Below are 55613 nucleotides of genomic sequence, written 5' to 3'. Positions count from 1 at the left end.
TTAAAGCGATGCTCACTAATTTCCTCATACTCATTTTTGGAACGATGCTTTTCATAATTTTCAGGGAAGAGATATTTAGATTCTTCATTAATGACCCAGGAATATTGAAGGAAAGTGAGAAAGTTGTGAAATACTTTGCGGCCTCATTTCCATTCTTTGGAATCTTCAGTGCAGTAACTAATGTCTTCGCTTCCGCGGGTCATACAAAGAAGAATCTCACTCTTGGTTTGATAAGGTTGTGGGGATTAAGGATACCTCTAAGTTACTACCTTGGAAAAACCCTGAAAGATAGCGCGGGAGTATGGATAGGAATGGGACTTAGCAATGTCATTGCGGCATTAGTTGGATTTTTATGGTTCTTAAAGGGGAGCTGGATGAGGAGGATAGTGGAATGAGTATAGAGAAGGCTAAAATGATGAGAAAGGAAATCTTAGAAGGTCCAATAGAGGGGACCCTTTTTAAGTTAGCTTGGCCAATAATAATCAACAATTTGATACAGGTACTGTATAACATAACAGATACTTTTTGGCTTGGAAAGCTTGGTAGGGCCGCTTTGTCAGCTCCTGGCGTTTCCTGGCCGATAATAGGAACTTTAATGGCCCTTGGAATCGGCTTCACTATGGCTGGTTTCTCAATAGTTGGACAATACATAGGGGCCGGAAACTTTGAAAAAGCTAATAGATCGGCCGGAGCTCTATTTTCTTTGATAATCTTCTTCTCAACGGCCTCCGCAATTTTGAGCATTCTAATCCTACCCTATGCTCTTTCATTTATGCACGTTACTTCCTCAATTAGACCCTACGCGTACAAATATTCCTTGATAATATTTGCTGGCGTTCCTATGTCCTTCTTATTCATGACTTTCAACGTATTAATGAGGGCCATTGGGGATACGAGAACACCAGTAAAGATAAGCCTCATCACGGTTTTCCTTAATATTATCCTCGATCCTATCTTCATATTCATCCTTAACCTTGGTGTTGAAGGGGCTGCATTGGCTACCGTTCTCTCGAATTCGGTTGGAACTGTAATTGGGGTCAGGATCCTAACGAGTGGGAGAGCTGGCCTTAAGATTTCACGCGAAAACCTCAAACCAGATTGGAAGTTTTACTCTAAGATCGTTAGAATTGGCCTTCCCTCAAGCATAGGTCAGTCCGCGAATTCCTTCGGCTTCGTTGTGCTAACGAGGATCATAATGGGCTTTGGAGATGTAACTTATGCAGCCTACGTAATAACAACTAGACTAGTTAATTTCATAACAAGCATTTCCAGGGGAATAAGCATGGCCATGAGCACGATGGTTGCCCAGAACATTGGTGCTGAAAACTATGAGAGAGCCAAGGTTATAGCGGAAAGGACAATGGTGATTAACTTCCTAATAGCAGGGATTGCCGTCTTAATAATCGGGATCTTCAGGGTCCCAATATTCAAGGTGTTCCTCAATGATCCAATGGTTATAGCGGAAAGTAAGATAGTGCTCGAGTACTTTCTAATTTCGGTACCCTTCTTTAACGGTATATTCGTAGTCGTTACGGGAGCTTTCTCATCCTCTGGCCATACAGTCAAGAGCATGATAATGAGCATGCTTAGACTTTGGGGATTTAGAATACCCCTAAGCTATGTTTTCGGCTATGTTCCCACCTTTGCTAAGCTTTTTGGATTCACAAGTAGGGGAGTATTTTTTGGGATGGGGCTGAGTAACTTTTTAGCTGCAATAGTAGGCTTAGCATGGTTCCTAAAGGGTAGCTGGATGAGGAAGATTATAGAGTAACTTAGGTGAGGAATCATGTATAGTATTGAAGTTAGAACGCACTCAGCTCTTCATGTTGTGAAGGGAGCCGTGGTTAAAGTTCTCGGAAGCGAAGCTAAGTGGACTTACTCTACCTACGTGAAGGGAAACAAGGGAGTTTTAATAGTAAAATTCGATAGGAAGCCTAGTGATGAGGAAATTAGGGAAATAGAGAGGTTAGCAAACGAGAAAGTAAAAGAAAATGCCCCAATTAAGATCTATGAGCTTCCCAGGGAGGAAGCAGAGAAGATGTTCGGGGAGGATATGTACGATCTATTTCCCGTCCCTGAGGATGTAAGAATACTGAAGGTTGTCGTTATAGAGGATTGGAATGTTAACGCATGTAATAAAGAGCACACCAAAACAACGGGCGAGATTGGCCCAATAAAGATTAGAAAGGTTAGATTTAGGAAAAGTAAAGGATTACTAGAGATCCACTTTGAACTTCTAGAACTTGAGAACCCTAGCTAGTACTATGAGGGGATCCCAAACTGGTGCAAACGGTGGAGCATAGGCTAGATCCGTGAAGAATGCATCCTTTGTCGTGAACCCAGCCATGAGCATAGCTGCAGCTGTGTCTATCCTAGGTAGTATGTCAGATCCTACAACCTGAACTCCGAGGAGTCTATTAGTCTCGTTATCCACCACACCCTTCAACCAGATCTCTCTTCCTCCAGGATAATAGTGTGGCCTTGTTGAGGCTTTTATAAATGCCGTTCTAACGTCGTAACCCTCCTTCAATGCTTCCATCTCTGTCAATCCAGTCTTTCCTATCTCTACATCCATGAACTTAGTTACAGCTGTTCCTAGCACTCCTGGGAAGTGCAGTTCCTTACCTGCTATGTTGGAACCTGCAACGTAACCCATCTTGTTTCCTGCGGGAGCTAGCGGTACCCACACTCTTCTCCCTGTTATTACATGCCTAGTCTCCGCAACGTCTCCCGCAGCATAAACGTTTTCCACGCTCGTTTGCATTTTCTCATTTGTCCATATTGCACCGGTTTCCCCAATTCTAACTCCAAGTTGCTTAGCTAGCTCTATGTTCGGCTTTATTCCAGTAGCTAAGATCACGAGCTCAGCTTTGTACTCTCCAGCATCCGTAACGACCTTCTCAACCCTTTCCTCTCCTTCAATCTTCATAGTAATCTCCTGCAGTCTTAGATTTACATGCTTCTTCAGCTTCTCCTCTAAAATATCAGTTACTTCCTTGTCAAAGGATCTCCTGAGAACTCTTTCCCCCCTCACTATCATCGTAACATTCTTTCCCTGGGCCGCAAATGCTTCGGCCATCTCAATTCCTATGTATCCTCCTCCAATAATTACAACGTTTTCAACCTTGTACTTTTCCATGTACTCCCTTATCGCCAAGGCGTCAGGGGGAAGATCTGCCGTAAATACTCCCTTGAGGTTAACTCCTTCAATAGCGGGAACCTGCGGAGAAGCCCCATTGGCAAAGACCAGGTAATCCCACTCGTAGCTTTTTTCTCCTCCGTTCTCCCTAACCCTAACGTATCCCGTGTCAACTTCTATGACCTCAGCGTTTAAGTGAAGATCTATCCCCCTTTTCTTTATGAACACCTCCGGTGGATAGTACATCAACTTATCGGGAGTAGATAAGCCCTCAACAACGTAAGGAATTCCACATGGGGCATGGCTCACCCATTCAGTGGCTTCAAAAACCTTGACATCCCATTCGGGCTTTAACCTTTTTACACGTGAAGCAGCACTCATTCCGGCCGCTCCACCGCCAATTATGACGACCTTTTTCTTCATGTTCTCACCCATCCCTGGTTTAAAAACCTTCAGTTAAAAATTTTTAAGAAGATTTAAATGCCAGGGAAAGCTTTGCCTGCTCTAAAATATTCCCTCCCTCTCGATTTCAATATCAACTAAGCGCTTGGGTTCCTCTCCAATTCTCCCCTAGTACGAGAAGCTCCTTGCACCCTTTAATTAAACTCAAGAAGGTCCCCCCATGATCATGAACCCTTCTACCTGTCTTCAAAACTAACTGCAGAGCAACCTCTTGCTATCTTCATAATCGACGAATGCTTTTTATTGCTTTTTGCTAAACTCTAAAAAAGGTGAGAAGGATGAAGCTTCCCTCCCATAAAACAAAGATTGTCGCAACGATAGGGCCGGCAACTAACTCGAAAAAAATGATCAAAAAATTAATTGAAGCTGGCATGAACGTTGCAAGAATAAACTTTTCTCATGGCACATTCGAAGAGCATGCAAAGATCATAGAGATGGTGAGGGAACAGTCACAGAAGTTAGATAGGAGAGTTGCAATATTAGCCGACCTTCCCGGACTGAAGATTAGGGTTGGGGAGATAAAGGGGGGATATGTGGAACTTGAAAGAGGGGAGAAAGTTACTTTGACAACAAAAGATATTGAGGGAGATGAAACAACGATCCCCGTAGAATATAAGGATTTCCCAAAGCTTGTATCTAAGGGAGATGTGATATACCTAAGCGATGGCTATATAGTGTTAAGAGTCGAAGATGTAAAGGAGAATGAAGTTGAAGCAGTAGTTATTTCTGGTGGAAAACTCTTCTCGAGGAAAGGGATAAACATTCCAAAGGCCTATCTTCCCGTTGAAGCTATAACTCCAAGAGATATAGAGATAATGAAGTTCGCAATCGAACATGGCGTCGATGCAATAGGACTCAGCTTTGTTGGAAACGTTTACGATGTACTAAAAGCGAAGAGCTTTTTGGAGAGAAATGGCGCAGGTGACACCTTCGTTATAGCTAAGATCGAAAGACCCGATGCTGTTAGAAACTTCAATGAAATTCTAAATGCCGCTGACGGGATTATGATAGCCAGGGGTGATCTAGGGGTTGAGATGCCAATAGAACAACTTCCAATTCTCCAGAAGAGGTTAATTAGGAAAGCCAACATGGAAGGAAAGCCTGTAATTACGGCAACCCAGATGCTCGTTTCCATGACAATGGAAAAAGTCCCAACAAGAGCTGAAGTTACAGACGTTGCCAATGCAATACTAGATGGAACCGATGCCGTTATGTTGTCTGAAGAAACAGCAGTTGGAAAATTCCCGATTGAGGCCGTCGAGATGATGGCAAGGATAGCGAAAGTAACTGAGGAATATAGGGAAAGCTTTGGGATAACCAGAATGCGAGAGTTCCTGGAAGGAACGAAGAGGGGAACGATAAAGGAGGCGATAACCAGGAGTATCATTGATGCCATCTGCACTATAGGTATAAAGTTCATATTGACGCCAACTAAAACGGGTAGAACGGCAAGATTGATCTCCAGATTTAAGCCAAAGCAGTGGATACTTGCATTCTCTACGAGGGAGAAAGTTTGCAATAACCTAATGTTCAGCTATGGAGTGTATCCATTCTGTATGGAGGAAGGGTTCAATGAGAATGACATTGTTAGGTTAATAAAGGGACTAGGATTGGTTGGAAGCGATGACATAGTTTTGATGACGGAAGGTAAGCCGATAGAGAAAACCGTTGGGACTAATTCAATAAAGATATTCCAAATAGCGTGAGGTGGTTAAGGTGAAGATCTACTATAAGGATAGAGAATGGCCACCGGAGTATAGGAAGGTTCTCGAAAAAATGAAGGAAATAATAGACCCCGTAACAGGGGAGAGCATATTAGATTCAGGGGTTTTAGCTGGATTGGAGGTAAAAGGTGATACATTGAAAGTTTGGCTCAAATTCGAAAGCAACGCTGAATACAATATCCTGGGTAGTGCGGCCATGGCATACTCGAAAATCGTCGGTGATATCATGGAGAAATTCGCACTAGTAATGTTCGATAAAGTTTACGTTTACGACTTAGGGAACAACCCAATTGGAATTTTTGAGAATAAAGGAAACGGAAGAAAATAGGTTTTTAAGAAATTCATCCAAGATAAGGATCTTGGAGGTAACGATATGGAAGTTGAGGGAGGGCTTCCCCTATATAAAATGGCCGAGTTTTCTCTTGAAGAATTGCTAGGAATGGCAATAAAATCCGAGATCGGAGCTCAAAAATTCTATGAGAGCTTAGCGAAGCATGTAGATTCCAAACCTTTGAAGGAGAAAATAGAATGGCTGGCCGGGGAAGAAAAGAGGCATGAAATACTATTAAGAAAGCTTTATTCAGAAATGTTTCCTGGAAAAGAGATTGTATTCCCGAAGGAACATATAGGCCCGGAGCTTCAACCGGTTGCTGAAGAACTCAAGGGTATCCAGAATATAATCGATCTGATTAGATTGGCAATGAGGGCCGAGGAGATCGCCTCAGAGTTCTATTCTAAATTAGAGGAGATGGTTGAAGATGACAAGAAAAAGAAGCTCATGAGATACCTAAGTGATATGGAAAAAGGCCATTACTATACCCTAAGGGCCGAATACGAGTTATTACTTGATTGGGAGATGTATAGCCAAATGATGCATATAGGCCCATGATCTTTCAACATTTATCCCATTTCATTAACTGTTTTGAGATTCTTCGTAACCCCCTCATCTCCACATTTAATAACTCAGCGCATAGAAGGGGAGTATACAGAAAGCCCTTAAAATTCTCAAAGGTAGGGAAGGCGTTGAGAGAGGTTTTTCAGCTAAATCTCTCGCTAAGGTAGTCTCCAAGGAGAAGATTGGAAGAACATTCCATTAACAACCAATACTGGATCACACCCTTATTGAACTCTTAAACGCTATTTGAAAAGCTGTAATTCAAAAAAGCTCTAAAATACCCAGGCAAAGACTTGTTGCTCTTCGAAACATAATGTAGAGACAGCATTAAAAGAAAGTTGGCCTCCCACTCCCCGTCATCTCAAAAAAGAAGCCGCCAAAAGAACAGTCCCCTTCAAGGCTTAATGCTATGACATGTTTAGTTAATTTTGATTAACTAAAATGGTAACATTTAAGTAAATTATAATTAACTAAAATTGGGCGATAAGATGGAGGAGTATATCAGAAGAATACTAACCCTAGGGAGAAAGAGGCTAGAGAAGTTCGCGCTCAAAGGGGGAAAACCTCTACCCGAAAGGCCCTTAATAGTAAAGCTGATGGAAGAGATTCGAGGGTTCCTTGGATCTGGTGAGAATAGAGTGATCCTATTGTACGGGCTTAGGGGTGTAGGAAAGACCACGATGCTGGCCCAGCTCTACCTTAAGCTGATCGGGGAGGTAAGCGGTGAAAGGATTCTTTATGCTTCGGTAGACGAGATTAAGATGCTCGGCTACCGATTAAAGGATGTTTTTGAATCCTACGAGCATATCATAGGAGAGAGACTTGAGGAGCTAAGAGAGCCAACAATTTTCCTCTTGGATGAGGTTCACTACGATGAGGAGTGGGATTTAGCCCTTAAAGTAGCCTACGACAGGGCAAGGAACCTGATGATAGTAGCCACGGGTTCCTCTGCAATCGAACTGAAGCTGAGTACCGATTTAGCAAGAAGGGCGAAGAGGTTCCACATTACTCCCCTAACTTTCACCGAGTACCTCCTCCTGAAAGGCATTCGCGTGAATGAAGAAGTGAAAAAGGTTCTAAAGCGACTCCTACTGGCGGGAGAAGTCGAAGGAATTGAGGAGGAAATAAGGAAGACATTCCTAACCTTTGACCCGATTGAGGTTGAAAGGTATCTCCTTTATGGCTCGCTCCCCTTAGCATTATCTTCCAGGGAACCGCTTGAGGAAACATACTCGATAGTGGAAAGGATAATCCGATGGGATCTCGCTAAGATGGGCTTCTCCCAGGAGGTTCTTGAAAAGGCCTTTTTACTAATGCTTATGCTAGCCTCTGGTGAAGCCCTTAACTATGACAGATTAACGTCTCGTCTTGGAATTTCCAGACCAGTCCTAGCTAAGCTTCTGTCAGCTTTTGAAAACCTTGAAGTTATATTCCCGGTCAGAGCTTATGGATCTCTTGGAAAAGCAATCAGGAAGACCCCAAAGTACAAGTTCCTCGCACCTGTCATCAGGACTTCGATACTCAACCACTTTGGCCTCCTTGAGGTTAATGAGAAGATCCTCGGGAACCTCCTTGAGGATGTGGTTGCCCTTTACTTATACATTATAGCGAGAGAACTCTCAGGTTCGGTAACTTATGATGCTGAAAAGGGTGGTGCCGACTTTATTCTGACGACTCCCATCGGGAGGATCGTTCTTGAGGTTGGGTGGGGCAAGAAAGGCAAAGAACAGGTGAAGAGGACGATGAAAAAGATAGGAGCCGAGAGAGGAATCATCATTCACGGTGGAGATTTCAGGGAGAAGAATGGAGTGATATGGCTCCCAAAGGAATGGTTCCTCCTAATGCTTTGATAGTAAGTTAGGAGCTTGCATCAATTTAAAAAGGGAAAGCTTTCAAGTTAAGGGATCTTTTCACAGTTCACAATTTTTTAATCTTTTCGAGCTCAAAGAGAACAACCAAAATGGTGCGGGGGCGGGGATTCGAACCCCGGAACCCCTACGGGAGGGGATCTTGAGTCCCCCGCCTTTGACCAGGCTCGGCAACCCCCGCACTTCAAGTGGTAAATGAAAGCATGGACTTTAAAATCTTATGGTTTCAGAAAAGAGCAATGGTAGCCCCGCGGGGATTCGAACCCCGGTCGCGGGATCCAGAGTCCCGCATGCTTGGCCGCTACACCACGGGGCTACGTCCAATTTTCACTCAACGTTAATGCCTTTTAAGCTTTGCGGTTTTATTCAAGCCGTTTAGGCAGATTCCTCCTTTAAAATTTCTAGGCGAGGAAGCCAAAAACTTAATATACAGGGAAATGGTAACTTCGTTAAATCCGGTGGTGAATAAAATGGCAAATTTGATTAGGCTACTATCGAGCCCCTCTTCTACTATCCTTGGTAATGATAGGAGATTAAAGGTAATAGAATTCCTCAGAGAGCACAATAATGAAGCTGAGGTTAGCGAGCTCGTCGAATACATATGCAAGGCCGAGGGGAATGAAGACAGGAGGCACAGGAAGAGCGTCTACGTGAGCCTAGTTCAAACTCATCTCCCAAGGTTACAGAGGGAAGGGATCGTGAATGTTGAGAGAGGAAGAGTCTACCTATTGGGTGTACCATCCGAAGTTCACACCTTCATAGAACTTAAGAACGAGGGAAAAAATTTATGGCCCCTGGCTTACCTAATTTTCTCATCAATTTCCCTACTTGTCTCCCTTGCATTAGCAAGCTCAGAAGGTGTAATATTTTCTCTCATCCTCTTGGCACTGTCGATTTTCCATTGGATATGTACTAGGTAATGAGGGGTTACCAGAGTTAAACTTCCAACTACCTATATACAACTTCCCCTCCATTTTAGTTTGGGTCTCACACCAGGTGGGATCCAGCAACTCAGGAGATGGAAAAAGTGAATAGATACTTGATTGCCGTCTTTGGCCTTTTGGCCGCATTTGGCCTCGTGCTCGGCGTAGGGGCCAATTTTAGTGACTACAACGCCAGTAGGAGCGTCCACTGGAACATAGTAACGGACGACAGTGAGCTAATCGACTTAACCCCAATACAACCTTATTCGTACATAAATGAAACTACCGGAAAGCTAGTTATAGACTTCTCAGCTAACAACCCGAACTATCCAGGTTACGGAAACGGAGTTAGTCCAGCAAGTGAATACAACTTTGACGAAGTTTTCGGGGTAAGCAACCACCTTTGGGAAAACGTACCAATAGTCGTTGAACTCAAGTCAACTAACTCACATATAGAATTCTACGGAGCAGACAGAAATGTATACTCAGCATATGACGGAACAATGGCAAGCGCAAGCGACTCAGCTAGGGATTGGGTATGCTTTGTCGTGCAGCCTGAAGACATGGTAAAGATAGGAATGGACTTATCAGCTAACGGGGATTACCCCGGAGAAATGTGGACTGGAACATTAGAGATTAAGGCCTACAGGCTCGGCACTGAGCCAGCTGACTTAGTTGGCAAGTGCGGGCAGGGGCCTTGAATTAGTAGGAGGTATTGAAAATGAATAAATTGTTTGGAATAGCCCTGTTCCTTGCAGGGCTTATGTTAGCAGTTGGCGCGGGGGCCAACTTTAGGTATTTCGAAGCAAATAGAGATATGAGCGTAGCCATAGTGAGCGACGACTCAGAGTTAATAGATCTAACCCCAGTACAACCTTACGTGTACCTGAACAACGGAAAATTGACTGTAGAGATCTCGTCAAACAATCCAAGCTATCCCGGATATGGAGAAGGTCTTAGCACAGACAGCATTTACGTATTTGAGGAAATGTTCAACGTCAGCAACGAACTTTGGGAAAACGCCCAGCAGGATTACCCAATATGTGTAACTGTAAAAGCTGAATCACCCGTGAAGGTCTTTGCCGGAACTTACAACAGCCCAATAGCGGGACCCGACTACCAGATCTCATTCACGGTATACCATGGTCAGCCCGTTTCAGTTGGAATGATATTCAACAACACCGGGTTAAGCAGCGGTGAACACCAATTCCAGATAGACGTAAGCGCAGTCGCTGGTGAATGCCACTGAAGGGGCTCCGCCCCTTTAGTTCCCCTTTTGGGTGACGAAAAATGCGGGTCTCCGACATCTTAATTAGCCTACTATTGGTTGGTATCGTGGTACCTTCGGTGGTAGGCTTTCTGATGGGGAGACCCGTGTTCGTTTCCTACGCATACTCCGACAGCATGGTACCTACCATAAACAGATGGGATGTCTTCTTCATCAACCCCCTTTCCAAGGGAGAGGTTGGGGATATAATAGTGTTCAACCTTTCCGGAAGATGGACTGTTCACAGGGTTTACGCGATAACCGAAGAGGGTTACATAACCAAGGGCGATAACAACGTTGCAACGGATCAGCAAGACGGCAAAAACCCACCTGTACCGAGGGATCAGGTAATTGGAAAGGTGATAACCCTGGGAGGAAAGCCAGTTAAGATACCGAAGCTAGGGATGTACTTAAGATCAAGCAACTCCCAATACCTTGCTATTACCCTAGTTGTAATTGGAGGAATAATGCTAGGTACCGGGAATAAGGTTAAGAGGAAGAAGAGGAGAAGGGGAAAGGTTATCGATACTGGAACGCTCTATTTAATGCTCTCAGCACTACTAGCCTTTGGGATAGTATTCGCCGGTTCAACCCTATGGGGAGAGATAAGCGTAACTTACGTTTCAACACTAGGTGGTGGACAGAGGGAAGGGTGGTACCTTCCTGGGAGCGTCGTTGAAGAAAACGTAACGATCAAGAACTACGCGAGGATACCCATGGTCTTCATAGTTAAGGGGAAAATAGTGAACGACACGATCTTCAAGCTAGGTGGTGGTGAGGAAAGGGTCATCAAGGGAATTATTCACGTGCCTGAGGAAACCAGGGTGTACACTGAAAGGGTTAACGTTTACTCTTACTACCCACTCCTTCCAACGGGAACCATTGAGAGAGCATACTCGATAAACCCCTACTTACCCCTAATCATCGAAGGGTTGCTGGTCTTCCTGGCCCTCGCAATGATAAAGCCATTCCTCGGGGAACCTGAGTACATATCTTTAGGGAGATTTTGGAAATGAGAAGAAAGGTTATTGGAATATTGCTAATTTCATTGGCCCTCCTTATGGTGAAGGTTGGAAGCTCATCAACGTTCAGGGAAACTAGCATGGAGAGGCAGATAATAGTTGGGTACGGTGATGACCCCTTCATAGACGTTCAGTGCAAGTTCATAAGATGCTGCCCAGGAAACGTGATAACGATAAAGAATAACCTTGACTACCCAATATATGCCACTTTAGTAAGAAGAAGCTTCTGCGGTCACACCTGCGAGGTTAACATTGGAAGGATAGATCCAGGATACTCGAAGAAGATCTACGTCTTCCCAGGGAACTATACGATCAAAGCTTCCTGGGATGGGGGAGGGGCTAAATTAAATGTTAAATGTAGGAGGAGAAGATGTTGAGGATTAAGGATAAAAGAATGCAATACGCTTTCATCGGCCTATTTTTGATTTTCCTGACTTTGTCTATAGCTTCATACATGAAGCCCGCATCGTTCGAGCGCAGGGTGCTAGTTGAAAGCGTGGTTGAAGAAGGTGTACTAACGCACACGGCTCACTTCACGAACTCGACGATCTACGGTAGCTACGCATCGCTGGAATATTACCCGACAAAGGTCACCGACTACATACTAGGGGAATATAAGTATAGGATAATTCCCAAGGAAGAGGGTAACTACACACTAGAAGGGATAACCTCATATTACGTAACCAAGGGGAAGGAGAAGATCTACCTGCTTAACGAGACGACCTTCAGGTACACGGGTAACTTAACCAACGGAAGGTTCATGCAAGACTTCAAGGTTAACCTAACCAAGATAAATGGGAGGGAAGCTGAAATAAGCAAGGCCCTCAACTTGCCGAGGCTAAGCTATGAGCTAACCGTGATAGCAAGGGTCAAGAGAGGAAACGGAACGTTCACCCAGGAGATGCCAGTGGTTAACGATGCAGCAAGCGGTTTAACTTATATAGAAAACACCGAAGAAAAGAAGGTAAATAACAAAGTTAAGACCATAAATGAAAACCTTGAATTCCTGGGAATGCCAGTTTCTAGGGCTAGAATCTTGTTCCCGGTGCTAACGCTGATATTCGGGATCCTCACCCCAGTGACATGGGAACCCAGGAAGAAGAAGTGGAAGGCGATAGAGGGTAGGCCAACTGGAATAGGGCAGAGGGTTATAGTTGAGGATATGAAGAGCTTAAAGAAGGTGTCAAGCATCGTTGGAAGTCCAATAATACACTACGAGACCGATGGGATAGATATATATGGAGTAATAGACGGTAATGTCCTCTACGAATATTGGGAGCTCAGGAAGAGCGGGCCTTAATCCAGGCAACTAGTATTATTATCCCAATCCCGAGGATGACACCTAGGATGAACATTAAGAGCTCCCTTCCCTTCCCAACTACAGTTTTTGTTATCTCCGATGTTTTTACCATCGTTTTCGTCATTGTTATCGTTTTAGTTATCGTCTCGTTCTTTGAAACTGTTATAGTCTTTTCACTCACCTTTTCCTCTGTCTTCGTTATTACCTTTGTAATGGTAGTAACTGCTACTGCTGGAGCTTCATTCTCACCCTGAACCTCGAAGCTTATAGTCGAGTTGTAGAGCTTTACCCCGTGGGATGCTAACGTTACCGGAACCGTGTAGTTTCCTGGGGTGACTGCGACTAGCTTTATTGAAGCATTCCTAGCGGGGAGCACAACGCTACCCGCTGAAACCCTACCCTCGGATAGTAAACCGATCCCTGGGGGTAGATTTAGCGTTAGGTTCCCCTCGATGTTATGGCTTAAAGTTACGTTGACCTCAAAGGGTACCCCCAGAGATACAGAAACTGGATAAGAAATGTTTACGCCAATGTTTAGAGGTTCAACCTCAACCACTGGAGAATTCGAGGAGAACTTAAGCATCGACAATCCACCGCAAGCTAGGGGGTATGGGACTGGACCCTCAACTGTAACTTTACCGACGTTCACCTTACCCTCCTTGGTGGGTAAAAGGGTGAAGCTCAACTCCACACTTTTTCCCGGATCCAGGGAGCTTATGTAAACCGAATCCCTACCGATTACCTTCACCCCATCACCGGGATTGAACTTAGCGAGCATCCCCATGACTCTGCTATTCCCCTCGTTCATCACGCTAACCCTAACCTTGAACGGGGATAGAAGGGTAACCCTCTCAGGGGCCTTTACAGTTACGTTAAGATAGGCTAGATACCTCGGCTTCTCGCTCTCGTTGTAGAATGCTATGAAGAGCCCCTTCTTACCGTTTTTATCCTCATCCGTTTCAAGCAAGCCGAGCTTTATCCCATCGTACTCTATGGAATCTACTACAGTTGGGTTAGCCCTCAAGGTTCCCGAGTACAGCTCATCGCCACAGTTGTTAGATATAACTATGTAGGAAACTCCATCCGCAAGCCCCTCGAGCTTAACTATGAGCGGACCCACCGTGAACCCCTTACCCTCGTACAGCCAGAAGACCTTTGAGGGATCGTAGGCTATTGAAACATTTACACCCCTCAATAAAACGGCTAGGGAGATAACCGGATCGCAGAGGTTACCCTTCATCTCACACCTGAAGCCGTTGTACTTGACTATGAAGGGGCCAACGTAAGCGTACTTACCCTCCTCCACCCAGTAATCTTTACCCTCGAACTTAACGTCAAGGATGCTCGAGGATTTATTGTTAACGACAGTCATGTTTAAGCCGGAGAGGGTTATCTTATAATCCCCATAGGTTACATTATCTAGAAGCTTAAGCTCTCCAGAGAATATTTCGGGTCTTGGAGTTATAACTACTTTATAACCCCCAACCTCAAAGGAATCCTTGTAAACTTTCTCACCGGTTCCGTTGCTAACGGTTACCTCGAAGGAATCAACGGTAACATCCTTAACCCTTATGACGTACCTTCCAACCTTAATGCTCTGGTTAATCAACGCCGGCGGGAAGGTGACGTTGAGGTAAACCATTGGGTTCTCTCCCAGGAAAACCTTCTCAACCTTAACCTTAACATCGCCAACCTTCTCCTCTTCCCCGGGCTTTAGGGAGAGATAGCTAACACCGCTAGGGGTTGAGAGTGCTATTAAGACCTCTCCATCAACTCCTACATCCCTCACCACTATAGCGTTATCCCCATAGCTAACGCTCTCCCCTAGGTTAGCCCAGCCAACGAAGGTAGATGCCGACACCCCTGGGAGCATGAGGAGTATTAGCACTAGGATTAGCTTCCTCACCCTTCACACCCCCAGTAGGAAGAGTATCAAGCTTCCCCCTCCAACGCTCATGAACTTGGACATCAGCACCTGACCAATGTACATTCCTATGGCGAAGACCCAGAGTAGTATCACGAAGTAGTAGAGCGAAGCGAGAAGGTTACCTCCATCCGCTACTTTAATTGCCAAGGCCGAGAGGAGTGAGTGGACTATCATGATTATTATCAGGGATAGATCGAGGAGCTTAAGCCCGCTCGGGGGTATAACGTGGATAACGTTACCTATGTACTCCGTTGGAACTTGGAACTTGCTGAATATCGAATTTATCGTGACGGCTACCTGGAAGGATGCTGCTAGGGAGAATGCAAAGGCCCCCGTCAATCCCAGGATTATTCCTATGAAGTTTGAGACGCTCTGGAGCCTCTTCCTCCTAAGCCTTACGAGCCTCTCGAAGTTCCTGCTTATAACCTTACCAACGTAATCCGGCTCGGCCCCTAGCCTAAGGCTCTCCCTGAATATCTCTGAGAATATACCTATCAACCAGCTACCAGTCTCAGCTATGAAGAAATCCCAGGCCCTGGCTGAATCAACCCTAACGGCGAGCCTCCTGTAAAGGGCCCTTATATCCTCCGTGAGCATTCCGAAGTCGTGGGCACTGAGGTATTTAAGTACCAGCAAAAGCGAGGCACCACTTGCAGCTAGCGATGAAGCTAAGCTCCTTATGAAAGCAGGGAAGTTCTCATCCTTCCTGAATATTATTCCCTCCTCCTTCCTAACGACGTTACCTAAGTAAGCTAAAGGAGTTAGGGATAGGGCTATCACGAATGGAGTGGGAAGGTGAAACCTCGGCCTTATTAGAGCGAAGTAGAGGAGGAAGACTATTGGAACTAGCATGCCCGAGATTATTGCAGCCCTCTTTATCCTCCTATACCTAGGAGTCTCAACCCTCTTCTCGGCCCATATAGGATCCTCGGGCATCCTATACTTTATCACGAGTAGTGAACCGATCTCGGCCGCGAGTATTAGGAAAGCTAAATAAAGGGCTAACCTACCTATGTTCTGGCCCGTCAATATGGGCCCTATGATCATGAAGGCTCCTGCGAAGACTATCGAGATTATAACCGACTCGTAAATCTCCTTGAATATATCCAAATCATAGAGGGCCCCCTCGTAGAAGGTCTGATAATCATCCATAACGGTTTGCTGCTCCTGGAACAGGTAATCCTTTAGCTCGACACCGCTATCCAAGGAATAAGCTAGTCTATCCAGGAAGTCAGCAAAAACTTTACTGGGGGTTCTCTTCGCTAGGAACCTGAACGCTTCTGGTAGGGATCTATGGAGCTTGTCAACGATTATGTAAACCTTCTTCATCTCATTGGCTATGGCCCCAAGCTTGGGATCCTTTGCAAGAACCCTGAGTATATCCGTTCTCCCTATCTCACTCGTCGAGAGGACAGCGAAGTAAGTTATGAAGTAAGGTAGCTTGGAGTTTATGGAAAGCCTCTTCGAATCAGCAGCTAGGTAAGGGTAGGCAGCAACGTACACAGCTATTATAGCTGGGACGAGGTACATGAAGAAGACTAGGCCCCTGGGAAGGGTTATCAACCTAGTGAAAAAACCCATTACAAGGAAAAGAATTCCCGAGCCAGCTAACCCTGGGATGAGGATCTTCTTCATGTACTCCTTTGGATTTAGGTCTGCCTTTACGAAGATGCTGATCTTCTCTTCTTTAGGCATTGGAATCACCTCAGATCCTGAAGCTCAATCCCTCGATACCCCTCTGGTAGAAGGCCTTAATCTCCCTGTACACATCCCAGTAATTGAATATCTTGAGCTCAACCATCCTCTGAAGGATCCTAGCCCTGAGGAAGAGCTCATCGTATATCGCCTTGGGATCCTCGTACCCAGCTATCTCGGCTATCTTATTCTCGAGTATGTAGGAGTTGTTCATACCCCTGAATATGTGCCTGTCGTTTACAGGATCCCACTCGAAGACGTTCCTGGTTGCAACTCCTCCGAGTTCCTCGTAGTAACCTTCTATCTCGACTACTGTGATAACCCTTCTCAGGAACTTACCCTTAACGTAAACCGCTTGCTGGAACAGTGCGATGTTAAGGTTATCTATGAAGGTTATAGGAACGTTTATAGGTGAGCCCGTGAAACGCTGGATCATCTTCTTAACGTCACCAGCGTGGAAGGTACTCATAACAGGGTGTCCCGTCTGCATGGCCTGGAAGGCTATGTTACCCTCAGCACCTCTAATCTCACCGACTATGATGTAGTTTGGCCTAGATCTTAGAGCAGCTTTCAGGAGGTCGAACAGCGTAACCCTACTCTCCTCGGGACCCCTCTCTCTGGTAACGAGCCTCTGCCAAGTTGGATGGGGGACCTGAACCTCAGGAGTATCTTCAGCTGTATAGACCTTTGATCCCGGCTTTATGAAGGGAATTATAGCGTTCAAAGTAGTTGTTTTACCCGAGGCAGTCTCACCGCAGACGAATATGCTCATACCATACTCTATGGCCAACCAGAGGTAAGCGGCTATCTCTGCACTCATCGTACCCCAGGCTATAAGCTGGGTTATGCTCAGCGGGGTTGCTGCAAACTTTCTTATCGTTGCACTAGGACCCTTGAGCGAGATATCTGGGGAGTAGATTATGTTTATACGAGAACCATCAGGAAGGGTTCCATCAACTATTGGGTTCCTATCGCTGACGGGCCTTCCTATCCTCTCGGATAGGTTCTTCAAATAATCTGCAAGCTCTATGTTATCTTTCCACTTTATGTTCGTCGGTAGATGCTGGAATATCTTGTGGACAACAGAAACGTAGTTCGCACCTATTATGTGGATATCCTCAAGGTAGGGATCTCTCGCTATTGGTTCCAGGGGACCTATTCCAATTATATCCCTCTTCACAAGATACCTGAACTTCTCCATCTCCTCCTTGGTTATCTTTAATCCCTTCCTCCCCTTCACCAGGGAGAGAACTGCTTCCTCAAACAGGGAATCAAGGAACCTCTCGAATTCCTCCTGCTCCTCTGGAATATCCCTAGTAGGTGCTAGCTCAAGGATCCTATCCTTTATCAACTTGTACTTCTCCTCTTCCTCCCTGTTCTCTATCCTCGGCTCTATCACTATGTACTGGGTTTCCGTTTGGGGGTCACCATAGATGTGTATGAATATCGGATCACCAACGGGATAGATTATGTTGGGATATGGGATATCCCTCATCTCGGTGGTTAGCTGAACGTGAAACTCGGGGACTTTACCATACTTACGCCTAAACTCCTCAACGTACTTCCTAAGGTGAGGATTCCTGCGCATTGCCTCCTCAAGCGTTCCTGAAACGGCCTCTGCCATATCACACCACCGCCGCTATTTCTACTACCAATCCAACCCTAGGTTCAACCCTAAACGGTATTATCTTCTGAAACACCCCCTTAGCATTGTTGTACTTCACTATAGTCGCTGAGTTCTTTAAGTCCCCACCGAAGACCCTAACGTTGAGCCTCATGAGCAAGGTTGACGCTTCCTCAAGGAGGAACATCACATCCCTCGAGAGCTCCTCGGGGTTAGCGGTTAATATTATAACCTTCCCAAGGCTCGAGAGCCTCTTAATGTACATCAGGAAATTTCTCACCGCACCGACATCCTGCTCTCGCGAGAGCACGGATGAAAACGAATCGATGATGATAACATCTTGATCCCAAAGCCTCGGCTCACCGAGTAATCTACTTAGGAACTTCCTCTCCTCGCTAACACCGCTAAGTAAAGGGTAGAGGGAGACGAAGACGAGCTTTTTTCTTATCAGGAAAGGGATAACATCGTAGCTTATCGACATCATCTGCTTGATGTACTCAACGGTTGTGTATTGGCTCGAAATGTAAGAGGAGGTATATCCATTCATAAGGAAGCCGTAGAGTAATCTTTGAGAGATTATTGACTTCCCTGTCCCCCTATCCCCCTCAATGAGCATTATCGTACCCGCTGGAATGCCACCGCCTAGACGCCTGTGGAGCTCATCTCCCTTCAGCTCTATCTTTAGTAGCTCTTCAACCATGCTGGATCCCTCCTTCAGATCTTAAAGATCAAAACCCTCTCCTTCCCGTTCTCTAGAACCACTTGTATCCTGTGGTACCCTGGATCCAAAGCATTCCCAAGAGTCACTTGGATCGCCCCTACCTCCCCAGGATCTAAGGAGCTTATCGAGTTCCCGTTAACATCGGTGAACGTTAAATTCGCGGGAGGGATTATGTTACCATCTATGAACACTTGGATTGAGTTAGAGCTGAAAGCTATTGAATCCTTCCCTATGTTCTTGACGTAGAAGGTGTATGTGTAAGGGCCAGTCCCACTAACCGGAATCTTGCTGGGATCGTTAATTATCGCGAAGTCAACCCTCAAGCTATCAGCTAGCATTGTTCCCCTATCCTTCATGCTGTTCGCTAGATCGTTGGTGACGTAAGCTAAGGCCCCAGCTACGCTACCCGCTATGATCACTGCAACGATGAACATTATTAGCTCGCTTGCTGGACCTCCAGCGGTCATCAGCTCACCTCCATCGGGCATTGAATCGAGGTTGAGTCAACAACGTATGCGGTTCCATTGTAATGGTAAGCTATGATCGCCACGCAACCGTTATTGAAAGCGAGGGTTAGGTGATTTAAGCTCCCGCTCGTATCTCCCCCGGGGATAGTTATACTATAGCTCTCGCCGGGGATTAGATAGGTGACATCGACGGAAGACACATAGGTACCGTTGTGAAGCACATCAATTTTACCCTCAAGGGTTTGACCTAGATAGGTGAACGCGACATCAACGTGAGTCGAATTAACGTAAGATATCGAAACGTTACCAATATCGAAGTGTAACTGGGAAGTGCGGAGCGAATACCAAAACTCCCTCGCGGCTTGAACCTCAAGGTAACTATTCTCCCATGCTATGTAGAGAGTCCCCAATCCTATTAAAAAAGAAATAAAGACTATCGCTGCACTCGCTGAAACGCTGAACCCCAATGGTTACCCCTCCAGGCTAGACTCCATAGAACTCATCGAGGGTCTTCTCTAGCATCTTCACCTCCCTTTCAAGCTTATCTAGTACATCCCTCGTGATCCTTAGGCCCCTAAGCCTCTCTATGAAGAGGAGGCTTATCAGGTGATCTTGGACGGTTAACTTCTCAGCAGGCTTCCATTCGGGATCCCTGTGGTGAGGCCTAGTTCCCCTGGCAAATCTGAGGAGCTGGTTGAGAACCTTTTCGCTTATCCAGCCGATCTCGTAGTAGAACTCAAGGACTTTCTCTAGGTTCTGTATTCCCACCCTGTCGATTAGGAAGCCAAGCCACTTGAGGGCTATCATTATGGACACCACGTCCTCAGGTATTTCCTCGAGCCTAGCCTTCTTTGGCTCTTCCTCGAATAGGATGCTCGCGATGTCCTCTGGGATCTTCATCTTTTCGGACATTTTACCCACCTCCTCCTTCTCCTTTTCCTCTTCCACTTCCTCCTTCTTTTCCTCCTCAACAACCTCAACTTCAGGGGTTACAACTTCTTCCTCTTCAGGAGGAACTTCCTCCTCAACAACCTCAACCTTTTCCTCCTCTTCGGGAACTTCAACAACAACCTCTTCTTCGGGCTTAGCAGCTTCAGCTTCCAACTCCTCAACCTTTTCAGCTAATTCACCAACTTCCTCAGCGGTAACCTCTTCTCCCTTCTCAATCTTCTCCTCCAACTCCTCAACCTTCTTCTTAGTCTCCTCCAACTTTTCACCGGTTAGCTTTTCCTCTAACTCCTCAACCTTCTTGTGTATCTCCTCAACCTTCTTAGCCAGCTCTGACTTCTCTTCCTTGGGCTTCTCCTCAAGTAACTCCTCAATCCTCTCAACCTTCTCGGTGACTTCAGCTGCTTTTTCCGCTATGCTCTCGGCCTTCTTCTCATGAACTGCGAACTTCTTCTCCTCGAGGGCCTCGACGAGCCTCGATAACTGTGAGCTTAACTCACCCAACTTCTTACCTAGCTCATCAACCCTCTTACTTATCTGCTCGTACTTAGCCGCTTGACTTCCATAAGCATCAAGAACCCTCTTTATTATCTCGTCAAGTTGCTTTGGCGTTAGCGTATCCTTCTTGGCCATTAGCTTTTCCCTTAGCTCGTTTATGACGACGCTGGGAACCTTTCCCTTAAGCTCTGCAAGCTTTGCATTTATCTCTGCATCAGTTACATAGCCCATCTCCATGGGTCACACCTCCGCCAGCACCTCGTAGAGGATCGAATCTAAGTCGACACCGTAGCCAGCGAGCACCTTGATGTCGTTCTTAACTTGGGCGAGCTCCATCTTCAGCTCTTCTATCTGCTTCTTGAGCTCTTGGATTTCACTACTTAGCGATGACTCCTGGCTTAGTTGCTCCTTGAATGGGTTTATCTCCTGAGAGACTACTTCGTAGAGCATCATTATGTCCTTTATCGTCTTGTCGAGCCTCTCTATCTCCTCCCTGATCTCTTGAATCTGCTTCTTTATGTTGTCGATGCTTATCTTAACCCTCGGGAGATCGTTCTCGATGTCGTTGAGCCTCTCCATTATCTGCTCTATCTGCTCGTTCTGCTGCTTCTCTTCAACCCTGCTCTCAAGTTCTTCAACCGTTACCTCCTCGAAGGTTTCTTCCTTCCTTTCCTCCTCCTTCTCCTTCTTCTTGAATAATGAAGTTAGGAAGTCAAGGGCCATCGCTATCACCTCACTGGAGCTCCATTAGGTTATCCGTGTAAGTCGATGGAGTCGTGAAGTCTATAACTCCACCCGCACCATTCTCTGGGATTACCTTCCCAACGACTTTTGTGCTAGGTGGTATTCCATAGCCATTGCTGTAATCATTGTCGTCATCGAATGGTATCGTCCACAAGATTAGGGCGGCTTTGTCTCCAAACCCAAGCGTGGGATGAGCTGTATTGCTTAGGCTATCATCGTCATCTGCAACGACCACAATTCCAAAGAGCATCTTATTGTCTTGTGTCATTGCATAATATAGATTCTTCCAGACATCAGCGACACTGGTTACCGTTGTATAATTGCTTACTGAGAGTACATCTGTATCGTTAAAGTAGGGTACTATGTTCTCAATATCCCCTGCATATAGGAAATAGCCTGCTTGGAGTCCTTGGTCTTTGTCTGAATCATAGTACCTATACACTGCCATTCTTTTACCGTCACTTAATACAACTCTAACATGGGCGAGATCAATACCTCCGCTACCAGCGTTTGGAGTAACGTAGACTACTAGCCTCGTTATCTTTCCACTTCCTGGAGGGTTTGAAGGAGTATAGCCATAAATGCCACTCACTCTGATTCCGCTTGCTACTTCCTGGGTGGTCTGCCTACCAGTGGCCATGGCCTTCTGCTGAAGGTAGCCACTGGTTGTAATTAACACTCCAGCAGCTACCGCAGCTACCAATACCATTGCGATGAACACGATGAGCGTTCCAATACCAATAGCACCCCTCCTCATTCACACCACCTCACTGCAACTCTAACACGTTGTAGCCAAACGTTGGGGGAGTCGTGAAGTCTATAACTCCAGCAGCTCCAGCATCCGGAATCACCTTCCCTATTATCTTTGTGGATGGCCCTATTCCACCCTTACCTTCGTACTCGAAGACATCGTCAGTTCTGAGGAGCAGTGCAACGGTGTCACCCCACTCGAGGGTTGGGTGGTGGTTCTCCATCTTTGAACCAACGTCATTAACCACTGCAATGCTGAAGGTTCCGTTGCTGGTATTCTTCCAGATCGTCAAGTTGAAGAGGTCGAGTATCTTCCCCGTGTATAGTACTCCGCTGTAGTTGTAAACCGCTAACCTCTTCCCATCGCTGAGCACTATCTTAACGTTGCTTAAGTCAATTCCACTGCTCCCAGCGTTGGGAGTTACCAGGATGGCCATCTTGACTATCGTTCCATTGCTTGGGGGAGTTGCGTTTATGTAGCCGAATACATTGACGATCTTTATTCCACTTGCAACTTCCTGGGTTGTTTGCCTCCCTGCTGCTTGGGCTTTCTGCTGGAGGTAACCTGCTGTTCCTATGATTACCCCCGCGGCTACTGCGGCTACTAGAACCATTGCGATAAAGACGATCAGTGTACCAATGCCTATTGCTCCCTTCCTCATGCTATCACCCCCTTAAGTTTAAGAAAAACTAAAAGGTGAAGAGAGCTAGAAAGAAATCACTGAAGCTCAATGACCTGCTGGGTGTAAGTTGATGGAGTCGTGAACTCTATGATTCCAGGAGCACCAAATTCTGGAATGACTTTTCCAGTAACCTTAGTTCCGGTGTCGAATCCATTTCCAAACACTGCTGTCCATGTAATTGTGACATTAACGCTAGATTGCTTTGTTAAAACGTCAGTAGTTGTTGTGGATATCACTGATATCTTGCTAACTCCAGAGCTGTATCCTAATGACTGAGTCCCTCCTACCCTCAGAGCGAGTACTACTAGATCGCCTTTGGTTAAGGTTGGATACTCCTTGTTGTCTAAGCTCCCATCGCTGTCTTGAAGCACTGCTATTCCAAAGTCAGTCTTAGTCGTTAAGTTGTTAAAGGCATCATTATCGAACACGTCACTGACTGGATTAGCAAAGGCATATAAGCTCACTGGAGTGTCAAAGCTTATAGTGACATTACTGTCTGTCGCAGGTTTAATATGATTATCATTACTATCTACAGTAGCATTTACTATCTCTATGACCTTGTTAGTTGTATCAATTATTACTGTTGGTGCTGCTGATGTCCAGTCAGTTGGATCAAAGTACACCTGAACACTTCCATTATCGAACTTTATCGTAGCTCCAAGGTTCTGCATTAGCTCGGCTAGGAAGTAGAGTTCATTAGCTGAATTCCCAACTCTGTATTTGAATATTGCCTGCTTCTGTCCATCACTTAGAGTTATCCTTACCTTAGTTAAGTCAATTCCGGAGCTTCCAGCATTTGGTGTTATGTAAACAGCTAACTCTTGAATATAAGTTGGATTGGTGGCACTGTCGGCTTTACCAACAACTCTTGTTACTTTGATTCCGCTTGCTACTTCCTGGGTGGTCTGCCTACCAGTGGCCTGGCTCTTTTGCTGGAGGTAACCGCTCGTGTTGATGAGCACTGCAGCAGCTACTGCAGCCACTAACACCATAGCAATAAACACTATAAGGGTACCAATACCCACAGCACCTTTCTTCACTTAAACCACCCCCTTCATTGTAACTCGACAACAGTTTCGGTGTATGTGCTTGGTGTTGTGAATTCTATAACGCCAGGAGCACCCTGCTCAGGAATAACCTCACCACTAATTGAAGTTCCTGGCTTTATACCACCGAGAGCTGCATTAGCATTTACAGTCAGTGCTACCAGATCTCCCTGGTTAAGCGTTGGATAATTCTGCTGGACTGAGTTGTCACTATCTTGAATGACAACTATTCCGAAGGTGTAGCCATTTGAAGGCCAAACTCCTGAAATGTCAAATATGTTATCTACTGCCCCATTGTAGTAATTACTGCGGTTGTAGTAAAGTGAAACCTCTTGACTCTTGCTCCTTAGAACTATTTTAGTATATCTCAGGTCAATACCTTCACTTCCAGCATTGGGTGAGACATAAATTGCTAGCTTGTCTATGGCATTATTCGTTGTATCTACGTGACCAATAACACTTGTTACTTTGATTCCGCTTGCTACTTCCTGGGTGGTCTGCCTACCAGTGGCCTGGCTCTTTTGCTGGAGGTAACCGCTCGTGTTGATGAGCACTGCAGCAGCTACTGCAGCCACTAACACCATAGCAATAAACACTATAAGGGTACCAATACCCACAGCACCCCTCCTCATTTCCTTTCACCTCCTAAAAATTTGAAAGGAAATTACTGAAGCTCCATAACATGTGCCGTGTATGTGCTTGGTGTTGTGAATTCTATAACGCCAGGAGCACCCTGCTCAGGAATAACCTCACCAGTAATTGAAGTCCTTGGTGGTATTCCTCCAAGGGCTGCGTCTACATCGATAGCTATGATAACAAGGTCTCCCTGGTTGAGAGTTGGAGTACTTGCTTTCACGCTTCCGTCAGCATCTTGGAGCACTATTAAACCGAACGTTGATCCTGTCAGGAGAGACCAGTTGAAGTTTACCTGGGTGGAAGCTGCATTTTCACTGGTTCCATTTACTCCAAGAACAATATCATTGAATATGTTGCCCTGTGGAAGTGCAACGTATGTCTGGGTGCTGGATGTAGCATTATAGACGTAGTTGTACTTAAGGGAAACCTCCTTTTGTCCATTGCTTAGAATTACCCTAACCTTGTTTAGGTCAATCCCTGAGCTTCCGGCATTCGGTGAGATGTAAACAGCAAGTCTTGTTATGTCCCCAGTTATGTCCGGAGCATAACCGACTACTCTGTCAACCTTGATTCCGCTTGCTACTTCTTGAGTTGTCTCTCTACCAGTCCCCGATGCCTTCTGTTGCAAGTATCCACTAGTGTTGATGAGCACTGCAGCAGCTACTGCAGCCACTAACACCATAGCAATAAACACTATAAGGGTACCAATACCCACAGCACCCTTCCTTGGCACTACTGTCACCTCCCCTTGGAAGTTTTTCAATATTTTCTAAAAATAGCTGGATATAAAGCCATTTTTTGCGTGTGGAAGTGCTCGTAAGAATTGAAGTACCTATGTACCTACATATGTAGGTGCACACAACAAAAAGAAGTAAAGGTCAGAGCTTCCTAACCACGAGGATGGACTTACCGTAATCCTCGAAGCTGACGTCGAAGCCTTCCCGTAGTATAGCCTTCTTTATCTCAGCTTTAGCAGGGTAACCGACGAAGGACCTGTTCAAGCTTTCAAAGAACTCCATGGCTTGGATGTTCTCGAACTCATCTCTAAAAGCCTCGACTATTATTAACTTTCCTCCAGAGTCCAAAGCTTCCAGGACCTTCCCAAGGACTTCCTCTCTATCCCTAACGTACTCCAGCAGGAAGCTCATTATTGCAACGTCGTACTTACTCCTAGTCCTTATAAGCGAAACATCCATCTCCTTGAGCTCAGCGGGTAACCCATTCCTCTCAACCCTCTCCCTCGCTATCTCGAGCAATCCTGGAGAGTAGTCAACTCCAACGTATTTCCCATCCTCGCTTATGAACTTCCCGAAGTAAGCCGGGGAAACGGAACCGCAACCGAGATCCAGGATGTAGCTATCCTCCCTTATCTCGCCTAGGTTTATTATTGCATCCCTGTAGGTCTTATTAAAGGAGGAAGATAACCTTATATCCCAGAAGTCAGCATCCTTGTCGAAGTCCATGAGAACGTAGGGGTGACTGTACGAGATCAAAGCGAAGTCAACCATCTTGTAAATTTCCTCCCATATTGGAATCCAATCCGAGAGGAGTAACATGTAATCCTCCTTTGGGAACTTCAAGACGTAGGAGAACCCGTTAAGTATCAGATTGCTCGGGGTCTCCTCTATTATTCCTAAGGCTTTCAGGTGCTCGATCAGCTTCTTTAGCAATGGCTTGTTCGGAACAGGTATCTGGGACAAGAGCTCCTCGTAGCTTGGCCTGGAAGCCACAGCTTTAAATATGCCGTACTTTATTCCGAGCTGGGCTAAGTTAAGGACGCTGAGGCTTATCATGTGGTTTATGTTCGTGTCTATGGTTTTAACAAGCTCCTGGATTCCCATCTCAAACACCTCACATGAACTTTCTGTAGTATGCCTGATAATCCCTCAGCATCTCAACAACCTTTTTCCCGTACTCGGTTAGCCTGTAGTATTTGAACCCGTTATTCCTTATCTCCTCAACCAAACCGAGGTAAACGAGGGAGCTCTCACCATTGTAACGGTTCCCCAAACCCACGAGAGCTCCCCTAACGTTCGATGGATCGGAACCTACAACCCTAGCTATCTCGCTTAGGTAAGTAGCTGATGGGTAAATCTCGTAAAGGTACTGGAGGATCCTTCTCCTCAGCTCGCTGCGGTGGAGTGATCGTAAGACGTGAGGATCTATCACTGGCGGCATTAGTCCCCACCCTGGGTATTTTTTACCTATTCTTAATATTGCATGCAAAACTAATAAAGATTTCGTTGATATGTTGGGCATTATTCAACTCAAAGAAACCTTAAATACATGAAGTGAAGAAAGTTTAGAGGGAGTAAATATGTTCAGGGGAAAGAAGGAAGAGGGAGTGAACTGGGCCTTCCTCCAGGAGCACTACCCAGATGTGGTGGAGGGGTTAAAGGAATTAAGGGAATGGGATAACGTTAAGAACGCGCTAGCCGATGCTGAGAGGCTGGAGGATTACTCCATACTAGCCCTAGCAGCACTCGTCGCGCTGAAGAGGGAGGTAAACATAGACCTTGAGGAACTGAGCGAAAGGATTTATAACGTCTCGAACAAGCTTGATTCATTTAAAACGGAAACTGAAAACAACTTTAAGAGGATCGAGAAGGAGATCAACGGGATCAAGGAGGTCGTCGAGGAACTCGACAGGAGGACCGTTGTTGTAGCTAACGTCGAGAAGGTTTTACCTAGGGTGAGCGAGCTGGAGGAGAGGATGCTCTCTTTTCCGATTGAAGTAGCGGAGAGCCTGGAGAAGAGGCTAATAAAAAGCCTAGAGAAGAAGGTTGAAGAGCTCGTAGAGGAAAAGGTGGGTAAAGCGAATAACATCAACCTGAAGGAGTTCCTGGATAAGTATGATTCCCTCGTTAGGGAGAACGTTGAACTGAAGAGGAAGCTTGAGAACAGGGAGAGGATAATAAGGGAGCTCAGGGATAAGCTAGCGAAGATGCAGGAGAGCGTTAAAGAGGTTGAGGAGATAGAAAAGAAGGTTAGCGAGTACGGGAAGCTCGCGGAGGATATGAAGGAGGTAAGGGTTAGGTTAGCGAAGATAACCGGGAGCTACGACTTAAAGGAGGCCCTCAGGATAATAGAGAATAACTTCATTCCAAAATCTAGGGTTGAGGAGCTAGCGAAGAGCATAAAGAACTTGATGAAGGAGAACGAAGAGCTCAGGAAGGAGAACGAGAAGCTAAAGAAGGATTTGGAGAGGATAACCCAAGCCGTTAAAACCCTAGTCGATGAGGGATTGATAGAACCCCCTCAAGAGGAGGAGTGACCCTCGAGGAGGAGAAGCCTAGAGATCCCCTCCTTGACGGTTTTATTGACCAAGCTACTCGTATCGTTGAGCTCCTCGAGCCTCTTTATGACGACCTTCCTGAGCTTATCGTTCAGCGTTGCAAGGTGGACGAGAGCTTCTACAGCGCTAGCCCTAACTATCTCGTCACCATCGTGGAGCAGGTTTATTATCCTGGGGAGGAACGGGTTAACGTACTTGAAGCTGTTCTCGCCCATGGCCTCTATGAAGTTTAAAGCTGTGAGCTTATCCTCCCTGTTCTTCGAGGATAGCATGCTCATGAAATCCCTGACTATGCTGGCCATTAGCATTGGATTAGCCTTAGCTATCTCCTCCAGGGCGTAGCTAACGTTTATCTTCGTCTTCTCGTCTCCTATCCTGTAGTTTGCGAACAAGACTGGAATCATCGACTTCACTAACTCTGGCTTTTCTTTGGCCATCTGACCGAAGGCTTTAGCTATCTCCTGGGTTAGCGGAATAGCTTCGCTCTTCTTAAGGAGGGAAAAGAGCTTCTTGAGCATTGGCTCATAGAGATCCTCCCTTGTCTTCGCTATCACCATTATTATCGAGATCGCGTTCTTAACCACAGTCCACAGGTCATCATCGAGCAGCTCTATGAGCTTCTTAAGTACACTTTCATCGTACTTGGCCATTATCAGTATCTTCTCCAGGTGCTCCCCATTTGCCAGGGCCTCCCTTATGTCGAACTCCTCCTCTTCCATGCTCACCCCTAACCTTAAAATTGACTTAACAAAAATAAATGTTTGGTGGTTGAATGTTCTTCGATAGGGAGGAAGAGATCGAGAGACTCCTAGAGGATATAAGCTACGAGCCAAACATGGTGACCTTCGTTTATGGCCCAATAAACTCTGGAAAGACAACCTTAATCCAGGAGTTCCTCAAGAGGACTTCAGAGAAGTACGTCGGCTTTTACATTAACTTCAGGAAAACTCCAGTTGCAAACTATGAAGAGTTCTCAAGGGTTCTGTTTTCGTTCGACTCAAGGATCAAGATGATTAAAGACGTAATATCTATACTCGGTAAGGTAAATCCTTGGATTCCAATCCCTAGGGAAGTCCTCAACGATATACTAAGGGATAAGGAACCGATAAACGCTTTCTCTTACCTAAGAGAAGTACTAGAAGAGATAAGGAGTTCCGGCAAGATGCCGATTCTAGTCTTCGATGAACTTCAGGTGATAAAGGATCTCAAGGTTAACGGATCTTTAATCTATCAGCTCTTCAACTTCCTGATCCACCTAAGCAAGGAAGCGCACCTAGCCCACGTATTCGCGGTGACCTCAGACTCCCTCTTCATATCCGAGATATTTGGAAATGCCAAGCTCTCGGGAAGGGCCAGCTACTTCCCCGTCTACGACCTTCCAGAGGAAAAGGCCATTGAATTTCTCCTAAGGTTAAACCTCAGCGAGGAGGAAAGTAGGCTAGTTGTGGAGTACTTTGGGGGAAAGCCTTCCTACCTAGTGGAAGCCCCAAAGCATAGAAAACATTTAAGGGAGTGGTGCGAGAGGGAGCTTACGCTTAGGGCTAGAGAGATCAGAAGGTTCAAGAGCAACCTGCTCCTCGAGTTCATGGATGAGGAAGAGGTCGAGGTTGAAGAGCTAAGCGAGGAAGCGATAAACCTTGTGAATGCGAACATCCTGTTCTACGATCCACTAAGGGGAACTTTAAGGCCCCAGGGGAAGCTCGAGTTATTAGCAATAAGAAAAGTAATAAAAGGCTAAGTTCCGTGCTCCCAGCTTTCTAGGTACTTCTTCTGCTCCTCCGTGAGTTCTTCAATTTCAATTCCCATTGATGCTAGCTTTATCCTGGCCACCATCTCATCTATCTCTCTCGGTAGAATGTAAACTCTAGGTTCCAGCTTTCCATGGTTATCCTTTATGTACTCAGCTGCTTTAGCTTGAAGGGCAAAGCTCATATCCATTATCTCAGCAGGATGACCGTCAGCAGCAACCAGGTTCACCAACCTTCCGTCAGCTAATAGGTACAGCCTCCTACCATCTTTAAGCTTATACTCGGTTACGTTCGGCCTTGGATTGCTGATCTCGACGGCGAGCTCCTCGAGATCGGGCTTCCATATCTCAACGTCGAAGTGCCCAGCGTTGGCCATTATCGCACCATCCTTCATGAGCTCGAAGTGCTCCCTGCGGATGCACTTTATATCCCCGGTTGCGGTTATGAATATATCCCCTATCTTAGCAGCTTCCTTCATGTTCATGACCAGGAAGCCATCCATCCTGGCTTCAAGAGCTTTTATGGGATCAACCTCAACGACTATTACCGTTGCACCCAGCCCACGGGCGCGCATGGCTATCCCTCTTCCGCACCAGCCATAGCCTACAACTACCACGTTCTTCCCAGCGATTAAGAGGTTTGTAGCCCTCATGACCCCATCCCAGGTTGATTGACCCGTTCCATAGCGGTTGTCGAAGAGGTACTTCATGTAGGAGTCGTTCACGGCTATAACCGAGAACCTAAGGACACCATCCCTTTCCATGGCCCTAAGCCTTATAACCCCAGTTGTAGTTTCCTCACTACCTCCCCAGATCTCATCTAGTAATTCTTGCCTCTCCTTGTGAACTAGGCTTATCATATCCGCTCCATCATCAATTATTATGTTCGGCCTTATGTCGAGGGCCTTGTGCATGAACTCGTAGTATTGTTCCTTGCTCTCGCCCCTTATTGCGTAAACCTTAACTCCAGCTTTTGCCAGAGCGGCTACAACATCATCCTGGGTGCTTAAAGGATTGCTTGCCGCTGCAGAGACTTCAGCGCCTCCGGCCTTTAAAGTAAGCAGAAGGAAAGCGGTTTTCATCTCCAGGTGGAGGGTGGCCGCTATCCTTACACCCTTGAAGGGCTTTTTCTCCTCAAATTCCCTCCTTATGTGCTGAAGAACGGGCATGAAGCGAGAAACCCAATCAATTTTCTTCCACCCTTCGTCAGCGAGGGATAGATCTTTCACGCAGTAATCCCTTCCACAATCCATGGAGTTCACCATGTCAATAGAAGGTGATCCCCCTTATAAGGCTAGGGGAGTTGGCGCCCCGGCGGGGATTTGAACCCCGGACCTCGAGGTCCGCAGCCTCGCGCCCTATCCAGGCTAGGCCACCGGGGCACCCGAGAAGATATTGCGGAATGATTTTATAAAAACTTCGGAGAAAAAAGTTGTGGTGCGGTGGCCGGGATTTGAACCCGGGTCTCCACCTTGGCAGGGTGGCGTCCTAGGCCAGGCTAGACTACCACCGCACGAGCCGTTACTTACTCATCTAAAGAGGGTTTATAAGGGTTTCGTTCTTGGTATGAATTAATGAGTCAGGACACGTTCGAATTCTCTAGTTGAATTACAGGGATAAAACCTTCCTCAGTACTGGATCGGTAATGACGTACCTCCCATCCCTCCTCTCAACGTATCCGTGCTTAACCAGATTATCCAGCAATTTTGAAAAGTTAGCGTCATTTATTGGACCAACCTTCAGAGTCAAGTAATCCTTGATATCCCTCCACCTGGAGTAACCCAGGGCGATGGCCTTTAATATGAAACGATACCTGGGGCTGTAGGAGAAAAGCCTAGAAAGCTCTTTGTTCACGATGCTACTGGCTTCCTTAATGACCTCCAACATACAATCTTCATGATTCAACTTCTTCGTAACCCTTATATAGCCGTAGAGGGCTAGCCACCCAGGAATTCCATCGAGCTCTTCCACGGCCTTCTCGAGTTCCCTCCTCTCAACTTCAACCCCTGCTTCCCTAAATCCGGCCATTAAAAATTCTAGGCTCATATCACTTGAGAACCTTTGAATGAAAATATCATGATGGTACCTTCCAAAGAGGGGAGCTTTAGGATCCTCAAACTTGAGAAAGTCGTAGAGTAAACCCACCTCGGATCCAGTTAAAATGAAGGTCAAGTTCTCAAGGTTATCAATTGCGTAAGCTATTATTCCATCGTACCTTGTCGCACCTCCAAAGCGGAGGTACTGAGCTTCGTCAAAGGCTATTATGATCCTACCCTTTTCGGATCCGTATTCATTTAGAACCTCGAGGAGTTCCGCGAGTGAGAAACCCTTTGGATTTATCTCAATGTTAACCCCTGATATTCTTACCCCCTTAACCTTTTCCAGGAACATCCTAGCCTCTTCAAAAAGTCTCTTTCTCCCTCTTAATGCTGAAAGAAGCATCTTGCCAATGATATAGCGGTTTACCGACGAGTATTCTGAGTAAACCTTCCTAACGTCAACCTTGACTGAGGGATAGGGAAGCTCGCTTAGGGCCACGTTTAGGATCGAGCTTTTCCCGATTCTCCTAGGGCCTAGGAGGAGGAGTAGCCTCTCACCTCTTTTCACGGCTTCTTCAATCTCTTTTAGCTCCTTCTCCCTGTCAAATAACTCTTCCCTCTTAACCTTTGGATAGGGTGAAAAGAGCATAACTTGCACCCCTGCAAGTTACTTGCACCCCCACAAGTTAAAACCATTTCCAAAACTCTTATAAAGTAAATTTGAATTACCAAGGTTATGACTGAAAAAGTATACATCGGAGATGTAAAAACATTACTGTTCATTGGGACTTTGCTAGTGATCCTCTCCATGCTACCAGGAATTGGAAACCTGCTCTCCTTGATAGGATGGCTCATTTACATGTACGGACTCTACAGGTGGAAGGAACTTGTCGATGAAAGACCATTTAAGCTCGGTTTCGCGATATTCATGCTCTCCCTATTCCAGGTGATCTTCGTTCTAGCCCTTCTAGGAAGCGAGAGGATAGCCCTTGGGATCACGAGCTTTTCAAAGCTAATCTTTACCTACTTCATCCTAAGCTATCCCTTCGTTGCGATGGCCCTCGTTCTGAAGAGGCTTATGCTTGAATACTTCCACGAAGTTAGCGGCGAAGAGAACTTTTTAAAAGCCAGAGAGATACTCCTTTACGCACTATTCCTGTACCCCGTGATAATTGGAGGAATTATTGGGATAGTAGCCTTGGTGTACGAGTTGATTGGATATAAAAACATGCCGGAAGCTGTAACTCCCCATCCTGGAAAAGAGATAACTCTCAAGGGAAGGGAGTTCGCAACCTTAGTTGGATCCCTCTTGATAACGCTTATCCTCCTCTACGCTATCATCCCCAAGTACGACTTTAAGGTAGAGAAGAACAACGTCAGATTTTACGGAAAGCTAAGCGGAGAGTTCGTAGACGGGATCATAGTGTACGAGAAGCCCTGCCCAGGAGTTTGCATAAGGGATGTCATCGTGGATAATGAGTCAATCTACGAGGGACCCCTGGAGAAGGTAAACGGTAAGCAGGTGGTGAGGGTTTCGATACCTAGAAAGGTTAAGGAGATAAAGGTCATCCTGGTCGGCGAGGGGGAAGTTATCCTCGAGCTACCTTAGAGCCAAACCGTGTCATCCCCCTTAAAGTTCAGCTTAATGACGAGCAACTTAAAGCTATCCTCGGAATCATTTTCCACCCAGTGGACTTGGCCAGGCTTAACTAAGAATATATCCCCAGGCCTGGCCAGGTACTCTTCACTTCCAATTCCGAGCTTAGCTTCTCCTACAATAACATAGAAGAGCTCGTATTGAAACTTGTGATAGTGCTTACCAACTTTGCTCTTTGGCTTTACCTCAACTATCTGGGCATAGCTACCTTCAGGGAGCTCCCCCTCAAATAGTGGATACTTCACATAGCTTCCCCTGTCGATCGATTTGTTTATCTCACCCTTCATCTTTCACCCCTTCAGGAAAGCTTCAACAGCATTCCTGGTTTCGTTTAGGGCCTCTAGAGGGATTCCCTTTGGAAGCCCTCCGATCTCTCCCTTAACGTTCTTTAGGACACCTTCTCCAGCACCCAGGAACATACCCTCACTTACTATCCCGAAGAAGTTCCTCGGTGGAAGTAACGCTACCGCAACCCTGTTACCTTCCTTTACCGTTAGATCGTTCGTAACTACCGTTACGGCCCTCTCGCCAATGTTGACGTTGGTGACCAATAGCCTATCAGCACTGGGATGCTTCCCAACGCTCATCACTTCACCCACAACGATGTCAACAGCGATGACCGGATCGTTTATCTTCCCGAGCTTCAGCCTCCTGTCAAGGTTGAGGATCGTGTTGAGGAAGAACTTTATCCTCGCAACCTGCTCCTCAACCTTCTCCCTATCCTCCCTACTAGCTTGACTTAGGAACTTGTGGTGCCAGTCTTCTCCGCCCAAAGCCTCGATTATTCCCTTGGCCTTCTCCTTTAGATCCTTCATTTGCGGAGTATCGACTAATTCCTCGGGGTCGATGTAGCTGTACCTCAAAGCTTGAATATCAGGAATCATCTCCTTGGCGAGTTGTATAGATCTCTTCTTATCCCATTGTCCCCTGAACTTCGCTCCCTCGATAGTCCTTATGAAGAGTTCAACGGATTTCTCAGCTACCAGGAGGCGATAATCTTTACTTGTGTCCCACATTTTTAACCCTCCTATCCCACTCCTCAAGCATCTTATCAAGGACTAAAAGCTGATTTAGCCTTATCCTAACCTTCCTCCTCTCCCAGTCTATCGAGCCTTTAAAGTCGTTGAGCAGCTCAAAGACCTTCTCACCCTCTTCCCTGGGAAGATATTTCCCCAGGAACTCCTCCCCGCAGACCGGACACTTAAAGGTAAACTCCTCTAGCTCCTTAAGGAACCTTTCCTTGTCCGAGAAAACCTCGCGGGCATTTTCCATGCTTAACATCTGCTCTATTAGCTCCCTCCAGTCGAGAGTTGAGCCGCAGACTGGGCACTTAGCCATTCCCAACACCCTTCAAAAATTTTTGAACCTCCTTAACTAAGAACTTTATCGCCTCATCAAGGTTTTCCTTTCCATTGGCCCCAGCGGCCCCTGCGTGACCCCCTCCTGAACCCTTTATTATTGGACCCACCTTCTCCATGATCTTTCCCAGGTGCAATCCCTGCTTAACTAGGTAATCCTTGGCCCTTGCAGAGATCCTCACACCATCCTTCTCGCTCCCAACTATAGCGACATCCGCCCCGAGCTGGAGGAACACCTTGCAGGCCAATGCTTCATAAGCTGAGACCTTCGAGGTAACTATCACGAACTTCTTAACTTTATGGATCTCCATCCTCTGGCAGGCTTTGAGTATCGCGATCCTCCTGGATTGATCTACATTTTCATCAGACACGGGAGCTACAAGCTGGGAAACCTCTGGGATGCTGAAGTCATAGAGCTCAAGGATTTCATAAACCGCTTTGAACGTTTTCGCATTAGCATAGCGGAAGTTTGAAGTATCCGAGATTATTCCAGCGAGCAAGGCCTTAGCTGAATTCTCATCGCTGTAGTTAAACTTCTTGAAGAGCTCCCAAACTATCTCGGCCGTTGAAGTCCTAGTGGGATCGATGATAGCCACGTCGGCAGGGATTGGGTTTTCCTTCTCCACGTGATGGTCTATCACCACTATTTTAGCTGGAGGTACCTCTATAGGTTCGAGCTGCTCTATGGATGATGTGTCAAATATAAAGATCACATTTTCCTTAATAACGGGATCCTTCTCTATCGGAACTCTAGAAAGTGCAACCAACCTTCTGGAGTAGCTCGCTATGCTTTGGGCCACACCTATCCTAATCCTACTAAAGCCCTTACTCAGAAGGAAGTTCGAGAAGGCTATAGCGGAGCCCAGGGAGTCAGGATCGGCATTGTGATGGCAAAGAAGGATGATACCTTCATCCCTATTTAGACTTTCCAGAAGCTTCTTCAGCTTCCTCTCTCCCTTCATTACCTTTCCCCTTCGCGAGCTTTCTCAGGTGTCTCTCCACGACCTCGTAGGCCTTGTCTATTGCTTCATCTATTAAGGATTCAACGTCAACCCTAACGAATATGGGAACCTCAACGTAAACCTCGAGCTCAAGATCCAGGGTTTCACCCTGGTTTATTCGAGCGGTAACCTCCATGTCTCTAACCTCGCTCTTAGCTAAATGCTCGAAGATGTAATCTATTATAACCCTTTGAGCTATATCCCCGATCTCTATCAACTCCTCCTCGCTAAGCTTGGGCAACCCTATGTGGATGACCTTCCTCATGCAGGGCACCTCAAAAAAGAAGAGGTCAGCCAGCGGTAGGCGGCCTCAGAGCGGCTTGAATCTTCTGAGTGAGCTCCTTAACCTTCTCGTTTATCTTCTGTTCCTGCCTGTTCAAGGCATTTAACCTTACCTCTAGGGTTTCGATCTTTTCCTTAAGCTCCTGGACGGCCTTCTCCTTTGTGGTCTTGACTATGAGCGTTCCAACGGTCTTGTAAATTTGAGCATCATCCGGAAGCGTTTCTATCTCCTCAAGGGCTTTCTTAGCTTCATTTAGGTCAGCTTGAACCTTCTGCTTCTGCTGGATTACAAGTTGAAGCTGTTGCTGATACGTATCGAGTTGGCCAAGCATCGCCTGAACTTGGGGAGGAATGTTCTGCATTTTACCCCACCTCCCTGATAGGGTTGAAAAGGGAATTTAAGAACCTTCCCCTAGTAGTTCTCCGAAGTCAACCTCTATCGTCTCGGGGCTCCTCCTTATGTAGGCCCCTTCACCCTTCTCCACGAACCTCCTAAAGCCCTGGGGAACCCCTTGGCTTTCGTAAATCGCTGATTGCACGTCAGGATCATTGTAGAGCATGAGCGTCGGCCCAGGAATACTTAGAACTTGATCCAGCGGATACCTCGTTCCCAGGATGGTAACCCTCCTTCTAGCGGGTCTCGTGATCAACGGAAGTCCAGCGTTTCCAGAATCCGTGAAGGTTAGAACAGCAACATCGTACAAACCGTAAGCTATACTCCTCCTATCTTCGAGCATTGCCGACATTATCAGGAAAGCGTTCCCGGTTAGGGTTACACTGTTCAAGGCGCTCATGTCTATTAAGCAACTCTCCGGGATCTTCATGGGTTCCCCCGAGAATAGCATCTCATCTAGCTCCGTGTAGCTCTCGTTTATAACCTCAGCATAACTTTCCTTTACCTTAACGGCCTCACTAACCGAGCTTATCTTCCCCTTAATGAAGTCCGCATATAGCTTTTCTGTGGAAGCTTTATCAAGCTCGTATATTGTCTGTACTATTGTGACAGCAGAGTAAGGATCCTTTATAAGGCCCACCTTGGCTAACCTCAAAGGATCTAAACCAGCAGGAGCATTTTCCTCTATCCTGACGATGTTGTCGAAGAGGGAAGTCGGGAACTTCCCGGAGGTGTCGAAGACTATAAGGTTGTACCCCTTCTCCTTATATTGGGATAGCAGATACTCCATAACATCTACTGGATCGTCATCTATCCCGATTACCTTCAAAGTCCTCCCGTGGTATACCGGATCGTAGTAAATTATCTCGTCGTTCTCGGCCTTTAACAGCTTAACTGCAAGCTTAGAGTACTTCACGATATCACCATATAATAATAAAGAAAGGAGAATATACAATTTTCGGCTAGAAGAGATCCTCCAGCTTTACGTCGATTTTATCTGGAATGAAGGGTAGCACGTGCCTGGTCGTCTTAGGCGAGAACACTTCTCCTCTCTTCACGAGCTCCATGACTTCCTCCTTTGTCGGGGCCTTTCTTACGAAAACGTAATCTATCTCCCCCTTCTCCATGTCCGCTTTTGCATCCTCTTTAAGTCCGTAGTAGACTAGCTCTATCTCCTTGGCTTGATCCATCTCGTCGAGAACCTTACTAACCTTCTTCTGCTCCTCCAGCCCTCCTGGGATTATGTAGCTCTTCTCACCAACTAAGGCAAAGGCCACCTCTCCCCTCTCTGCTTTCTCCTCAGCGTTTGGATCCTCTATTACCTCCAGCCCTTCAGCTTTCAGCCTCTCTATAACCTTCTCAACGCTACCCTTGAAAGCTGGGTACCACGTGTAAACCTTAACTCCCTCATCGAAGTAGTCAAGGATAACTGAGGGAGCCCTCTTTGCGCCGAGCTTCTGGAGTCCGGCCCACCTGTGGTGACCGTCAACTATCAAGTACTCATCTGTTCCCGGGATTTTCGCCAGAAGCATAGCCTTCCAGAATATACCAGAGCTAGTGACGCTCTCTATGAAATCCTCGAGCTCCCTTTGGACGAGCTGCTCGTGGGGCTTCATCTTGTCGAGATCTACAAAGACGTATTCAACTTTCTTAACCGGGATGTTGTACTTTGGAACCTTCTCAACACCCACTCATGACACCCCCATCAAAATTCATTTGGAGAGCTAATATTAAACTTTAGCCTGGAAAAGTTAGCAGAGTGATGAGGACGAAACCCTTTTAAGTTACTCACTATTAAGGTGAACAGGCATTCTAATTAGCTAATCCTGGGAGGGAAGAGAAATGGCGAGGAACAAGCCCCTAGCAAAAAAGCTCAGGCTTGCCAAGGCCATGAAGCAGAACAGGAGAGTACCGGTTTGGGTTATCGTTAGGACGAATAGGAGGGTTTTAACGCATCCGAAGAGGAGACACTGGAGAAGGACAAAGCTTAAGGAGTGAGGTGAGTGAGGATGATCAAGCCCGGAGAAGAGGTTATATTCACGGTTCCAATTAGGAAGGTAAAGAAGATAGTGCCGAGATGGAAGAGGGCCCCAAGAGCAGTGAAGTTCGTTAGGGAGTTCATAGCCAGACACGCAAAGGCCCAGGAAGTGATAATAAGCACGAAGGTTAACGAGAAGATCTGGGAGAGGGGAATAGAAAAACCCCCAAGCAAGCTTAGGGTTAAGGTCAGGGTTGAGGAGGAAGAAAGGGAGGGGGGTAAGGTCAGGATAGCCTACGTTGACCTTGCCTGATTCCCCGCGGAGGGGAAGGAATGCACATTGAGAGGCTCGACTTTGAGAACTCACCGTATTTGGGTGTATTTGGTGTAGCAACCGATAGGGTAGTCCTTATTAGGGAAGGATTACAGGAGAAGAAGTTGGAGGTAATTAGGGAAACCCTTAAGGTTCCCGTAATAGAGGTCAGCGTAATGAAGTCAAGGATAATAGGAACACTCGCAACCGGGAACTCTAATGCTATAATACTCCCATGGTATGTCTGGGATGCAGAAATCGAGAGGATAAAGAAAGCGTTAAGCGAATACGGAATCGATATGGAAGTCGTCCCATTCAGGAGCAAGTATACGGCCCTGGGAAACTTAATACTGACCAACGATAAAGCGGCCCTAGTTAGTGCTAAGTTTTCCAGGAAGGAGGCCCAGGAGATAGGGGAGATACTAGGAGTTGAAGTGGAGAGAGGGGTAATAGCTGGCCTTCATGCAGTTGGGAGTGCTGGAGTAGTTACAAATAAGGGAGGCCTCGTCCACCCAGAAACCAGCGATGAGGAATTGGAGTGGCTTTCTGATTTATTTAAAGTTGACGTCTACGTTGGAACAGCTAACATGGGAGTTCCCTACGTTGGGACTTGCATGTTGGCTAATTCGAATGGGGTTGTTGTTGGTCACTTAACTACGGGTCCCGAGATAGTTAAGATTGAAGAGGCCTTAGGATTCGTCTAAGGGGGTGGGCCAATGGAGGTTAAGGTCTTCCGCGTCTCAGGCTACTTTGAGAAGGATGGAAGGAAGTTCAAGTTCACCAAGGAGTACAGGGCCCTCAAGGAGGAGCACGTCAAGGAGTTAGTTTATTCCGACATAGGGAGCAGGCACAAGGTAAAGAGGAGGAAAATATTCATAAAGGAGATCAGGGAAATTAAGCCTGAGGAAGCGGAAGATATAGTAGTTAGGAGGCTCAGCCTCGAACTCTAAAATTATTTTTTGGTGATAAGGATGGCTCAGAACAATAAGGAGTTAGAAAAGCTCGCGTACGAGTACCAGGTTTTACAAGCTCAAGCCCAAATCTTAGCCCAGAACCTTGAGCTTTTGAACTTGGCCAAGGCGGAAGTTCAAACTGTTAGGGAGACGCTGGAGAACTTAAAAAAGATAGAGGAGGAGAAGCCCGAAATACTAGTCCCAATAGGGGCTGGTTCATTTTTAAAGGGGGTAATAGTGGATAAGAACAACGCAATAGTGAGCGTGGGCTCAGGTTACGCAGTGGAGAGGAGTATAGATGAAGCCATAAGCTTCCTGGAGAAGAGACTTAAAGAGTATGACGAAGCCATTAAGAAGACACAGGGAGCATTAGCGGAACTAGAAAAGAGGATCGGGGAGGTAGCAAGGAAGGCCCAGGAGGTACAGCAAAAGCAAAGTATGACGAGCTTTAAGGTTAAGAAGTAGCTACCTAGTCACGGATACGATCTTCACTATATCATTGAACTGGAGCTCATAATCCTCCCCAACCCTCCTCTTGGTTCTCGCATTTATAGCATATAGGAAGCCCTTACCGAGATCCGTGTGGACTTTAAAGGCTAGATCCCTAGGTGTCGAACCCTTCTTCATTAGGAACACGTGCGGTAGAACGTTACCGAACTGATCCGTTAACTTATTCTCGTCGTGAACTGGATAAACCGGGATCAGCTTCAGCAGATCGAACACAACCCTGTTTATAACTTCCTGAACTCCCGTGGAGCCGAACCTATCTAAAACCTTCTCCTTTATCACCATTAAAGCTCTCTTCTGCTTCTCGCTCATATCCCTGAGCACCTTAAACTCTGAAGCCCCTGGGATGTACTCTATGAACCCTGCTTTCGCGGCCTTCCTCAGGGTTAACTCAGCAGCAGCCGAAGTTGGGATAACTATGTATCCCCTCTTTTCCTCCTCCCGTACAAGCCTTTTTATCTGTTCATCGCTAGCGGCATCCGCTTTGTTAGCAGCTATTACCATCGGCTTGTTCACCCTCCTTATCTCGGATGCGAAAGCTAACAGGTCATCTTGACTCCACTTGGTAGGATCCTCCGGAAGGTTCAGCTTATGCATAGCCTCCCAAACGTCGTTTTCATTAACCCCTATTCCGCTTAAATGCTCGGCTATCGCACTCTCAAGTTTAATTTTCTGGAGTTTTATCCTCTTCGCGAACTTATCCCAACCCTTGCTAAGTATCCCATATATCCAGTAGTCTATCTCCCTCTCCAGGAACTCTATATCCTCAACAGGATCGTGATAATCCGTTGGTTGACCCTCAGGATCAGTTTTACCCGTTGCATCAACCACGTGGATTAACGCTGATGCCATTCTCAAGTCATCAAGGAACTTATTACCTAACCCCCTTCCCTCGTGGGCCCCAGGAACCAAGCCCGCAACATCTACCATCTTAACAGGAATTAGGGCTAATCCGTTCCTGTATTCATAGTTCTGAGGATTTGGAGAGCAACCAAGTTCCTTGCAGGGATGATCGGTTATAGCGTAGGTAACCCCCACATTGGCCTCTATTGTGGTGAATGGGTAATTCGCTATCTCAACGTCGACCAAGGTTGCCGCAGAAAAGAAAGTTGACTTCCCAACGTTGGGCTTTCCAACGACACCTATCTCCATTTTCTTTCCCCAGGAAGATAGGGGAGAAAATGCTTATAAGGTTATAGAACAGGACACCTCTTTATCACTATACCTATGGAAACCCCGACAACGATGCCAACTATGAGTGAGATTATGGAATACTTGGCAACGTCGCTACTCTCGGTCTTAACTACAACTCCTCCTTTCTCGCTCATCGCTTTTATTATCGACTTTGTATTCTCGATGAGAACCGTGGAGTAGTTTTCCTTCACCCACAAGATGGTTACGTTAGCCAAGGGAATTCCCAATCTTTCAGAAAGCTTCCTCGATGCATCCTTGAGGGTTTGAGGAGTTGCTTCATCGTAAACTACTACATCTGCACTAGGGGTTATCGAGTCAACGCTCTTTGCTGGAACCTCTGCTTCCGGCTTTATCGAATCCACTACTTCAATCCCCAGCCATTCTAAGGTGTATTGCTGTGAAGGTAACTCGATAATAGCTTTCTTTCCAGCTAAGATCCCAGAGTAAGATTCAATTACTACGTTAATCTTATCCTCAAACCTTCTTAGGTTGTTCCTTATCACATCCTTAAGCTCAGGGTGGAGTTCAACTAAGGCATCCCCAGTTGCTTCGGCTATCGCTAAGGCGTTCCTGGGATCAAGCCAAATCCCATGCGGATTATTCTTTCCGGTGTACCACCTCTCGGGAAGATAGCGAAATCCGTACCTTTCATAATCCTCGATACTCAGAACTACCCCAGGGATTTCACCGCTCTTCTTTAATTCGAGAACCTTCATCTCGGCCGGTAAGTGTCCCGTCGTGACTATAACGTCGGCCTTCCTCAACAAGGCGATCTGATCTGGTGAGAGTTGGTACTGATGGGGCTCAACTCCGGGAGGAACTAAATAGATAATCTCAACGCTATCCCCTAACGCTTCCCTTATTATTGAAGCGATTGAAGGAAGGCTAGTTACAACAACGGGCTTGTGTTTTTCCTGGGAGATCACTGGTTGAGCGAAAAGAAGGATTATAACGACAAAGGTTAATATCTTTTTCATTTACTCCCCCCACAACTTAGGGAACCCAAGCAATTTTATAGGTTTATTCCCTGGCATGCTTTAGGATGTGATACACCTCACTCTTTATTATCTCCAATCCAGTTTTCACCGCATTAACGCTTCCGGGAAGGGAGAATACAATTACGGATCTTTCTTGCCCCCTTATAACGCCTGCAGTAGCCCTCGTTAAGACAGCGGCATATCCAACCTCCTCATAACTTTTCACCCTAAACATCTCACCAAAGCTCAACTCTTTGTCAAAGAGTGGTTTTATGGATTCTATCGTAACATCCCTCCTCGTTATTCCAGTCCCTCCCGTCGTTACAACTACGTCTGCTCCACTCTTTATCGCTTCAAAAAGAGCTATGAGTATTTCAATTTTATCGTCAGGCACTATTTTATAGTAAACGTGCTCTCCCAGCTTCGAAAGCTCTTCTATTATGAGAGGGCCGCTTTTATCCTCCCTTTCTCCCTTGGAACCCTTGTCACTTACCGTTATAACTCCAAATTTGAAAGTTTTCGGGGCTTCCCTCCTATGCTCTTCAACGCCCATTTTACTCACCACTAGAAATTTTAAGAGAGGTGTTATAACACTTTCTAGACTTACTATACAAAAATAAAAAACTAGACCTTATTTTAAGATTCTATTGGGTTTTCAATCTCAGATATTAACTCTTTTATGTGAATTTCACCTTCAAGAGAGTCTATTTCTGGGTTTAAGGCCTTACGTACTATATAGTGAAGAACTGGACCTCTTTTAGATATTTCGACTACCGTCGTGGAAAGCTCCTCGAGCATTGAGAGAGCAGGAAACGAGAAATCCTTCATTAAATCCACGTTTATAAAGTAGAATGATTTCATCCATTCTTCACCAACAAAGCTTAACATAAAGTTCAAAAAGCTTAAAATATCTGGTAGAAGTTTACACCATAATGCTAGGAATTTTTCAATCCCTAGAACAATTACTATTGTTTTTTCATTATCCTCATGAGGATATAACTTCATTAGTTCTTTTTCCATTACTTTTTCCTCGGTAATTGGAATTCTAGTTGAAACATTACCACTATCTATTCTCCCACCGAGCTTTATCACCTCTATATCATTTGCTATACTTGTACCAAGTCCGATCATTTTTGCATAGCTTAGATAGATCTTCAACGTGTCAAGAACATCAACAACGCTGACCTTAAATCCCTTCATTCTTGCCCAGTAGGCCAGACTATAGACCCCAAGAGGCGAAAAGCTGAGACTATCAAATTCCATTAGGACACTTTCCCCAAACTTCGTACCTTTCCAAATATCAAATATTGAAACCTCTGACATCTTATCACCCCACCCAGGGATAAGTGTATTAATGTCACGAAAATTTTTAACGATTTTCATTGAGGTTTTATTAGGCTACAAAACTAGCACCTAAGGAAAAATAAATTAAAGGATTAGCTAACAAAATCTTCATGATTTTTTAACGCTTTTAAATTAACCCTTCCCTCAAATCCATCTAGCTCAACGTTTAGGGCCTTAAGAACAGTATAGTGTAAAACCGAACCTTTCTTCACGATTTTAATTACTGTCGTAGCGAATTCTTCAAGCAATTGGAGAACTGGAAATGGAAGATGACTCATCATGTCTACGTTTATGAAATAGAATGATTTCTTCCATTCTTCACCAATAAAGCTTAGTATGAAGTTTATGAGACTCAAAACATCGAGGGTATATGTAGAGTACAATGACAGGACTTTTTCAATTCCTAAAATTATGATTATCGTCTTTTCCTTTTTAATTTCCTTACACAGCCTCGTCAGCTCATTTTCCAGTAATTTCTCCTCAGTAATCAGAATTCTAGCTAAAATTTTCCCAATCTCAATCCTTCCACCAATCTTAATTACGGTAACATCATCAATTATGCCAGTATCGAGGCCGGCAATCTTTTCATGACCCATATAAATCTTCAGAGTATCAAGAACATCCACAACGACTATATTGTACCCTTTTTCTTTTGCCCAATTTATAAGACTATAAACTCCAAAGGATGGAAAACTTACACTATTAAACTCTATTAAAATGCTTTCTCCAAATTTTGTCTTTTCCCAGAGGTTGGCTACTGGACTCTCTCTCACGCCCCTCCCCTCTTAGTATGGAAGGGCTAGAAGTTATTATAATTTTCTCTTCCATACCAAAGAATTAAGGGATATTTAGAATCCTTAGATATATACCTAAGCCCAGAAAAAGATTATTATACGGTCTTTCGATGACGATCTAAATGGTGATGAAATGAGACCCAAAGTTGGGGTCCTGCTGAAGATGAAGAGGGAGGCCCTTGAAGAGCTAAAGAAATATGCTGACGTTGAGATAATCCTTTATCCTTCGGGAGAAGAGCTTAAAGGCGTTATAGGTAGATTCGACGGAATAATAGTATCTCCAACCACGAAGATAACAAGGGAAGTTCTTGAAAATGCTGAAAGGTTGAAGGTGATAAGCTGTCACTCAGCGGGTTACGATAATATTGATCTAGAGGAAGCAACAAAGAGGGGAATCTACGTGACAAAGGTCTCCGGGCTCTTAAGTGAGGCCGTGGCCGAATTTACCGTGGGGCTCATTATAAACCTAATGAGGAAAATTCATTACGCCGATAAGTTCATAAGAAGGGGAGAATGGGAGAGTCACGCAAAGATATGGACTGGCTTTAAGAGAATTGAAAGCCTGTACGGAAAGAAGGTTGGAATTCTCGGAATGGGAGCTATAGGGAAAGCTATAGCCAGAAGGTTAATCCCCTTCGGGGTGAAGCTATACTATTGGTCTAGGCATAGGAAGGTCAACGTGGAAAAGGAGCTCAAGGCCAGGTACATGGATATAGATGAATTGCTGGAGAAGAGCGATATTGTAATACTCGCGCTCCCCCTCACAAGAGATACCTACCATATAATAAACGAGGAAAGGGTGAAAAAGCTCGAAGGAAAATATCTTGTTAATATCGGAAGGGGAGCGTTGGTTGATGAGAAAGCGGTTACTGAAGCAATAAAGCAGGGAAAGCTAAAGGGTTACGCCACGGATGTCTTTGAAAAGGAACCAGTTAGGGAGCATGAGCTCTTCAAGTATGAGTGGGAAACTGTTTTAACCCCTCACTACGCTGGACTCGCCTTGGAAGCCCAGGAGGACGTTGGATTTAGGGCCGTTGAAAACCTTCTTAAGGTGTTGAGGGGAGAGGTACCAGAGGATCTCGTCAACAAGGAGGTTCTCGAGGTAAGGCCCATAGAGAATGTTAAGATGCTCTAGGGGTGATGTCAATGATAGAGAAGCTTAAGAAGTTCACTCAAATTCCAGGAATTTCGGGTTACGAGGAAAGAATTAGGGAAGAGATAATTAGGGAGATTAAAGATTTCGCAGATTACAAGGTCGACGCGATCGGGAACTTAATAGTAGAGCTAGGCGAGGGAGAGGAAAGGATACTCTTCATGGCCCATATGGATGAGATAGGGTTACTCATAACTGGGATAACCGATGAGGGTAAGTTAAGGTTCAGGAAGGTAGGGGGCATAGATGATAGACTACTCTACGGAAGGCACGTAAACGTAGTTACCGAGAAGGGAATATTGGATGGCGTTATAGGGGCAACTCCTCCCCATTTAAGTCTGGAAAGGGATAAAAGCGTGATCCCATGGTACGATTTAGTTATAGACATAGGTGCTGAGAGCAAGGAAGAGGCCCTTGAGCTTGTGAAGCCCCTAGACTTCGCGGTCTTTAAAAAGCACTTCTCAGTACTTAATGGAAAGTACGTGAGTACGAGGGGTCTAGACGATCGCTTTGGCGTTGTAGCATTAATAGAGGCCATAAAGGATCTAGTGGATCACGAACTTGAAGGGAAGGTAATCTTTGCATTTACAGTCCAAGAGGAGGTAGGGCTTAAGGGAGCTAAATTCCTGGCGAATCATTATTACCCCCAATACGCCTTTGCAATAGACTCCTTCGCCTGCTGTAGTCCCCTTACCGGAGACGTCAAGCTAGGGAAGGGGCCCGTGATAAGGGCCGTTGATAATTCTGCTATATATTCCAGGGATCTAGCTAGGAAGGTCTGGAGCATAGCAGAAAAGAATGGGATAGAGATACAAATCGGAGTTACGGGTGGAGGGACGGATGCCTCTGCCTTTCAAGATAGGAGTAAAACCCTAGCATTGAGCGTTCCGATAAAGTATTTACATAGCGAAGTTGAGACGCTACACTTAAATGACCTGGAGAAGTTAGTGAAGCTTATTGAAGCTTTAGCATTTGAGCTCTAGGAGGGATATCATGCTAGATCTACTCTTAAAATCCCTAATAACTGGGCTAATCACGGGAACGCTAGCCGCGATGTTCGGCCTCGGTGGAGGATTTCTGCTCGTACCTACCTTAAATATCCTGGGAGTTGAGATACATCACGCCATAGGAACCTCAAGTGCGAGCATAATCTTCACAGCTTTAAGCTCATCCTACGCCTATTATAAGCAGAAGAAGATATACTATGACATCGGTATTGCACTCGCAAGCACGGCGGTTATCGGGGCTTACATAGGAGCCTGGCTTACATCAATAATCTCACCCAGCAAGTTAAAGGTAATCTTTGGAATTACCCTGATATTCGTGGCCTATAGAATGATTAAGAAAAAACCTGCAGAGGAAGTTAAGGAGAAGGTAAGGGAAAGGAGGAAGTGGGTTCCCATAGGGGGCTTTTTCTCTGGAGTACTTAGCGGATTACTTGGCGTTGGAGGAGGGATTATAAACGTCCCATTCCTAACTTGGCTCGGTGTGCCGATACATAACGCCGTTGCAACTTCGAGCTTTGCAATAATCTTTACCTCAACAAGCAGTGCGATAAAGCACTACCTCCTGGGAAACGTTGAACTCTACTGGTTACCCCTCCTAGTTCCAGGGTTAATAGTTGGGGCCCAAATAGGGGCGAGAATAGCTAAAAAGACGAAAGCTAGATCCTTAAAGAACGGCTTCGCAATAGTCATGCTAATACTCGCGATAAGAATGATACTAAAGGGACTCGGATACAACGTTCCATGAGGTGAGACGTTGATAACTCCCGAGGAGGTTAAGGAGCTAGTGATAAAAATAAGAAGAGAGCATGGATTACCAATTACCCCCTTCGAGATAGATGAGGTTAGGTACGACAAAGAGGGGGAGAAGCTGTTCATAATAGCCCATGATAGAACTGACAAGAGCGTTGTTATAGGGAGTAGCCTGGTAATAGGAAAGCTCAAGGAAGAGCTCAAGGTTAAACTAGTGAGCGTCTACACAACCCTAGATTTAACTTTAAAGAGGATGCAACTTGAAAAAAGCTTAGAATTTGCAAAAGAGCATAACCTTAATTTTCTGATCCCAATAATAAAAGCAGAGATGAAGTTTCCTCCCAGGAAGTGGCCAGAAGTAAAAACCAACAAGGAGGCCCTTATCTTCTTAACCTTCAATGCGGATGCAATGATCGGCTTTTCTAGGGCTTTCAACCTCAAAGGTAAAGTTTACGGAGTTAAGTACTCCTTCCCAAAGCTAAGCTATACTCCTCTAGATAGGCCCTTAAGGGAGGTGTTCTTTCCAAACGAAGAGTTCCTCAACAAGCTCGCAAGCGAAAATGGTATTGACATCGTGATCTCGGAGTTTGAATTTCCGTCGAAGGTTGAGGATAGCGTGATGATTAATCCAATGAGGTTCCTAAGAATTGGCTACTTCGAGGTCAAATACCTATTTGGGGAATCCAGACCAGCGGTCTTCAATAAGTATGACCTAATTGACTACGTGGTGACGATGGTTGAGGAAGGACTAATGGAGGCCACCGATGGGGCCAGGATAATTAGATGGGGGTGGAAAAGACGATAGTCGGTATCGCGGGAAAAATAGCAGCTGGAAAGACTACAGTTGCAAAGTTCCTAGAAGAGCTTGGCTTCTGTAGGATAAGCTGTAGCGAGCCCCTCTTAGATATATTAACAGGAAACGTAAGCGAATATTCCTGGGTTCCAGAAGTTAATTTCAAGGGAGAACCCACAAGGGAAAACCTGATAGAGCTTGGTAGGCTGCTTAAGGAAAAGTATGGGGAGGATATCCTGATAAGGTTAGCCATAGACAAGCTGAGGAGGTGCAAGAATATAGCGATAGATGGAGTAAGATCCCTGGGAGAAGTTGAAGCCATTAAAAGGATGGGAGGAATAATAATTTACATAGAAGCGAGGGCCGAAGTCAGGTTTGAAAGGTTAAGGAAGAGATGTTCAGAAAAAGATAGGGGGATCAAAACCCTCCAGGATCTCCTGAGATTTGACGAGTGGGAAGAAAGGCTTTACAGTACCACTAACATAAAGGAGAAGGCCGATTTTGTTATCTTAAACGAAGGGAGCTTGGAAGAACTAAAAAAGAAGGTTAGAGAAATACTAAGAGAACATTCTAACTAGAAGGGACCATTCCTTCTCCCCCCAAGCTTCCTTACTCGTTATTAAGATCAGGGTCCCATTGTTTACCGTCGCATAATCTCTTAAGATGGCTAAGTGTTTAGCCGTATTCTCAAAGCCATTGTATAATACTAAGTATTCCAGGCAATCTATGACCACCACTCCCCTTTCAACTGATTGGAAGTACTTTCTGGAAAGTTCAATTATCCTGGGAAGGTTCATAGGATCAACTGCTCCCCCATCGCTTCTAGCTCTGGTAACGAAATAGGAGTACCATGTTTCTGGAGTCTTCAAATGCCTAACGAATGCAAGCACTGGGAAGTTTTGAAGTGAAGGCGATATAGCCTTGAATTCCTCCATGTTCATTATCATGCTCCCAGGCTTTAACTTGATAGATATCTTTCCAGGAGATTTCCTCTTGAAGTAGACTTCACTTCCAAAGACTAAGAATATACCATAGACCAGAAGCACAACGAAGGTTGCAGCCAGCAGGAATCCTATTGGAGCAAACCATTTTATTGGTCTCAAAAATGGATAATCCATTTCATGAGCTCCTATAGCTATTAGAGAAGCAGAAAGCCAAAGGATCCTGTTCCCAAATATATCCCTAAGCTTTAGGATCGAAACTCCAGAAGCAAGAATGAAAAAGCCCGAAATTCCCCAGCTAACTCCAACTATACTCCAAGTTTCTGAGGTTGGTATGACCCTCTCGAGTAGCCAAACATATATGGTGATTAATAGGGGGGTTAGGGATAGCGTGAGATACAGGGTTTTCGAAGGGACTGCCTTTTCTTCTTCGGCTTCAAGGTAATAGAGGGCCATAAAGAAACAAGCAGAAGATAGGGCTAGGAAGAGTTGATTGAGAAAGTAATTTTTAAGGAGATCGGAGAGGGTATTAAGGGCATATAGGGCTAACGCTAGACTAAGCACCACTGAAGACTTCCTCCTCGTGCGATAGTACACCCTCCCCAAAAACGCTGAACCGGTAAGCTTAATACCTATCGTTATAATCATTGCGAACCCTAAACTCAACGGGCTCATCTCAATATTAATATAGTCCCCAAAGATATTTAACGTTTCCTTGAGGGGTGAGAAAAGTGGTGAGTAAATTACTAGCCCTTGAAGCTTATCCAAAGCTTAAGGATATAGACTTCAGGCTGCTAAGGGCCGTAGAGCTGAAGATGAGGTACTATAGGTGGGTTCCCCTTGAGGAGATAGCAAAGTTCGCAAGGATGGATATTGAAAGCGCGAGCTATAGATTAGGAAAGCTTGACGACTTTGGATTGGTCGTGAGGAGAAGTGACATGGGTTATATAGGATATCAACTAACGATACACGGTTACGATGCGTTGGCAATTAGAAGCTTTGCCAAGAAAGGGATCATAGAGGCCATAAGCACGACTCAAATTGGAGTTGGAAAGGATGCCGACGTATACGTAGCCCTAACGCCCTCAGGAGAGAAAGTAGCCGTAAAGTTTAACAGGATAGGGGAGAGAACCAGTGCCAGGAAGGCCGGTTACCATAGCGATGTTTTTGCCGATAAGCATCATAAGAGCTGGTTATACGTTTCAAGGTTAATAGCGAAAAAAGAGCATGAAGCCCTAGTGTTATTAAGTCCCTTCGCGAAGGTTCCAAAGCCAATAGCCTGGAACAGGCATGCGATAGTCATGGAGTACATAAGCGGTGTCGAGCTTGCTGAGCTTAGGGATAACGATCTAACTGAAGAAGAGGCCGAGGAGATACTCGGAAAGATCTTGGACGAATACGAGAAGATAGTAAAGTTTGGCATAGTCCACGGAGATATGAGCGAGTTCAACGTTGTGCTCACGGATGATAATGATATACTCATAATTGACTGGGCCCAGTATTTAACTTGCGCAAATCCCGAGAGTTTGGAACTGCTTAAAAGGGATATAACGGTGCTTCTCAACGCGTTTAGGAGGAGATGGGGAGTTAAAAGGGATTTCGAGGAGGAGTGGGAGAGATTTTATGAGGCCTGGCTGATAGGAAGGAAGGAGGTTGAGGACTAAAATTCTATCTCAAAGGTTTCCCTCTCGTGCCTTATCACGTAAACCCTTTCACCCTTTTCCTGGAGTACGTACCCTCCCTTAACACCCCTGATCCTTCCATCCCTAATGGCAATTTCACTCGTATCCGAGAGATGGTTTCTGAACTTAATTCTCCTATTTCCACCTCCTATGGGAGTGGCCGTGGCGTAGACTAATTTGACTCCGTTGATCTCAACGTCAACCGGAATGAAGAGAACCCCTCTACCCTTCATTTTAATCTCGAATTCAACTCCCCTATACTTAACCTTTCCAGCTACCTCCTCATCCCTAGGGTTCACCAGAACCAGGTAGTGGATCCTTGGAATAGCTATTATATCCCTATTAGATACTTCAACTTCCCTTTTAACACCCTGAAGCTGAAGTATCTTATCGACGAACTTTCTATGCATATCATGGTAGCTCGAGTAGTATTGAAGTCTGAATCCAAGGATTACCGCGGAACCCTTTCCTTTCCTCACGATTGTACCTACAACTTTGTCTCCAATCCATGCTATTGCTTCCCCTCCCTTAACTTCCCTAGCGACGTTCCTAACAACCATCCTATCTATTCCCTCTGCATCAACGCTGAGGTATGGAATTAACCTCATGTTATCCCTGGCTTTAGCCCTCTCAACCTCAACCCCAAGGAAATCCCTTAGCCTTGTACATGGCTTCATGTTCTCGTCTAGGTACGGGAGGGTTGGTAATATCACTAAGTTCCCTCCTTCCTCGACATACTTAATGAGTTTTTCTTGAACCTCTCTGCTCATGAAATCCAAACTGTAAACCCAGATCTGCTCGTACTGAAGCATCTCCTCCAGGGTAGAAATCTCGAGGTCTATGACATCAAATGGAACGTTGCTCATAGCTAAGAGGGTCAGCAAACCCCTTTCCCCAAAGAGGTATTCGTTAAGGTTCACGCTTTCCTCGAAGCTTTCCGGTTTGTACCCCCAGAGGTTAAGGGCTTCGTAGGGTTCATACATTCCAAATGCTACTCTCGCTTTGAATTGGGAATCTACGAAATCTATATTAGACTTCAAGAACTCACCGATCCATTTTATCGGCTCTACGTGCTGCCTCTCCCTTCCATCCAACCCTATTGGAGAGTACACATCCCACGTAACACCATTGTGGGATTCATATCCCCTCGGATTCTCGCCACCAACGTAGAGGTAGTAGTTAAGGTTGTGAATTCCAAGCGCTGGAAGGAGCGCATAGAGGAGCTCGGCTTCATCTTTCTCTATGACGTTGGCGAGGGAAGCTTGGGTCTCTATGCTTAGGGGAGGAGTCTTAAGCTTGCTTACGTAGTACCTGTAAATTCCAGTCTTAAAGTAAAGGTGACCGAGCTTGTCTTCCTTGAAGTCAAACGTCCTGTAGAACGAATACCAGAACTCAGTCCATAGATGGATGTCAAGCTTATGCCTGGTCACGTAGAGGTAAAACTCCTTCCAAGCAGCTAGCAACAAGTATGGATCCAAGAGGCTTATTGGAACATCAACGTATTCCCTAATTTTCTCATAGAGCCTCCTCACATACTCGTTGATCATCCATATCTTGAAGTGGTGCCAGTCGAGTACCTTTGGAAGGGGTTCAGAGAAAGACTTTGGTGGTGCAATTTCCGTATAGTCTGAAAACCTTTCCCCATACCTTTCCTCCAAATCACCTAAAGAGTAGTTCTCCTTAAGCCAGGAATGCCAGATCCCATTTTCCCTAACTATTATTTCGTTGTAGTCAGTTAGGAATGGTTGAAATATAGTTTCCCAGTAAGAGGGTTCGTCATCAATCGTTACACTTATTATCGACCCTCCATTGGAGTACAGGTAGTCTCTTATTATGGGTAAAACTTCCTCGTACCACTTCATGGCATACTCCAAATACGTAGGGTGAAGATAGGTAATTGGAGGATAGTATACATCCCTGGGAAAGCTCCCATTAGGACTTTTCGCAAGTATTTCGGGGTGAGAGTTAATCAACCAATCCGGAATTCCACCGTTCTTCCATTCTCCACAGATGTAGGGGCCTGGCCTTATAATCACGTAAAGGCCAAGCTTTTGGGCTAACTCCAGAAACCCTATTAAGTCCCTCTGAGGATGAGTTTCACCGGTAAAATCAAAGACCCCCTCCTGAGGCTCATGCCAGTTCCAGGCAATGTACGTCTCAACCGTGTTCAATCCATGGGACTTCATCTTTCTTAGCCTATCCTCCCAGTAATTCCTGGGAACCCTAAAGTATTGAAGGGTACCTCCGTATACAACAATCCTTTCATCATCCAGAGAGTACAACCTTCCATCGTGTTGAACTTTCATACCTACCACCTTACAACCTTGTCCAAAAACCTGGGATTATCGGGATTTAATCCACGGCTTACCGCTTTATAGTAGGAGAGAAGCTGAACTATAGGGAGGTAGGGAATTGGATTCGCATCTTTACTGAGTCTGGGAAGTTCTATAGAATAGTCCTGTCCAAGATCCTGGGGAGAATTTGAGATTACTAGCACCTTTGCCCCCTGGTTCTTGAACTCCTTTACAAGCTTTTCATGCCACTCAAAAGGCTCCTCAACCATTAGCACAACTAGAGTTTTTTCATCAGCTATGGCCTTAAAGCCGTGCCTCACCTCAAAGGTTGGGTAAGCCTCACTCCAGAATATTGACATCTCCTTCATTTTCAGACTTGCCTCTAGAGCTACGGGATATAACAATCCTGAGCCCAGAAAGATAATGTTTTGGAAGTCAAAGCTCTCAACTATCTCCCTTATGTATCTTTCGTATTCCAGGCTTTTCTCCGTTGCTTTTGAGATCTCTCCAGCATTTAAAGGTGGAAGTCCATAGGAGTATCTTAACAACTGGAGGTATGCAAAGTAGAAGGATGTAAATGAGTGCGTCATCACAACGCTCTCTTCAATGGCTGGAACTACCAGAGAATAATCACACATTCTCGTCAAGGAGCTTTCACGTGTAGTAATTCCAAGTTTCTTGACGTTAATTTTCTCTAAGGCCAATAAGATCTCTGTGGTTTCCCCTGACCTCGATATTCCTACCGCAAGCTCTACCTCTCCTATCGGATAAGTTTCCTTAGAGTAAAGAAACTCGGAACATGGTAACGCTATCCCTAGGCCTCCGTGCATGTTAGTAACCATTGCCAAGAGCTTGGAAAGGAAGTGTGAAGAGCCACACCCTAAGTACAGGATTCTATTCGGTAGGCTTATCTTATCTTTTACCTTATTAAATACCTTATCAGCTTTAATTATCCCATCAGGCGTTTGCTTAATCTCAATTAGCGTTTTCATTTAACCTCACCCCTTTAAATAGAGGTAGCATGCTACATGGTGGTTTTTTTCTATTTCTATTGTTTGTGGGGGTTTTTCGTAGCATTCTTTTCTCGCGTAAGGGCACCTTGGAGCAAACCTACAACCCTTAATCTCGTAAACCCTCTCCTCCTCCCTCTCAGGCTCAATACCCTTAAACTCCCACCTAACACTCAAATCAGGAACACTCTCCAAGAGCATCCTAGTGTAAGGATGCAGGGGATTCCCAAAAACCCTCTCAGCATCACCCCACTCCACAATCCTACCCCTATACATAATAACAATCTTATCACTAATATAATAACCCAAGGCCAAATCATGAGTAATAAAAATCACGGAAGTACCAAACTTATCCCTAAACTCCCCCAACAAGTTAAGAATATCAATCCTAGTAGAAGCATCAAGCATGGAAACGGCCTCATCAGCAATTAAAAGAGAAGGCTCAACAAGCAAAGCCCTAGCAATTAATATTCTTTGCAACTGCCCACCACTCAACTGGTGAGGATACTTCCCCAAAACCTCACCAGGATTCAAACCAACACTCTCCAAACTCCTCTTGATCAATTCTTCCCTCTCCCCAGGAGCAACACCCCTCAAAAAATTCCTAAAAACCAAATCAAAAACCCTATCAACCTTATGCAAGGGGTTAAAACTAGCGAAAGGATCCTGAAAGACGGCTTGAACATTCTTATAATAATACCTCCTCAACTTTTCCCTATCAAAACTCCAAATATCCTCACCCCTAAACAAAATCCTACCCGAAGTAGGCTTCAACAACCTAAGAATCAACTTCCCAATAGTAGTCTTACCACTACCACTCTCCCCAATCAAACTAACAATCTCACCCTCACCAACCTCAAAACTAACATCATCAACTGCTCTAACCTCATAACCACCAAACAAGCCTGAAGTGAAAACCTTAGTCACATGCTCCAACTCAAGCACGAGAACCACCCCCAAGCAAGTGACAAGCAGCGTAATGCCCTGGGGAAACTTCAACTAATTCAGGCTCAACCTCACGACACACTTGCATAGCATAAGGACAACGAGTATAAAACCTACAACCCTCAGGAGGATTCAAGAGACTAATCGGGTAACCAGGAATCCCACGAAGCCTCTCCCTCTTATAATGAACACCCATTCTCGGGAGAGAATTCAAAAGGAGTTGAGTGTACGGGTGAGCTGGAGATTCTAGAACCTCCTCCATGCTTCCAATCTCAACAACCTTCCCAGCGTACATAATCATCACCCTATCAGCTATCTGCCTCAATAATGCTAAATCGTGCGTGACAAAAATTATTGACTTCACAATCCCCTCTTCCATGAAGTGATGGAGTAATTCTATCACTACCCTCTGCGTTGTCACATCTAATGCTGACGTTACTTCATCAGCAATTAGTAAGTCTGGGTTTAGGAGGGTTGAGACTACCATTGTAGCCCTCTGCCTCATTCCACCACTCAACTCTACTGGATACATTTCAGCAACCTTTGGCGAGAGTTTCACCATGCTTAACCTCTCTTTCAAGAGTTTTTCAACCTCTTTTTTATCCTGCATTCCGTGCTCTCTTGCCAAATCCCAAACTATATCCTTGATTTTCTTGGTTGGGTTTAATGCATTCATTGCGTATTGTGGGATTATTGATAACTCCTTGTACTGGATTTTTCTAGCCTCCTCCCTGGAGAGTTTCATTAAGTCTTTCCCCTTGAAGATTGCCTTCCCACCCTTGTGCGTCATTGGTGGTTTTCTTAGGATTAGGGAGTGGACTAGGGTTGACTTCCCACAACCACTCTCGCCAGCAATTCCAAACACT

The 55613-nt window shown here is 45.4% G+C and carries 64 protein-coding genes and 4 tRNA genes (2 of these 68 only partly in view); 27 read left to right on the top strand and 41 right to left on the bottom strand.

Annotated features, from left to right (window positions below; all coding sequences use genetic code 11):
- The 3 genes in view from PH_RS02695 to alaXS are tightly spaced (at most 15 nt apart) and all read left to right on the top strand, a layout consistent with a single transcriptional unit that may run on beyond the window.
- Positions 1–395: the 3' portion of an MATE family efflux transporter gene (locus PH_RS02695; protein ID WP_010884675.1), read on the top strand. It extends 955 nt beyond the left edge of the window; 395 of the gene's 1350 nt are visible here — the last part of the coding sequence; its start codon lies beyond the left edge, outside the window; its stop codon occupies positions 393–395.
- A complete protein-coding gene (locus PH_RS02690; protein ID WP_048053556.1) occupies positions 392–1771 on the top strand; it encodes an MATE family efflux transporter in 1380 nt (459 codons plus the stop codon). The genes PH_RS02695 and PH_RS02690 overlap by 4 nt, the downstream gene beginning before the upstream one ends.
- Before the next feature lie 15 nt (positions 1772–1786).
- The gene (alaXS, locus tag PH_RS02685) at positions 1787–2260 is read left to right on the top strand and encodes an alanyl-tRNA editing protein AlaX-S (protein ID WP_010884673.1); all 474 of its coding nucleotides are present in this window, start codon (positions 1787–1789) and stop codon (positions 2258–2260) included.
- Here alaXS and cdr read toward each other — a convergent pair.
- Positions 2237–3562 (bottom strand): CoA-disulfide reductase, encoded by a 1326-nt coding sequence (gene cdr / locus PH_RS02680; RefSeq protein ID WP_048053164.1) that lies wholly within the window; start codon positions 3560–3562, stop codon positions 2237–2239. The genes alaXS and cdr overlap by 24 nt on opposite strands.
- 317 nt (positions 3563–3879) lie before the next feature.
- Here cdr and pyk point away from each other — a divergent pair, with 317 nt between their 5' ends.
- From pyk to PH_RS02660, 4 genes are all read left to right on the top strand, one after another.
- On the top strand, positions 3880–5307 hold the full coding sequence (gene pyk, locus PH_RS02675; protein ID WP_010884671.1) for a pyruvate kinase: 1428 nt from the start codon (positions 3880–3882) through the stop codon (positions 5305–5307).
- A gap of 10 nt (positions 5308–5317) precedes the next feature.
- Positions 5318–5653 (top strand): iron-sulfur cluster assembly protein, encoded by a 336-nt coding sequence (locus tag PH_RS02670; RefSeq protein ID WP_048053163.1) that lies wholly within the window; start codon positions 5318–5320, stop codon positions 5651–5653.
- A gap of 45 nt (positions 5654–5698) precedes the next feature.
- Positions 5699–6214, top strand: coding sequence for a ferritin family protein (locus PH_RS02665; RefSeq protein ID WP_048053162.1), 516 nt, complete (start codon positions 5699–5701; stop codon positions 6212–6214).
- A gap of 494 nt (positions 6215–6708) precedes the next feature.
- Positions 6709–8070: an ATP-binding protein gene (locus PH_RS02660; protein ID WP_010884668.1), complete on the top strand. Its 1362-nt coding sequence runs from the start codon at positions 6709–6711 to the stop codon at positions 8068–8070.
- 111 nt (positions 8071–8181) lie between these two features.
- Here PH_RS02660 and PH_RS02655 read toward each other — a convergent pair.
- Both PH_RS02655 and PH_RS02650 read right to left on the bottom strand, forming a co-directional pair.
- A tRNA-Leu gene (locus PH_RS02655) sits at positions 8182–8269 on the bottom strand.
- A gap of 59 nt (positions 8270–8328) precedes the next feature.
- Positions 8329–8404: transfer RNA gene (locus tag PH_RS02650), tRNA-Gln, on the bottom strand.
- Between the two features lie 154 nt (positions 8405–8558).
- Here PH_RS02650 and PH_RS02645 point away from each other — a divergent pair.
- From PH_RS02645 to PH_RS02620, 6 genes are all read left to right on the top strand, one after another.
- Positions 8559–9008, top strand: coding sequence for a DUF7344 domain-containing protein (locus PH_RS02645; protein ID WP_048053161.1), 450 nt, complete (start codon positions 8559–8561; stop codon positions 9006–9008).
- 98 nt (positions 9009–9106) lie between these two features.
- The gene (locus PH_RS02640; protein ID WP_010884666.1) at positions 9107–9712 is read left to right on the top strand and encodes a DUF1102 domain-containing protein; all 606 of its coding nucleotides are present in this window, start codon (positions 9107–9109) and stop codon (positions 9710–9712) included.
- A 20-nt stretch (positions 9713–9732) separates the two neighbouring features.
- Positions 9733–10260, top strand: a complete 528-nt coding sequence (locus PH_RS02635; RefSeq protein WP_048053160.1) for a DUF1102 domain-containing protein — start codon at positions 9733–9735, stop codon at positions 10258–10260.
- A gap of 41 nt (positions 10261–10301) precedes the next feature.
- Positions 10302–11294, top strand: a complete 993-nt coding sequence (locus PH_RS02630) for a signal peptidase I (RefSeq protein WP_010884664.1) — start codon at positions 10302–10304, stop codon at positions 11292–11294.
- Positions 11291–11677 (top strand): hypothetical protein, encoded by a 387-nt coding sequence (locus PH_RS02625; protein WP_048053159.1) that lies wholly within the window; start codon positions 11291–11293, stop codon positions 11675–11677. Before PH_RS02630 ends, PH_RS02625 begins: the two co-directional genes overlap by 4 nt.
- Entirely contained in the window at positions 11671–12600 is a 930-nt protein-coding gene (locus PH_RS02620; protein WP_010884662.1) for a hypothetical protein, read from the top strand. Before PH_RS02625 ends, PH_RS02620 begins: the two co-directional genes overlap by 7 nt.
- On the opposite strand, the gene PH_RS02615 is transcribed toward PH_RS02620, so the two are convergent.
- The 15 genes from PH_RS02615 to PH_RS02545 form a co-directional block, all read right to left on the bottom strand.
- A complete protein-coding gene (locus tag PH_RS02615) occupies positions 12581–14506 on the bottom strand; it encodes a hypothetical protein (RefSeq protein ID WP_010884661.1) in 1926 nt (641 codons plus the stop codon). The genes PH_RS02620 and PH_RS02615 overlap by 20 nt on opposite strands.
- A 3-nt stretch (positions 14507–14509) precedes the next feature.
- On the bottom strand, positions 14510–16222 hold the full coding sequence (gene flaJ / locus PH_RS02610) for an archaellar assembly protein FlaJ (protein WP_048053158.1): 1713 nt from the start codon (positions 16220–16222) through the stop codon (positions 14510–14512).
- Between the two features lie 10 nt (positions 16223–16232).
- A complete protein-coding gene (locus PH_RS02605; protein ID WP_010884659.1) occupies positions 16233–17846 on the bottom strand; it encodes a type II/IV secretion system ATPase subunit in 1614 nt (537 codons plus the stop codon).
- Position 17847: 1 nt separating this feature from the next.
- Positions 17848–18546: an ATPase domain-containing protein gene (locus tag PH_RS02600; protein ID WP_010884658.1), complete on the bottom strand. Its 699-nt coding sequence runs from the start codon at positions 18544–18546 to the stop codon at positions 17848–17850.
- A gap of 14 nt (positions 18547–18560) precedes the next feature.
- Positions 18561–19034, bottom strand: a complete 474-nt coding sequence (locus tag PH_RS02595; RefSeq protein ID WP_048053157.1) for a flagellar protein G — start codon at positions 19032–19034, stop codon at positions 18561–18563.
- Positions 19034–19501 (bottom strand): flagellar protein, encoded by a 468-nt coding sequence (locus PH_RS02590; protein WP_010884656.1) that lies wholly within the window; start codon positions 19499–19501, stop codon positions 19034–19036. Before PH_RS02590 ends, PH_RS02595 begins: the two co-directional genes overlap by 1 nt.
- Before the next feature lie 16 nt (positions 19502–19517).
- Positions 19518–20717, bottom strand: a complete 1200-nt coding sequence (locus PH_RS02585; protein ID WP_010884654.1) for a FlaD/FlaE family flagellar protein — start codon at positions 20715–20717, stop codon at positions 19518–19520.
- 3 nt (positions 20718–20720) lie between these two features.
- Complete coding sequence (locus PH_RS02580) at positions 20721–21203, bottom strand: flagella accessory protein C (RefSeq protein ID WP_048053156.1); 483 nt, start codon at positions 21201–21203, stop codon at positions 20721–20723.
- 10 nt (positions 21204–21213) lie between these two features.
- Positions 21214–21981, bottom strand: a complete 768-nt coding sequence (locus PH_RS02575) for a flagellin (RefSeq protein WP_010884652.1) — start codon at positions 21979–21981, stop codon at positions 21214–21216.
- Positions 21982–21991: 10 nt separating this feature from the next.
- The gene (locus PH_RS02570) at positions 21992–22636 is read right to left on the bottom strand and encodes a flagellin (RefSeq protein WP_010884651.1); all 645 of its coding nucleotides are present in this window, start codon (positions 22634–22636) and stop codon (positions 21992–21994) included.
- A 56-nt stretch (positions 22637–22692) separates the two neighbouring features.
- Entirely contained in the window at positions 22693–23649 is a 957-nt protein-coding gene (locus PH_RS09680; protein WP_394295107.1) for a flagellin, read from the bottom strand.
- Positions 23650–23711: 62 nt separating this feature from the next.
- Positions 23712–24335, bottom strand: coding sequence for a flagellin (locus PH_RS02560; protein ID WP_010884649.1), 624 nt, complete (start codon positions 24333–24335; stop codon positions 23712–23714).
- 32 nt (positions 24336–24367) lie between these two features.
- Complete coding sequence (locus PH_RS02555) at positions 24368–25081, bottom strand: flagellin (protein WP_010884648.1); 714 nt, start codon at positions 25079–25081, stop codon at positions 24368–24370.
- A gap of 136 nt (positions 25082–25217) precedes the next feature.
- The gene (locus PH_RS02550; protein WP_173026569.1) at positions 25218–26180 is read right to left on the bottom strand and encodes a class I SAM-dependent methyltransferase; all 963 of its coding nucleotides are present in this window, start codon (positions 26178–26180) and stop codon (positions 25218–25220) included.
- Positions 26181–26190: 10 nt separating this feature from the next.
- A complete protein-coding gene (locus PH_RS02545) occupies positions 26191–26517 on the bottom strand; it encodes a helix-turn-helix domain-containing protein (protein ID WP_010868615.1) in 327 nt (108 codons plus the stop codon).
- 139 nt (positions 26518–26656) lie between these two features.
- Between PH_RS02545 and PH_RS02540 the strand changes: the two genes are divergently transcribed.
- The gene (locus PH_RS02540; protein ID WP_010884645.1) at positions 26657–27613 is read left to right on the top strand and encodes a hypothetical protein; all 957 of its coding nucleotides are present in this window, start codon (positions 26657–26659) and stop codon (positions 27611–27613) included.
- On the opposite strand, the gene PH_RS02535 is transcribed toward PH_RS02540, so the two are convergent.
- Complete coding sequence (locus tag PH_RS02535) at positions 27598–28353, bottom strand: PH0542 domain-containing protein (protein ID WP_048053155.1); 756 nt, start codon at positions 28351–28353, stop codon at positions 27598–27600. The genes PH_RS02540 and PH_RS02535 overlap by 16 nt on opposite strands.
- 53 nt (positions 28354–28406) lie before the next feature.
- Here PH_RS02535 and PH_RS02530 point away from each other — a divergent pair, with 53 nt between their 5' ends.
- Positions 28407–29372 (top strand): ATP-binding protein, encoded by a 966-nt coding sequence (locus tag PH_RS02530; RefSeq protein ID WP_010884643.1) that lies wholly within the window; start codon positions 28407–28409, stop codon positions 29370–29372.
- Here the strand turns inward: PH_RS02530 and PH_RS02525 are convergent.
- The 4 genes from PH_RS02525 to PH_RS02510 form a co-directional block, all read right to left on the bottom strand.
- A complete protein-coding gene (locus PH_RS02525) occupies positions 29369–30634 on the bottom strand; it encodes an adenosylhomocysteinase (protein ID WP_048053154.1) in 1266 nt (421 codons plus the stop codon). The two genes, PH_RS02530 and PH_RS02525, sit on opposite strands and share 4 nt — an antisense overlap.
- 51 nt (positions 30635–30685) lie before the next feature.
- Positions 30686–30763: transfer RNA gene (locus PH_RS02520), tRNA-Arg, on the bottom strand.
- Between the two features lie 53 nt (positions 30764–30816).
- Positions 30817–30894 (bottom strand) — tRNA-Gly (locus PH_RS02515).
- A gap of 95 nt (positions 30895–30989) precedes the next feature.
- Entirely contained in the window at positions 30990–32069 is a 1080-nt protein-coding gene (locus tag PH_RS02510) for an AAA family ATPase (protein WP_048053153.1), read from the bottom strand.
- A gap of 87 nt (positions 32070–32156) precedes the next feature.
- Here PH_RS02510 and PH_RS02505 point away from each other — a divergent pair, with 87 nt between their 5' ends.
- The gene (locus tag PH_RS02505; RefSeq protein ID WP_010884640.1) at positions 32157–33029 is read left to right on the top strand and encodes a hypothetical protein; all 873 of its coding nucleotides are present in this window, start codon (positions 32157–32159) and stop codon (positions 33027–33029) included.
- Here PH_RS02505 and PH_RS02500 read toward each other — a convergent pair.
- Genes PH_RS02500 through PH_RS02465 form a run of 8 tightly spaced genes read right to left on the bottom strand, consistent with a single transcriptional unit; the run spans position 33026 to position 37803 of the window.
- The gene (locus PH_RS02500; protein WP_010884639.1) at positions 33026–33364 is read right to left on the bottom strand and encodes a cupin domain-containing protein; all 339 of its coding nucleotides are present in this window, start codon (positions 33362–33364) and stop codon (positions 33026–33028) included. The two genes, PH_RS02505 and PH_RS02500, sit on opposite strands and share 4 nt — an antisense overlap.
- Before the next feature lie 3 nt (positions 33365–33367).
- Positions 33368–34093 (bottom strand): tRNA-binding protein, encoded by a 726-nt coding sequence (locus PH_RS02495; RefSeq protein WP_010884638.1) that lies wholly within the window; start codon positions 34091–34093, stop codon positions 33368–33370.
- Positions 34077–34415, bottom strand: coding sequence for a hypothetical protein (locus PH_RS02490; protein WP_048053152.1), 339 nt, complete (start codon positions 34413–34415; stop codon positions 34077–34079). The genes PH_RS02495 and PH_RS02490 overlap by 17 nt, the downstream gene beginning before the upstream one ends.
- A complete protein-coding gene (locus PH_RS02485) occupies positions 34408–35397 on the bottom strand; it encodes a DHH family phosphoesterase (RefSeq protein ID WP_010884636.1) in 990 nt (329 codons plus the stop codon). The genes PH_RS02490 and PH_RS02485 overlap by 8 nt, the downstream gene beginning before the upstream one ends.
- Positions 35351–35701, bottom strand: coding sequence for a DUF3194 domain-containing protein (locus PH_RS02480; RefSeq protein WP_048053151.1), 351 nt, complete (start codon positions 35699–35701; stop codon positions 35351–35353). Before PH_RS02480 ends, PH_RS02485 begins: the two co-directional genes overlap by 47 nt.
- A 25-nt stretch (positions 35702–35726) precedes the next feature.
- Positions 35727–36080 (bottom strand): prefoldin subunit beta, encoded by a 354-nt coding sequence (locus PH_RS02475; protein WP_010884634.1) that lies wholly within the window; start codon positions 36078–36080, stop codon positions 35727–35729.
- Positions 36081–36116: 36 nt separating this feature from the next.
- On the bottom strand, positions 36117–37028 hold the full coding sequence (locus PH_RS02470; RefSeq protein ID WP_010884633.1) for a hypothetical protein: 912 nt from the start codon (positions 37026–37028) through the stop codon (positions 36117–36119).
- Positions 37029–37074: 46 nt separating this feature from the next.
- Positions 37075–37803, bottom strand: coding sequence for a DUF5603 domain-containing protein (locus tag PH_RS02465; RefSeq protein ID WP_010884632.1), 729 nt, complete (start codon positions 37801–37803; stop codon positions 37075–37077).
- A 151-nt stretch (positions 37804–37954) separates the two neighbouring features.
- On the opposite strand from PH_RS02465, the gene PH_RS02460 reads away from it, so the two are divergent.
- Genes PH_RS02460 through pfdA form a run of 5 tightly spaced genes read left to right on the top strand, consistent with a single transcriptional unit; the run spans position 37955 to position 39821 of the window.
- Complete coding sequence (locus PH_RS02460) at positions 37955–38110, top strand: 50S ribosomal protein L39e (protein ID WP_010884631.1); 156 nt, start codon at positions 37955–37957, stop codon at positions 38108–38110.
- An 11-nt stretch (positions 38111–38121) separates the two neighbouring features.
- Positions 38122–38403, top strand: a complete 282-nt coding sequence (locus tag PH_RS02455; RefSeq protein WP_048053150.1) for a 50S ribosomal protein L31e — start codon at positions 38122–38124, stop codon at positions 38401–38403.
- A 20-nt stretch (positions 38404–38423) separates the two neighbouring features.
- Positions 38424–39107: a translation initiation factor IF-6 gene (locus tag PH_RS02450; RefSeq protein WP_010884629.1), complete on the top strand. Its 684-nt coding sequence runs from the start codon at positions 38424–38426 to the stop codon at positions 39105–39107.
- A 12-nt stretch (positions 39108–39119) separates the two neighbouring features.
- A complete protein-coding gene (gene rpl18a, locus PH_RS02445; protein WP_010884628.1) occupies positions 39120–39353 on the top strand; it encodes a 50S ribosomal protein L18Ae in 234 nt (77 codons plus the stop codon).
- A 21-nt stretch (positions 39354–39374) separates the two neighbouring features.
- Complete coding sequence (pfdA, locus tag PH_RS02440) at positions 39375–39821, top strand: prefoldin subunit alpha (protein WP_048053149.1); 447 nt, start codon at positions 39375–39377, stop codon at positions 39819–39821.
- Here the strand turns inward: pfdA and PH_RS02435 are convergent, their stop codons facing one another.
- The 5 genes from PH_RS02435 to PH_RS02415 form a co-directional block, all read right to left on the bottom strand.
- Positions 39822–41015: a redox-regulated ATPase YchF gene (locus PH_RS02435; protein ID WP_010884626.1), complete on the bottom strand. Its 1194-nt coding sequence runs from the start codon at positions 41013–41015 to the stop codon at positions 39822–39824. It lies immediately after the preceding gene.
- Between the two features lie 41 nt (positions 41016–41056).
- Positions 41057–42034, bottom strand: coding sequence for a metal ABC transporter solute-binding protein, Zn/Mn family (locus PH_RS02430; RefSeq protein WP_010884625.1), 978 nt, complete (start codon positions 42032–42034; stop codon positions 41057–41059).
- A gap of 43 nt (positions 42035–42077) precedes the next feature.
- A complete protein-coding gene (locus PH_RS02425; RefSeq protein WP_048053148.1) occupies positions 42078–42587 on the bottom strand; it encodes a MogA/MoaB family molybdenum cofactor biosynthesis protein in 510 nt (169 codons plus the stop codon).
- Positions 42588–42670: 83 nt separating this feature from the next.
- Complete coding sequence (locus tag PH_RS02420; protein WP_048053147.1) at positions 42671–43357, bottom strand: DUF257 family protein; 687 nt, start codon at positions 43355–43357, stop codon at positions 42671–42673.
- Between the two features lie 113 nt (positions 43358–43470).
- On the bottom strand, positions 43471–44151 hold the full coding sequence (locus tag PH_RS02415; protein ID WP_010884622.1) for a DUF257 family protein: 681 nt from the start codon (positions 44149–44151) through the stop codon (positions 43471–43473).
- Between the two features lie 154 nt (positions 44152–44305).
- On the opposite strand from PH_RS02415, the gene PH_RS02410 reads away from it, so the two are divergent.
- From PH_RS02410 to PH_RS02390, 5 genes are read left to right on the top strand one after another with little or no spacing between them, the layout of a single operon-like run.
- Positions 44306–45307 carry an NAD(P)-dependent oxidoreductase gene (locus tag PH_RS02410; RefSeq protein WP_010884621.1) on the top strand — a complete coding sequence of 334 codons (1002 nt, stop codon included), beginning with the start codon at positions 44306–44308 and terminating at the stop codon, positions 45305–45307.
- 5 nt (positions 45308–45312) lie between these two features.
- Positions 45313–46308: a M20/M25/M40 family metallo-hydrolase gene (locus tag PH_RS02405; RefSeq protein ID WP_048053146.1), complete on the top strand. Its 996-nt coding sequence runs from the start codon at positions 45313–45315 to the stop codon at positions 46306–46308.
- 10 nt (positions 46309–46318) lie between these two features.
- Entirely contained in the window at positions 46319–47077 is a 759-nt protein-coding gene (locus PH_RS02400) for a sulfite exporter TauE/SafE family protein (protein ID WP_010884619.1), read from the top strand.
- A gap of 9 nt (positions 47078–47086) precedes the next feature.
- On the top strand, positions 47087–47887 hold the full coding sequence (locus tag PH_RS02395; RefSeq protein WP_010884618.1) for a hypothetical protein: 801 nt from the start codon (positions 47087–47089) through the stop codon (positions 47885–47887).
- Positions 47866–48453 carry an AAA family ATPase gene (locus PH_RS02390; protein ID WP_010884616.1) on the top strand — a complete coding sequence of 196 codons (588 nt, stop codon included), beginning with the start codon at positions 47866–47868 and terminating at the stop codon, positions 48451–48453. Before PH_RS02395 ends, PH_RS02390 begins: the two co-directional genes overlap by 22 nt.
- Here PH_RS02390 and PH_RS02385 read toward each other — a convergent pair.
- Complete coding sequence (locus tag PH_RS02385; protein ID WP_010884615.1) at positions 48433–49491, bottom strand: DUF835 domain-containing protein; 1059 nt, start codon at positions 49489–49491, stop codon at positions 48433–48435. The two genes, PH_RS02390 and PH_RS02385, sit on opposite strands and share 21 nt — an antisense overlap.
- Positions 49492–49547: 56 nt before the next feature.
- On the opposite strand from PH_RS02385, the gene PH_RS02380 reads away from it, so the two are divergent.
- The gene (locus tag PH_RS02380) at positions 49548–50480 is read left to right on the top strand and encodes a serine/threonine-protein kinase RIO2 (protein WP_048053145.1); all 933 of its coding nucleotides are present in this window, start codon (positions 49548–49550) and stop codon (positions 50478–50480) included.
- Here PH_RS02380 and glmA read toward each other — a convergent pair.
- The 4 genes in view from glmA to PH_RS02360 are tightly spaced (at most 6 nt apart) and all read right to left on the bottom strand, a layout consistent with a single transcriptional unit that may run on beyond the window.
- Positions 50477–52804 (bottom strand): exo-beta-D-glucosaminidase, encoded by a 2328-nt coding sequence (gene glmA, locus PH_RS02375; protein WP_048053144.1) that lies wholly within the window; start codon positions 52802–52804, stop codon positions 50477–50479. The genes PH_RS02380 and glmA overlap by 4 nt on opposite strands.
- Positions 52805–52806: 2 nt before the next feature.
- Positions 52807–53784, bottom strand: coding sequence for a glucosamine-6-phosphate deaminase (gene glmD / locus PH_RS02370; RefSeq protein WP_010884612.1), 978 nt, complete (start codon positions 53782–53784; stop codon positions 52807–52809).
- Between the two features lie 6 nt (positions 53785–53790).
- Positions 53791–54747, bottom strand: coding sequence for an ABC transporter ATP-binding protein (locus PH_RS02365; RefSeq protein ID WP_048053143.1), 957 nt, complete (start codon positions 54745–54747; stop codon positions 53791–53793).
- Positions 54740–55613 carry the 3' portion of an ABC transporter ATP-binding protein gene (locus PH_RS02360; protein ID WP_010884610.1) on the bottom strand. The gene runs 101 nt beyond the window's last position, so 874 of the gene's 975 nt are visible here — the last part of the coding sequence; its start codon lies off the right edge, out of view; the stop codon is at positions 54740–54742. Before PH_RS02360 ends, PH_RS02365 begins: the two co-directional genes overlap by 8 nt.

Origin of the sequence: Pyrococcus horikoshii OT3 (genome assembly GCF_000011105.1) — an archaeon.
In the GTDB taxonomy this organism is placed as follows: domain Archaea; phylum Methanobacteriota_B; class Thermococci; order Thermococcales; family Thermococcaceae; genus Pyrococcus; species Pyrococcus horikoshii.
Note: the sequence above shows the minus strand (reverse complement) of the source record. Positions and strands in the feature narration are given on the sequence as shown.

Bases quoted from the DNA above. Each gene is read 5' to 3' on its own strand.
- PH_RS02690 (WP_048053556.1), top strand. From the start codon at position 392: ATGAGTATAGAGAAGGCTAAAATGATGAGAAAGGAAATCTTAGAAGGT.
- alaXS (WP_010884673.1), top strand. From the start codon at position 1,787: ATGTATAGTATTGAAGTTAGAACGCACTCAGCTCTTCATGTTGTGAAG.
- cdr (WP_048053164.1), bottom strand. From the start codon at position 3,562: ATGAAGAAAAAGGTCGTCATAATTGGCGGTGGAGCGGCCGGAATGAGT.
- pyk (WP_010884671.1), top strand. From the start codon at position 3,880: ATGAAGCTTCCCTCCCATAAAACAAAGATTGTCGCAACGATAGGGCCG.
- PH_RS02665 (WP_048053162.1), top strand. From the start codon at position 5,699: ATGGAAGTTGAGGGAGGGCTTCCCCTATATAAAATGGCCGAGTTTTCT.
- PH_RS02660 (WP_010884668.1), top strand. From the start codon at position 6,709: ATGGAGGAGTATATCAGAAGAATACTAACCCTAGGGAGAAAGAGGCTA.
- PH_RS02645 (WP_048053161.1), top strand. From the start codon at position 8,559: ATGGCAAATTTGATTAGGCTACTATCGAGCCCCTCTTCTACTATCCTT.
- PH_RS02640 (WP_010884666.1), top strand. From the start codon at position 9,107: ATGGAAAAAGTGAATAGATACTTGATTGCCGTCTTTGGCCTTTTGGCC.
- PH_RS02635 (WP_048053160.1), top strand. From the start codon at position 9,733: ATGAATAAATTGTTTGGAATAGCCCTGTTCCTTGCAGGGCTTATGTTA.
- PH_RS02630 (WP_010884664.1), top strand. From the start codon at position 10,302: ATGCGGGTCTCCGACATCTTAATTAGCCTACTATTGGTTGGTATCGTG.
- PH_RS02625 (WP_048053159.1), top strand. From the start codon at position 11,291: ATGAGAAGAAAGGTTATTGGAATATTGCTAATTTCATTGGCCCTCCTT.
- PH_RS02620 (WP_010884662.1), top strand. From the start codon at position 11,671: ATGTTGAGGATTAAGGATAAAAGAATGCAATACGCTTTCATCGGCCTA.
- flaJ (WP_048053158.1), bottom strand. From the start codon at position 16,222: ATGCCTAAAGAAGAGAAGATCAGCATCTTCGTAAAGGCAGACCTAAAT.
- PH_RS02605 (WP_010884659.1), bottom strand. From the start codon at position 17,846: ATGGCAGAGGCCGTTTCAGGAACGCTTGAGGAGGCAATGCGCAGGAAT.
- PH_RS02600 (WP_010884658.1), bottom strand. From the start codon at position 18,546: ATGGTTGAAGAGCTACTAAAGATAGAGCTGAAGGGAGATGAGCTCCAC.
- PH_RS02595 (WP_048053157.1), bottom strand. From the start codon at position 19,034: ATGACCGCTGGAGGTCCAGCAAGCGAGCTAATAATGTTCATCGTTGCA.
- PH_RS02585 (WP_010884654.1), bottom strand. From the start codon at position 20,717: ATGGAGATGGGCTATGTAACTGATGCAGAGATAAATGCAAAGCTTGCA.
- PH_RS02580 (WP_048053156.1), bottom strand. From the start codon at position 21,203: ATGGCCCTTGACTTCCTAACTTCATTATTCAAGAAGAAGGAGAAGGAG.
- PH_RS02575 (WP_010884652.1), bottom strand. From the start codon at position 21,981: ATGAGGAGGGGTGCTATTGGTATTGGAACGCTCATCGTGTTCATCGCA.
- PH_RS02570 (WP_010884651.1), bottom strand. From the start codon at position 22,636: ATGAGGAAGGGAGCAATAGGCATTGGTACACTGATCGTCTTTATCGCA.
- PH_RS09680 (WP_394295107.1), bottom strand. From the start codon at position 23,649: ATGGTGTTAGTGGCTGCAGTAGCTGCTGCAGTGCTCATCAACACGAGC.
- PH_RS02560 (WP_010884649.1), bottom strand. From the start codon at position 24,335: ATGAGGAGGGGTGCTGTGGGTATTGGTACCCTTATAGTGTTTATTGCT.
- PH_RS02550 (WP_173026569.1), bottom strand. From the start codon at position 26,180: ATGGGAATCCAGGAGCTTGTTAAAACCATAGACACGAACATAAACCAC.
- PH_RS02545 (WP_010868615.1), bottom strand. From the start codon at position 26,517: ATGCCGCCAGTGATAGATCCTCACGTCTTACGATCACTCCACCGCAGC.
- PH_RS02540 (WP_010884645.1), top strand. From the start codon at position 26,657: ATGTTCAGGGGAAAGAAGGAAGAGGGAGTGAACTGGGCCTTCCTCCAG.
- PH_RS02535 (WP_048053155.1), bottom strand. From the start codon at position 28,353: ATGGAAGAGGAGGAGTTCGACATAAGGGAGGCCCTGGCAAATGGGGAG.
- PH_RS02530 (WP_010884643.1), top strand. From the start codon at position 28,407: ATGTTCTTCGATAGGGAGGAAGAGATCGAGAGACTCCTAGAGGATATA.
- PH_RS02525 (WP_048053154.1), bottom strand. From the start codon at position 30,634: ATGGATTGTGGAAGGGATTACTGCGTGAAAGATCTATCCCTCGCTGAC.
- PH_RS02510 (WP_048053153.1), bottom strand. From the start codon at position 32,069: ATGCTCTTTTCACCCTATCCAAAGGTTAAGAGGGAAGAGTTATTTGAC.
- PH_RS02505 (WP_010884640.1), top strand. From the start codon at position 32,157: ATGACTGAAAAAGTATACATCGGAGATGTAAAAACATTACTGTTCATT.
- PH_RS02500 (WP_010884639.1), bottom strand. From the start codon at position 33,364: ATGAAGGGTGAGATAAACAAATCGATCGACAGGGGAAGCTATGTGAAG.
- PH_RS02495 (WP_010884638.1), bottom strand. From the start codon at position 34,093: ATGTGGGACACAAGTAAAGATTATCGCCTCCTGGTAGCTGAGAAATCC.
- PH_RS02490 (WP_048053152.1), bottom strand. From the start codon at position 34,415: ATGGCTAAGTGCCCAGTCTGCGGCTCAACTCTCGACTGGAGGGAGCTA.
- PH_RS02485 (WP_010884636.1), bottom strand. From the start codon at position 35,397: ATGAAGGGAGAGAGGAAGCTGAAGAAGCTTCTGGAAAGTCTAAATAGG.
- PH_RS02480 (WP_048053151.1), bottom strand. From the start codon at position 35,701: ATGAGGAAGGTCATCCACATAGGGTTGCCCAAGCTTAGCGAGGAGGAG.
- PH_RS02475 (WP_010884634.1), bottom strand. From the start codon at position 36,080: ATGCAGAACATTCCTCCCCAAGTTCAGGCGATGCTTGGCCAACTCGAT.
- PH_RS02460 (WP_010884631.1), top strand. From the start codon at position 37,955: ATGGCGAGGAACAAGCCCCTAGCAAAAAAGCTCAGGCTTGCCAAGGCC.
- PH_RS02455 (WP_048053150.1), top strand. From the start codon at position 38,122: ATGATCAAGCCCGGAGAAGAGGTTATATTCACGGTTCCAATTAGGAAG.
- PH_RS02450 (WP_010884629.1), top strand. From the start codon at position 38,424: ATGCACATTGAGAGGCTCGACTTTGAGAACTCACCGTATTTGGGTGTA.
- rpl18a (WP_010884628.1), top strand. From the start codon at position 39,120: ATGGAGGTTAAGGTCTTCCGCGTCTCAGGCTACTTTGAGAAGGATGGA.
- pfdA (WP_048053149.1), top strand. From the start codon at position 39,375: ATGGCTCAGAACAATAAGGAGTTAGAAAAGCTCGCGTACGAGTACCAG.
- PH_RS02435 (WP_010884626.1), bottom strand. From the start codon at position 41,015: ATGGAGATAGGTGTCGTTGGAAAGCCCAACGTTGGGAAGTCAACTTTC.
- PH_RS02430 (WP_010884625.1), bottom strand. From the start codon at position 42,034: ATGAAAAAGATATTAACCTTTGTCGTTATAATCCTTCTTTTCGCTCAA.
- PH_RS02425 (WP_048053148.1), bottom strand. From the start codon at position 42,587: ATGGGCGTTGAAGAGCATAGGAGGGAAGCCCCGAAAACTTTCAAATTT.
- PH_RS02420 (WP_048053147.1), bottom strand. From the start codon at position 43,357: ATGTCAGAGGTTTCAATATTTGATATTTGGAAAGGTACGAAGTTTGGG.
- PH_RS02410 (WP_010884621.1), top strand. From the start codon at position 44,306: ATGAGACCCAAAGTTGGGGTCCTGCTGAAGATGAAGAGGGAGGCCCTT.
- PH_RS02405 (WP_048053146.1), top strand. From the start codon at position 45,313: ATGTCAATGATAGAGAAGCTTAAGAAGTTCACTCAAATTCCAGGAATT.
- PH_RS02400 (WP_010884619.1), top strand. From the start codon at position 46,319: ATGCTAGATCTACTCTTAAAATCCCTAATAACTGGGCTAATCACGGGA.
- PH_RS02390 (WP_010884616.1), top strand. From the start codon at position 47,866: ATGGGGGTGGAAAAGACGATAGTCGGTATCGCGGGAAAAATAGCAGCT.
- PH_RS02385 (WP_010884615.1), bottom strand. From the start codon at position 49,491: ATGAGCCCGTTGAGTTTAGGGTTCGCAATGATTATAACGATAGGTATT.
- glmA (WP_048053144.1), bottom strand. From the start codon at position 52,804: ATGAAAGTTCAACACGATGGAAGGTTGTACTCTCTGGATGATGAAAGG.
- glmD (WP_010884612.1), bottom strand. From the start codon at position 53,784: ATGAAAACGCTAATTGAGATTAAGCAAACGCCTGATGGGATAATTAAA.